This window comes from Photobacterium sp. GB-50 (assembly GCF_003026755.1).
Classification (GTDB): Bacteria; Pseudomonadota; Gammaproteobacteria; order Enterobacterales; family Vibrionaceae; genus Photobacterium.
Genome location: NZ_PYNX01000011.1, coordinates 1 through 57,671, shown reverse-complemented (window position 1 = coordinate 57,671; position 57,671 = coordinate 1). Strand labels below are relative to the sequence as shown.

The window sequence follows — 57,671 nt, the reverse complement described above, 5'->3', positions numbered from 1 at the left end:
ATTAAGTGATGTACCTGTTTTAATCAGTGGTGAAATTGGTACTGGAAAATTAGTAGTAGCAGAAGCCTTACATCAAGCTTCGGTTCGAGCCAAAAAGCCGCTAGTACGTGTTAATTGTGAAAATTTACAAGCCGGGTGGATAAATGAGGTTGGACAAAATTCTTATCTCGATTATGCCAATAACGGTGTGTTAGTACTTAATGAGTTTACTTTACTTGCAGATGATAGAAAAAAAGAAGTACTGAAAATACTCAGTGATGGTGTCTATTATCATCCTGATGGCAGTATTTTAACGTTAGATATCCGTTTTATAGCTACCAGTAGTCACAATTTTGAAGATCTATCAGAGTTAGATACATTAACCCGTGATCTGTATTTTAGATTAAATGTGGTGTCACTAACGGTACCTGCTTTACGTGAAAGAGGCGGGGATATTGTATTACTAGCAGAGTTTTTACTCTTAAAATATGCTAGGCAATATAATAGTGTTGTTAAGACGTTTTCTGAACAAGCCAAAGCGATGTTGCTTCAATATCAATGGCCTGGCAATGTCCGTGAATTAATTAGTCAAATCAAGCGTTCTGTATTACTGGTTGAAACTAAGTGTATAGAAGCGGAGCATTTAGACATTCCCCGAGTGACTGAAGATAAGCAAAGTTTAAAGAAAATTCGTGAAGAATCGGAACGAACGGCATTATTAACAGTATTAGAAAATAACAAAGGTCAAATCTCTGCAGCAGCGAGAGAATTAGGTGTATCTCGCGCCACTATGTATCGATTGCTGAATAAACATGACTTGATCCCACCTCCTCGTTGTTTCCGCCAAGGTTAATATCATTTAACGTTGATTGATTAATACAACAGCGACTGCAAGGTGGCTGTTTTTTTAGATCTAAATATCATTCTCTCTACCAATACTACATAAATGTTTCTGCTGATATTTCATGAAAATATTGGTTTTAAATTAGTCTATAGCGAATAAAAGTAGAGCCTTATAGCATAAAAACATGCAGTTACATTGATGGCATAAATTTACTTGTTATATGTTAATGATTCGTTAGTATTGGTTTTAAGCATATCTTTCCAATTTGAAAATGTCCGATCCTTTAGCAAAGAACAGCGACATGGTTAGAGTGTGAATCTTAATTTAAAGCCAAGGAGAATGTCATTATGCGCCAGTCTGTGTATATCCGATTTGCTATTTTTTTAATCCAACAAGATGTGAAACGAGAAGAGGCGTTATGGCGACATCAGCAACGTCGAGTCAGTGTCTATTTACCTGTTCTTTCCCCTCACTTAATGCGCGATGTGGGGGTTGAAAGTGATGGACGTATTGCATTGAGTCATCTTGTTCATGCCGAGCGTAAAGTTCGTCATCTCAGACGAACATTAAGATTTAGACACAACACGTAAGGAGTAAGGCCAGCAAGTATTTTTACTTGCTGGCCAACCGTTACGTAATACTCAAACACTAAGGGCAAGGGTTTGAGTATTGAATACCAACTCGCTCTAAATCTGTCATAACTTCTTCAGAAAGCATGAGATCAATACTGTTTATATTGTTTTCTAACTGCTCTAGTGTAGTGGCACCGATGATATTTGCCGCAACAAAAGGACGTTGGTTAACAAACGCGAGTGCCATTTGGACGGGATCAAGTCCGTGCTTATTAGCGACATCAATATAAGCTTGTGTGGCTTGAATACCTTGCTGATTAAAATAGCGTGAAAAGCGAGGAAACTCAGTGCATCGCGCCCCTTTAGGCTTGGCATTATTTAAATATTTACCGCTTAATGCGCCAAAAGCTAACGGGGAATAGGCTAGTAGCTCTACACCTTCATGATGGCTAATTTCAGAAAGTCCGACTTCAAAACTACGGTTAAGTAAATTGTAGGGATTTTGAATGGATACGATTCTTGGTAAATTGTGTTTTTCTGCGAGCTGAAGATAAGACATGACTCCCCAAGGGGTTTCATTGGAGACGCCGATATATCTGATTTTTCCTGCTGTGACTAACTCACTTAATGCCTCTAGTGTTTCAATTAACGTAACACCACAATGATCTTCTTCATAATGGTAGTTTAACTTACCAAAACAATTGGTTTGCCGTTGAGGCCAGTGCAGCTGGTAGAGATCGATATAATCGGTTTTTAAGCGAATTAAACTATCATTCACCGCATCATGAATATGACGTCGATTAAGCGACATATTGTCACGAATATAAGGCACATTACGGGGGCCTGCCACTTTTGTTGCAATCACAACTCTATCTCGTAATTGTGTTTTTTCTAGCCAATTACCAATATAACTTTCTGTTAAACCTTGGGTATTAGCATTCGGCGGGACGGGATACATTTCCGCAGTATCAATGAAGTTGACGCCATGCTCAAAGGCGAAATCTAATTGGCTATGGGCTTCATCCTGATTATTTTGTTCACCAAAGGTCATGGTACCGAGGCAGATCTTACTGATCTCTAAACTAGAATGCGGGATTGTATGGTATTTCATTCGCTGTCCTTGCCATTAATGTCTTTTATTTGACTATAGCTTGAAGTGTTTGGACTGAGAAGTGCATTAAATATGAAATGAATATTATATTACGAACTTGATAGGAGGAGAAAACTGACACATAGTTAATGTTAGATCTTTTATTTTTTTAGTGTAGATAAACAATGAAGCTATCTCAATTAAAGCCGTGGCTTAAAGCATCACCGAATAAGATCCCACATTGTGTATTAACCTGTTATGCGGGATATTCTGATTATCTGATGGAAATTGAATATAAGCATCAGTTACAGCCACTTAAAGATGAGCAAGATAACTTACTGCATTTTAAGACGATTGAGCAGGCGCAGGTATTATTGAAATCTATTGGGATCAGTAATATGACGTTACGTTTAACTGATCCCTATGATGAATTCTTACCGGAAGGGCTCACGGCTGCTTGTGAAGAAGATATGGTGTTGCATTTTTAGTCCCGCGGTTTAACGCAGCACATAGCTTAAATAAAGTATCGAGCTAAAATTTCTGCCGTGAAGTGTGTTTTTAAATAAAAACCACGAGGTAAGGTTTTGATAGGCTGTCCATTTGCGCCGTAAGCTTCTGTGAGTACTTTGCTATTTGCCGCTTTGGGTCGTAATTGCAGTACCTCGCCATGGCGTGCTGTGATGTGCTCGACTTGGCCGAGTACGATCATATCCATTAACTCTTCCCAGTCTTGTTTTAACTGCGCATCTTCGTCTATCGATGGACTCCATATTAACGGTGATCCAACATGGCGTTCTGCTAAGGGAATATCACGTTCACCTTCGACAGGGATCCATAATACCCGTGAGAGCTTATGACGAATATGACTGGTTTCCCATCGTAATCCTTGTACTCCAATTAAAGGGGCGACACAGACAAATGTGGTTTCTAATGGTTTGCCATTATAGCCAATAGGGATCGTTTTAAGTTCAATCCCAAGATCGATAAAGTCAGGAACGGGCTTACTTCCCGCTGTTGCACCTAAATGCCACTCCAACAGCTGCCCAACCCATCCTTTATCTCTTTTTAGATCTGCAGGTGGAATAATGCCAGCAAGATCGGCTAGTTCTCCAAGCGTTAACCCTGCTAGTTGTTGGGCTCGATAGAGGAGTTCGTGTTCAGTGAGAGGGGGGGATGGTTGCTCAGGCTTTGGCATAGTGCTACGCGATGATCATGATCTAAAATAAGAAGAGTCAAGATCATAACATAGCTTTTTCCTGTTGAATGGATAAATCTAGAGAAAAGGATCATTTTAAAAGATATCCACAGATTATTTTTATTAAATATTTATTTTGATGCTAACTGTTTAAATAGACAGGCTTAAGTTGGTGTTTTATTCATCTTGATTATCTTGTGTTCGATCATTTTTATTGTATGGTGTGGATAAAGTCAGAATTGATTGATCTTTAACCGATCGTTTTTTTGAGATGTGAATATTCTATTTTTTAAAATTTATTATGTATCTTTATTGATTTTAATATTTTGATTTTTATGTGTTTTTCGTTTTATCTTTTGACGTTTCATTGCTATTTATCAAATGATAATTACATATAAAACCGAGGTTTTTTTATCTTCTGCACAAATCTATCCACAGAAAGAGTGAATAAATGTGGGGGATGTCTCATTTAGATGTTTATAACCTCTAGTAGAGAGAGGAGTTATCCCTAATTTGAGGTTTAGTTAGGAAAATATCACGATCTGATCGAATCTTTGTTTACCGATCACGTCTACTATGAAAAAATCACTATTAATAGATATTTATACTTGAGGTCGTCCAGTGATTGATGGCGATGGATACCGCCCTAATGTAGGGATCGTTATCTGCAATAGCCATGGCCAGGTATTTTGGGCTCGACGATATGGACAACATTCTTGGCAGTTTCCGCAAGGTGGTATTGATGATGGTGAAACACCAGAGCAAGCCATGTTCCGTGAATTGTACGAAGAAGTAGGATTAACCAAAAAAGATGTCAGGATAATTGCGTCAAGCCGTCATTGGCTACGTTATAAATTACCTAAACGTTTAGTGCGGTGGGATTCGAAACCTGTTTGTATCGGGCAGAAACAGAAATGGTTTTTGTTGAGCTTGGAGTGCGATGAGTCCAAGGTCAATATGCAGCGAGGTGCTACTCCTGAATTTGATGGGTGGCGATGGGTAAGTTATTGGTATCCAGTCCGACAGGTCGTTTCGTTTAAGCGTGATGTTTACCGTCGCGCACTGAAAGAATTTGCACCTGTAGCCATGCCTTTTAAAGAATGGAAAGAGCGAAAATTCAAGCGTAATAATAAAAAGTAAATAAGGTAATACAGTAATATAGAGGTTATTGGCAATATAGAAGGATAATAAGGCTCGTTATGCTGACACAGCTTAGAGATATAGTTGACAAGGTTGTCAGCGCCCAGACCTTGATTGAAGCGCTAGATCAATTAGTGATGAGCACTTGTCAGGTCATGAAAACAGACTGTTGTTCGGTCTATATTGCTAATCATGAGCGTCAGCTTTATACATTGATGGCAACGCAAGGGCTGCATAAATCGCAGCGGCGTGTAAGTTTACGCTTTAATCAAGGTCTAGTTGGCCTTGTGGGGCGTAGTGCTGAGCTTGTTAATGTTGCTGATGCTCGTGTACACCCCCATTTCAAACATCTCCCGGGGATCGGAGAAGAATCCTTTCGATCTTTTTTTGGGACTCCTATCATTCATCAGCGCCAAGTTCTTGGTGTTCTTGTTATACAGCAACGAGAAAAGCGGGAATTTAATGAAAGTGAAGAATCTTTCTTAGTTACCCTTGCCGCTCAATTATCAGGTATTTTGGCTCACGCGAAAGCACAAGGAATGTGGTTTGAGCAAGGGAATAAATTACACCTTACTGGATCTGCGGCTTCTGCTGGTGTTGCTGTTGCTAAAGCATGGTGGGACGATACCCAACCGCTATTAGAGCATGTTGCTCCCACGTCTTGCCTTGATGTGAATTTTGAGCAAGAACGTTTAGCTATTGCGATAGAAGCGGCCAGTACAGAGTTTCGACGTTTACGCAAACGTTTTGATAGTGAACTGCAAAAAGAAACCCTCGCCATTTTTGATTTATTCAGTCATTTACTCAATGATCCTATGCTGCGCAAAGATCTGAAAGCCCGGGTTGCTTGTGGTGATCAGGCTGAATGGGCAGTGCGTCAAGTGGTCGAATCTTATTCCGCTCGTTTTGCGAATATGAAAGATCAATACCTTAAAGAGCGTGCACAAGATATTCGCGAGTTAGGCCAGCGCTTATTGTTCTTTTTACGTGATGAAGAAGTCGATGAGTTGCAGTGGGATGAACCTGTGGTGCTATTAACTCGAGAGTTAACCGCAGCAATGCTTGCAACAGTCCCTTTAGGAAAGTTAGCTGCGGTTGTTGCTCAAGAAGGTGCCGCTAACTCACATGCTGCTATTTTGTCTAGAGCACTCGGTATCCCTGCTATTATGGGGGTCGACTTTGTTCCTCATATGGTACATAACAATTTAGTTATTGTTGATGGTTATCGTGGTGACTTTCTTGTTAACCCTAATCGTCATGTATTAATTGAGTATCGTCGTTTATTGCGGGAAGAGCATGAACTAGCCAAAACCGTTGAAGGTGATCAGGATAAAGAAGCCTATACCAAAGATAATCAACGGATCATGGTGCACTTAAATGCGGGTTTAAGTGCCGATACCAGTATTGCGATTAATAAAGGGGTCGACGGGGTCGGCTTATATCGCACTGAAGTGCCTTTTTTACTGCAACGTAGCTTCCCTTCAGAAGATGAACAAATTAACCAATATCGTTCTATTTTGCAGACCTATCCCGAGCAAACCGTTGTGATGCGAACGCTCGATATTGGAGGCGATAAGCCGTTACCGTATTTAACGATAGAGGAAGACAATCCTTTTTTGGGTTGGCGTGGGATCCGTTTTACCTTAGATCATCCCGAGATTTTTTTAATTCAAGTCAGAGCGATGTTACGTGCCAGTATTGGCTTGAATAATATGGACATCTTGCTCCCTATGATCTCAGGGATCGCTGAGCTTGATGAAGCCAAAATATTAATTGAGCGCGCCTATCAGGAAGTGTCAGCTCAATATGATGGTGAATTAAGAAAACCTCGCTTAGGTATCATGATTGAAGTACCGTCAATGCTTTATCAGCTCCATGCGTTAGCCGATAAAGTTGATTTTATTTCAGTGGGTAGTAATGATTTAACTCAATATTTGCTTGCCGTAGATCGTAATAACTCTCGGGTCGCCAGTGTTTATGATGCGCTTCATCCTGCTGTTTTAAATGCGTTAAAACATATTATCGATAGTGCAGAGCGGTACCAAATTCCAGTTTGCGTTTGTGGTGAATTAGCAGGAGATCCGATAGGTGCAATTTTATTAGTCGGAATGGGGTATCGATCATTGAGTATGAATACCCGTAATGTAGCCAAAATAAAATATATATTACGTCATGTGTCAGCACTTGATATGACGCAATTGGCGGATGATGTTCTCGCGGTACATTTATCTTGTGAAGTAAGAGAGAGAACAACGTTATTTGTCGAGCAGCATGGTTTAGGTGGGTTTATCCGCGCGGGTAAGTAGAACACTTTTTTATATTGGTTACGTATTATGTATGAAACAACACTTTGGCTATTTAGCATGTGTTTGCTATTGGGATCTGTCGTCGGATTATTGGCTGGTTTATTAGGCATTGGTGGAGGCTTATTGGTTGTACCTGCTCTAGTTTGGTTATTACCGAAAGCCGGCATTGCATCGCATCTTGTGATGCATATTGCGTTAGCGACCTCACTTGCCAGTATTGTTATGACGTCAATGGCCTCAGCCCGTAATCACTTTAAGCTTGGAAATATTGATTTTTCAGTGGTGAAAATATTAGCGCCAGGGATCATTGTTGGTGGATTGGGAGGGAGTGTTGTTGCTGAGATCATCCCTTCACATTACTTACCTAAAATTTTTGCTGTCATCGTATTATGCTTAGCAATTCAGATGTTGCTCTCAATGAAAGTGATAAACAAGAAGCCTCTGCCAAACTCACTCGCATGTATATCAAGTGGTGGCATCATTGGTTTGATCTCAAGTCTTGCTGGCATTGGTGGCGGATCATTAACAGTACCGTATTTAAGTTATTATGGTATTGAGATGCGACGTGCCATCGGTACCTCTTCGCTCGTTGGTTTCTTAATTGCTGTTTCTGGAATGATTGGCTTTATTTACGCAGGTGTTGGCAGTGAAGCGTTACCAGCGTTTAGTGCAGGTTATGTATATCTACCAGCTTTATTCGGTATTGCTGCAACATCGATGATCGCAACTCGTTACGGCGCGGCGTTAGTGAGTCGACTACCGACCCCGACACTGAAAAAGCTATTTGCGGTGTTATTGTTATTGATCAGTATAAAAATGTTTTTAAGTTAACAGTAAGGCCAACAGGCTTCTGATAGAATAACAATCACTAATTTTCGCGCCTAGCTTTTGCTGGGCGTATTCAATTTACGAGTAGGACTATGAAACAATATTTAGCCTTATGCCAACGCATTGTTGATGACGGTGTATGGATTGAAAATGAACGTACAGGTAAGCGTTGTTTAACGGTTATCAATGCTGATCTGACTTATGATGTTGCTAATAATCAGTTTCCGTTGATCACTACTCGTAAAAGTTTCTGGAAAGCAGCAATCGCAGAGCTTCTCGGTTACTTACGTGGATATGATAATGCCGCGCAATTTCGTGCGATTGGTTGTAACACTTGGAATGCTAATGCCAATGATAACCAAGCATGGCTGAACAATCCTCATCGTAAAGGTGAAGATGACATGGGGCGTGTTTATGGTGTTCAAGGTCGTCGTTGGCAAAAATCAGACGGTACGCCAATTGATCAATTAAAGATGATTGTCGATGATTTAACCAAAGGTATTGATAATCGCGGTGAAATATTAACGTTTTATAACCCAGGTGAGTTTGATATGGGGTGTCTGCGTCCTTGTATGCATACACATACATTTTCACTACTGGGTGATACGTTATATTTAACGAGCTATCAACGCTCATGTGATGTACCGCTAGGGTTAAACTTCAACCAAGTACAAGTGTTTACCTTGCTAGCGTTAATGGCGCAAATAACAGGTAATAAAGCGGGTCAGGCTTACCACAAAATTATCAACGCACATATCTACGAAGATCAACTAGAGCTTATGCGTGATGTGCAATTAAAGCGTACTCCATTTTCTTCACCACAACTTAAAATCAACCCGAAGATCAAATCATTAGAAGATTTAGAAACATGGGTAACGCTAGATGATTTTGACGTGGTGGGTTATGAGCATCACGATCCGATTCAATACCCATTCTCTGTTTGAACTCATAAAAACATATATGAAAAAGTAAATATAATCAAAGTGATAAGAAATAAATAAAAAGCCCAGCATAAGCTGGGCTTTTTTGTTGCGCAGTATTAATTAAGCAGTTAATGCTAAAATTGTACCTGGGATAGCAATGAATATTAAGACAAGGTAACCTGCGACAGCTACTTTGTTTTTAGTTGCTAAGTCACTTAAGAAGAATGCGCACTTTAACGGAATTTCACGTAAGAATGGAACACCGTAAATCAGTACTGTTGCCATTACATTGAAACATAAGTGTACCAGTGCAATCTGTAATGCAAATACTGCGTTATCACCTGATACTGCTGTTGCTGCTAATAGTGCAGTAATACATGTACCGATGTTTGCACCAAGCGTGAATGGGTATACATCACGTACTTTTAATACACCTGTACCTACTAGCGGTACCATCAAACTTGTTGTTGTTGATGACGATTGCACTAAAATCGTTACTGCTGTACCTGACGCAATACCATGCAGTGGGCCTCGACCTATTGCACTTTTTAGAATATCACGAGCACGACCAACCATTAGGCTACGCATTAGCTTACCCATAACCGTAATCGCGAAGAAGATTAATGCGATACCAATGAAGCTAAGCGCGACACCACCCATAGAACCAAATGCTTCTAGAGGACCTTTTACTAGCTCTACTGCAGGTTTAGTTAATGGCTTCATAAAGTCCATTCCTTTCATGCTCATATCGCCAGCATTTAAGAATGGAGACACTAACCAACTAGACATTTTATCTAGCAGACCAAACATCATCTCTAGTGGCAAGAAAATTGCTACAGCTAGTAGGTTGAAGAAATCATGGACGGTTGCACTGGCAAAAGCACGACGGAATTCATCCTTACAACGCGCATGTCCTAAGCTCACTAACGTATTAGTTAGTGTAGTACCAATATTTGCACCCATTACCATTGGGATTGCTGTTTCAACAGGCAAACCACCGGCAACAAGACCAACAATGATTGACGTTACCGTACTTGATGACTGAATTAATGCTGTTGCGATTAAGCCAATCATGAGTCCTGCTACAGGGTGAGAGGCAAATTCGAATAAGGTTTTAGCTTGTTCGCCAACAGACCATTTAAAACCGCTGCTGATCATGGATACAGCAACAAGTAAAAGATAAAGCATGAACGCTAGGTTGGCCCAGCGGACCCAACGCATAGAGCTGAACTTAGATACAGCAGTAGTGGCTTGGGTTGTCATAATCATTTCTCCATGACAATAGTATGTCGTTTTGGTGTCATTTGGTTGAAATCTGTGTGGATAGTAGATGGCTTTTATTTCAGAAATATTACACTGATTGTCACAAACATAATTTGTCGCTTTTTTGTGATGGCAAGCGATTAACTGGCACTATTTTATTTTTGTTTTTATATGATTAACTATCTGTTATATATAGATTATTAAGAGGCTTTTGGTGAAAAAGGAAATTTAAGTTTTTTTTTTATATGGTATATCGAAAGGTTGTCTTTTTTTACGATAAGTCGTAAAAATCGGTCAATTATGACAGTTTGCCTATATTTAATAGGGAAGCACATGACAGGGAAATGCGCGCTAATGTCAAAGGTTCGTTAATACAGCACGGTTATTATATTGTTATAGCTCTAATTATTCGGTATTTCCGAGTTATTGTATCTAAACAAACGATTTCACAAGTGCTGAGAATGACGTTTACACTGCATTTAATTGATTAATTCATATTGTTTTATAGGAGTGACGGTCGATGACCGATGCTATTCGTAAGTTTCTTAAATTAGAATCAGCTGGTGGAATTGTGCTGATTATTGCTGCGCTTATTGCGATGATCATTGCTAATTCACCGCTAGCATCAGTGTATACCTATACATTGCACAGTTATGTTGCTGGCTTATCTGTTTCTCATTGGATCAATGATGGTTTAATGGCTGTTTTCTTTTTGCTTATTGGCTTAGAAGTAAAGCGTGAGCTAATTGAAGGAGCACTAAATACTAAAGAGAAAGCGATTTTCCCTGCTATTGCGGCAGTGGGCGGTATGGTTGCACCTGCATTAATTTATGTTGCGTTTAACTATAATGATCCAATGGCTATTAAAGGTTGGGCAATCCCTGCTGCGACAGATATCGCATTTGCATTAGGTGTGATGGCACTACTGGGTAATCGTGTACCGGTAAGCTTGAAAGTATTCTTGCTTGCACTTGCGATTATTGATGATTTAGGTGTGATTATCATTATCGCGCTGTTCTATAGCTCTGATCTATCAACGGTTGCTCTTGCGGTTGCTTTTGTTGCTACTGCGACCTTGTTCATCATGAATGCGAAGAATGTTACTAAGCTTTCTTGGTACTTAATTGTCGGTGCTATTTTGTGGTTCAGTGTATTGCAATCAGGCGTTCACGCTACGTTAGCTGGTGTTATCCTTGGTTTTACTATTCCACTAACGGGCAAAGATGGTCGTTCAGATAAACACTCACCATTGAAGCATTTAGAGCATGTACTACACCCGTATGTTGCTTTCTTGATTCTGCCTATCTTTGCTTTCGCTAATGCAGGGATCTCATTAGATGGCGTGTCTTTAGAAAGTTTGTCAGCAATGTTACCTGCAGGTATCGCAGCAGGTCTGTTTATTGGTAAACCATTAGGTATCTTTACTGCATGTATTATCGCTGTGAAATGTGGTTTTGCGAAATTACCTGATGATATTAACTTTAAGCATATTTTTGCGGTATCGGTACTGTGTGGTATCGGCTTTACGATGTCGATTTTCATCTCATCATTAGCATTTGTTGGGGCAGGTGAAAGTTTTGCAACTTACTCACGATTAGGAATATTGTTAGGCTCAACAGTAGCGGCAGTTGTGGGTTACGTGTTACTGAGTCGCTCTCTTCCAAAGGAAGCACAAAAAGTAGAGGCGTAATATGTATAAATACCTATTAGCTATACTGTTTTCAACTTTCGCAACCTCAAGTGTTGCAGCTATGAACTATCAACAATGTACAACGGCTGATAGAACTGAGGTTTGTCAGGCTTATTTGCAAGGTTTAAATGATGGGAAAGAAGAGGTAAAAAAAGTAATCACCTCTAAATCATCTTTCCAAGATCGAGCACTTGAGCAGCGAAGCGGTGAGCTATATCGCAATCTTGAACGATTTAATCGTCAACCTGCGAGTTAATAGGTTTCTATTACGCGCTTATTAGAAATAATAAGATAAAGATTGAAGACCCCAGTGGCACTGCGTAAGCTTTGTCGTTGGGGTTTTTTTATGGGTTGGTAAGGGTATGTCTCACTTAAACTATAATCACTTATATTATTTTTGGATGGTGTGTAAACAAGGATCTGTGACCAAAGCAGCGGATGCTTTATTTTTGGCACCACAGACAGTTACTGGGCAGATCCGTGCTTTAGAAGATCGTTTAAAAGGGCGATTAACTAAGCGCGTAGGGCGTCAGATTGAGCCAACTGAATTAGGACAAATGGTGTTTAAGTATGCCGATAAAATGTTTGATTTAAGTTATCAAATGCTAGATCGGATCAACTATACCCAGCGAGATAATCAGCTTTTTGAAGTAGGGGTTGCTGATGCGTTGTCTAAACGGTTAGTTAGCCAAGTGTTATTAGAAGGCATGCCTGATGATCAGCGAATTCATTTTAGCTGTTTTGAATCAACCCATGAGATGTTGTTAGAACAATTATCCCAGCATAAGCTCGATATGATCCTTTCTGATTGCCCCGTAGATTCAACCCAAAGCCCTGGTTTATACAGCAAGAAATTAGGGGAGTCTGGAATGAGCTTTTTCTGCTCAGATAAACTATCAGAATCGACGTTTCCCGCATGTATTGAAGATTATAAATTGTTAGTGCCAAGCCGCCGCTCTGCGATGGGGAGAAAACTGCACCAATGGTTTGATCAACAAGGGATCACACCTAATATTTTAGGTGAATTTGATGATTCAGCTCTGATGAAAGCGTTTTCATCTTATCAACAATCTATGTTTATTGCTCCCTCTAATTATGCTGATGAGTTAAAGGAATCGTGCCAAGTGCATGAGGTTAAACGAGTGAGTGATATTTCAGAAGAGTATTATGTGATTTTTGCGGAACGGATGATTATGCATCCATCGGTCACGCGTATCTGTGAGGCGGATTTTAGTCGGTTATTTGTTTAAGTAGCCTCATACCCATTTATGAGGCTACTAAAGTTGCAGGCTGATGGATAGCGCGCTTATGAGGGGCTTATTTATCAGCTATCAGAAAGCGTGTCTGTTTCTTCTTTGGTGTTTTTATCATTTTTTCCTTTGGGTGTAGAGATCCCTGCTGTTAGATTGTAGCGCATCGCTTCTTCGAAGGACCAATCAACAAGTGTCAAGTCTTCACGCTTAACCAAGGTTGTCACTCCAGCAATTTGATAGCTTAGTGGGAATAATACAGGAACCCAATCCCCCTCAGGGAGCGCATTAGCGAGCGGTTCTGGCATGTCGTCAGACATAATAAAGCCGATTACATAACTATCATTGGCTTGATGCACTAAAACCGTCTGCTGCCCTTTATTTTTATTATCGCTGCTGATGAGTGAGGCAATGTCATTGATGCTGCTGTATACCGTTTTAAAGAACGGAAAACGCATTAATTGTCGAATAATGAAATCATACAGCCAAGCAATAGGGCTAACAGAGAAAAGAAGACCAGCAATAAATAATAAAGTCAGGATCAATAAAAATCCTGCGCCTTTGAATAACTCAGTTATATGGAATAAACCAAATAAAAAGTTACCGACTTTGTCTAATGACTCAAATAATGACCAAAATAGCCATATGCTCAAGACTAAAGGTAGGACGTTGAGCAAACCTCGTAACAACGTTTTTTTCATGTTTTGCTCTTAATGAAGATAAGAATGAGAAGACAGTGTGCCACAAAAATAGCAGCTGAGAGTCAGAGGAATATAAATTTCAGGTATAAAAAAACCGACTCGAGGTCGGTTTTTTTAAATCTAAACTCAAAAATTAAAAATTAAAGAGCTTTGATTTTAGCAGCTAGACGAGCTTTATGACGTGCAGCTTTGTTTTTGTGGATCAGGCCTTTAGTAGCCATGCGATCCATAACAGGTTGCATTTCAGCGAAAGCTTGTGTTGCAGCTTCTTTATTACCAGCTTCAATAGCGATAATTACTTTCTTGAAGAAAGTGCGCATCATAGAACGACGGCTAGCGTTGTGCTGGCGACGTTTTTCTGAAGTTAGTGCACGTTTCTTAGCAGATTTGATATTTGCCAAGGGTGTAACTCCCAAATCTTGGTACGGTGACAATTTAAGGCCGAGGACTATGCCTTGGTTCTTTGTAATTGTCAAATGATTTGTGCGAATAACCGCCAGACCAATCAAGTTGGCACTTGCGGATTAACACGGTTAATATGGCGGCAGATTTTACCAGTATTTGGAATCAGAAGTCACCTTTCTGAGTCATCTTTTATGAGGTTTTTTTGTGAGTAAGCGTCTTTTACGCTCTGGAATGATAGTTAGCGCCATGACTTTGGTCTCTCGCGTACTCGGTTTAGTCCGAGATGTGGTGGTTGCTAACCTTATGGGAGCAGGGGCTGCGGCCGATGTTTTTTTCTTTGCAAATAAAATTCCCAACTTTTTACGTCGCCTTTTTGCCGAAGGGGCTTTTTCGCAAGCATTTGTACCTGTATTGACTGAATATCATGCGGCAGGCGATGTTGATCGAACACGAGAGTTGATTGCAAAAGCGGCAGGAACGCTAGGCGGCATTGTAACGATAGTGACATTGTTTGGGGTGTTAGGCTCCGGCGCTGTGACGGCGTTATTCGGATTTGGTTGGTTCTGGGATTGGCTACATGGCGGGGCTGATGCGGAAAAATTTGAACTAGCGAGTTTACTGCTAAAAATTACTTTCCCGTATTTGTGGTTTATTACTTTTGTTGCATTATCTGGCGCGATATTAAATACGTTAGGTAAATTTGCGATATCGTCATTTACCCCTGTTTTTTTAAACATCTCTATTATTGGTTGTGCGTGGTTTGTTTCTCCACATCTGGCTCAACCAGAGATTGGTTTAGCTATCGGTGTTTTCGTTGGTGGCTTAGTGCAGTTTAGCTTCCAATTGCCATTTTTGTATCGCGAAGGATATTTAGTTCGCCCTAAATGGGGTTGGAATGATCCGGGTGTGACAAAAATTCGCAAACTGATGTTGCCAGCGCTGTTTGGTGTTTCTGTTACCCAAATTAACTTATTGCTTGATACCTTCATTGCTAGTTTCTTAATGACGGGCTCAATCAGTTGGTTGTATTACTCTGATCGTTTATTAGAATTTCCTCTGGGTTTATTTGGTATTGCAATAGCGACGGTAATATTACCCGCGCTTTCACGTAAACACGTTGATAAATCGCCAGAACAATTTGCCCAGACAATGGACTGGGGCGTAAGAATGGTGCTACTGCTTGGTATTCCAGCCATGCTGGGGATGGTCACACTGGCTAAACCAATGTTGATGGTAATGTTTATGCGTGGGGAATTTAGCGTTTATGATGTAAACCAAACCGCAGCATCGCTATGGGTTGTATCTGCCGGTTTATTAAATTACATGCTAATAAAAATCTTCGCGCCGGGTTATTACGCACGACAAGATACAAAAACACCGGTGAAAATTGGCATTATTGCGATGGTGAGCAATATGGTGTTTAACGGTATATTTGCACCATTTTATGGTTATGTTGGTTTATCTATCGCTAGTGTATTATCGGCATTTTTAAATGCTGCATTACTATATCGTGGGCTGCATGTTGGCAATATTTATCGCATTAGCCGTCAAACGTTATTTTTTGTTCTGCGACTTGCTGTGGCTGGTGTTTTAATGGTGGCAAGCTTGTTATGGTTAAGCCCTACAATTGAACAGTGGTTGGGTTTTCATTTGCTCGAACGTGTCGGCTGGTTGTTTGGTTTAATTGCAATAGGCATTGGTGTTTATCTAATAATTGCGATGATTTTAGGCATTCGCCCACGACATCTGCGTACAGATAGCTGATTGAAAGCGTTGAGTAGTATATAATCCGCCAGCTTTATTGTAGAAAGAGAACATTTTTCGCAGCAATAGCGGCGGAGTTATTAGCTTAAAGGCGGATTTTAATTGGTTGCATCTTTTTGCGTGTAAACATTGATGAGTGGTAAGTAACAGAGCACATGGAATTAATTCGAGGTATACATAATATTCAACCCCAGCATCATGGCTGTGTGTTGACTATCGGCAACTTTGATGGTGTTCATTTAGGGCATCAAGCATTGCTACGTCAAGTGGTAGCTAAAGCCCATGCGATGCAACTTTCCGCAACGGTAATGACATTTGAGCCTCAGCCGTTAGAATTGTTTGCAGGAGATAAAGCGCCAGCACGCTTAACCCGTTTTAGAGATAAATATTTACAGCTAAAAAAGGTCGGTATCGATCGTTTATTGTGCGTAAATTTTAATCATCATTTTGCTACCATGAGTGCTGAAGATTTCGTTGAGTGCTTGTTGGTTAAGCAATTGGGTGTTAAGTTTCTTGTTATTGGCGATGATTTTCGCTTTGGACAAGGTCGTAGTGGCAGTTTTGATATGTTAGTTGCCGCTGGTCTAAAACATGGCTTTGAGGTGGTAAGTACCCAAAGCTTTTGTGTTTCGGAGCAGCGTGTAAGCAGCACAGCCATTCGTCAAGCACTGGCAAATAACGAACTTGAACAAGCGGAGATGATGCTTGGTCGGCCTTACAGTATTCGCGGACGTGTCTCACACGGACGCAAGCTCGGTCGAACTATTAATTTCCCTACCGCCAATATACCTTTAAAGCGACGTGTAGCGCCGGTAGCTGGTGTTTATGCTGTTGAAGTGTATGGTGCAGATAGTCGCCCTGTGATGGGGGTGGCTAATGTTGGTCATCGACCAACCGTAAAAGGTGTACGCCAACAACTTGAAGTACACTTATTTGATTTTAATGCTGATCTCTACGGACATCAGCTAGAAGTCGTGTTACGCCATAAATTGCGTGACGAAAAGAAATTTGAATCCTTCGATGCGCTTAAACGCCAAATCGAGCGAGATGCTCAAACAGCACGGGTGTGGCTGTCTGAGCGTAATAATGTCCAACTTCGCCCAAGTAACGGAATCTAGAATCAATGAGCGACTATAAAGATACCCTGAACCTGCCTGAAACAGGGTTTCCGATGCGAGGCAACCTAGCTCAGCGTGAGCCTGCAATGCTTAAGCGTTGGTATGATGAAGATCTTTACGGTGAAATCCGTAAAGCAAAGAAAGGTAAAAAATCTTTCGTATTACACGATGGCCCTCCATACGCTAACGGTGATATTCACATTGGTCACGCACTAAACAAGATTCTTAAAGACATTATTATTAAGTCAAAGACTCTGTCTGGTTTTGACTCACCGTATATCCCTGGTTGGGACTGTCATGGTCTACCTATCGAATTGATGGTAGAGAAAAAAGTGGGTAAGCCGGGTCAAAAAGTGACAGCAGCTGAATTCCGTGAAAAGTGTCGTGAATATGCTGCAGGTCAAGTTAATGGTCAAAAAGAAAGTTTCATTCGTTTAGGTGTACTAGGTGAATGGGACAAGCCTTACCGCACAATGGACTTTGATACCGAAGCCAACATTATTCGTGCATTAGGTAAAATTGCAGATAACGATCACTTGTTGAAGGGGTTTAAACCTGTTCACTGGTGTACTGACTGTGGTTCAGCACTGGCTGAAGCTGAAGTTGAATACCAAGATAAAGTATCTCTATCTATCGATGTGAAATTTAAAGCGGTAGATGAAGCGGCTGTATTAGCTAAATTTGGTTGTGTGGCTGATCAAGGTCAAGGCGATGTATCGATTGTTATTTGGACAACAACGCCTTGGACAATGCCTGCTAACCGCGCAGTAGCTGTAAGTGCTGATCTTGAGTACGCATTAGTACAAACACCAGTTACAGAAGCACATCCTCAGCCGCAACGTTTAATCGTAGCGGCAGAGCTTGTAAAAGATGTAATGGGTCGTGTTGGTTTTGAAGAATCAGAAATCCTGGGTTTCTGTAAAGGTGAAGAGCTTGAGCTACTTCGCTTTAACCATCCATTCTACAGCTTTGATGTGCCAGTTATCTTAGGCGATCACGTAACGACTGAATCAGGTACAGGTTGTGTACATACCGCTCCTGGTCACGGTCAAGAAGACTTCGTGGTAGGTCAAAAATACAATCTTGAAATTGCAAACCCTGTGGGCAGTAATGGTGTTTACCTACCAGATACTGAGATCTTTGCTGGTCAACACGTATTTAAAGCAAATGAAGCTGTTGTTGAAGTACTACGTGAGCACGGCTCACTATTGAATTTCTCAAAAATCACACACAGCTACCCACACTGCTGGCGTCATAAAACGCCAATTATCTTCCGTGCTACGCCGCAATGGTTCATTTCTATGGACAAAGCAGGTCTACGTACGAAAGCATTGGGCGAAATCAAAAATGTTCAATGGATGCCTGAGTGGGGTCAAAGCCGTATTGAAGGTATGATCGAAGGTCGTCCTGAGTGGTGTATCTCGCGCCAGCGTACGTGGGGCGTGCCAATTGCACTATTTATCCATAAAGAAACGCAAGAACTTCACCCTCAAACCTCTGAGCTAATTGAAAAAGTAGCACAGCTTGTTGAGCAAAAAGGCATTCAAGCTTGGTGGGATCTAGAACTGACTGATGTAATGAGCGCAGAAGATGCCGCAAATTACGAAAAAGTACTCGATACACTAGACGTATGGTTTGACTCAGGTGTTACGCATTTCTCAGTGGTTGATAGCCGTCCAGAATTTAACGGTCATTCAGCGGATCTTTACCTTGAAGGTTCAGACCAACACCGCGGTTGGTTCCAGTCTTCATTGATTTCATCGGTAGCGATGAAAGATAAAGCACCGTACAAGCAAGTGTTAACTCACGGCTTCGTGGTTGATGGTCAAGGCCGTAAGATGTCTAAATCTATCGGTAATGTCGTTGCACCAAAAGATGTCACGAATAAGCTTGGTGCTGATATTTTACGTCTATGGGTTGCTTCGACTGATTACACTGGCGAAGTAGCTGTATCTGATGAGATCTTAAAGCGCTCTGCCGATGCTTACCGTCGTATTCGTAACACGGCACGTTTCTTCTTAGCTAATTTAAGCGGTTTCAACCCTGAAACTGACTGTGTTCCAGCTGAAGAAATGGTAGCTCTTGATCGTTGGGCTGTTGGTCGTGCAATGGCAGCTCAAGAAGAAATTATCAAAGATTACGAAGATTACAACCTACACGCAGTAACACAACGCTTAATGCAGTTCTGTTCTATTGAGATGGGTTCATTCTACTTAGATGTAATCAAAGATCGTCAATACACAGCAAAACGTGGAAGCCATGCTCAACGTAGCTGTCAGACTGCGCTTTACTACATTGTAGAGGCATTAGTTCGTTGGATGGCACCTATCATGTCATTCACAGCAGATGAAATTTGGAACGAAATGCCAGGTCAGCGTGACAAGTTCGTGTTTACTGGTGAGTGGTTCGATGGTCTATTTGGTCTTGCTGATAACGAAGAGCTAAGCAATGAATTCTGGGCTGAAATCCAACAAGTTCGTGGCGCGGTGAACAAGTTACTTGAAACGGCGCGTAGTGAAAAAGTGATCGGTGGCTCACTACAGGCTGAGGTTATTCTTTCTGCTAATGCTAAATTGGCTGAGAAGCTGAATAAGTTAGAAGACGAACTACGTTTTGTTCTATTAACATCTAAAGCTCAAGTTGTTGTTGCTGATAGTAAGCCTGAAAATGCGCAAGAAACCGATATTGAAGGTTTATTCGTAACGGTTAAAGCATCTGAAGCAGCGAAGTGTGAGCGTTGTTGGCACCATGTTGCTGATGTTGGCACAATTGCAGGTCATGAAGAAATTTGTGGTCGCTGTGCAACTAACATCGATGGCGAAGGCGAAAAGAGAAAGTTTGCATAATGACAAGTACAGCACTGAAGCAATCGCTAACAGTTAAACAATCTGGCATCCGTTGGCTATGGTTAGCGGTTCTGGTATTTATCATCGATAATGGTACCAAACTGTTAGTGATGGACACGATGGGCTATGGCTGGCCAAATCGGATCGAAGTACTGCCGTTTTTTAATTTACTTTATGTGCACAATACCGGTGCAGCGTTTAGTTTTTTAAGTGACGCAAGTGGTTGGCAGCGTTGGTTATTTGCAGCTATTGCCTTTGGTGTTTGTGGCTTATTAATGTACTGGATGCGTCGTACACCTGCGACAAATAAAATCGCTAATATTGCTTATGCATTAATTATTGGTGGCGCATTAGGTAACTTATTTGATCGTATCTATCATGGTTTTGTGGTTGATTTTCTAGACCTTTACTATGGTAGCTACCATTGGCCTGCATTTAATATTGCTGATAGTGCAATATGTGTCGGTGCGGCTTTGTTGATACTTGATGGTTTTAAATCAGACAAGCAAGCTAAGTCGTAATTAGTTACCTTTAACTGGTATTAATAACACGTCAAGATTAAACGCAGTTCATTTTATGAGCTGCGTTTTTTTATCTGTGCATATTGACGTCTTATTCTTGATTTAACAAATCAAGTGGTACAAATGTAAAACCTTAGTGCCTGTCCGTTGATACGCACGATGGTTTATTGTTAAATGGGAACATTAAAATAAAATGAGCGACTTGTTGTTAGATCAATAAGCGATCATACAAAAGGATGTGCTATGTCGGTGATTAAAGATAACAGCGAAGTGCTGATGCATTTTGCCATTAAACTTGATGATGGATCGGTTGCTGAATCTACTTATGCCGCAGGTAAGCCTGCAATGTTTCGCATGGGAGATGGCAGTTTAACTGACAATTTTGAAAAGTGTTTATTAGGGTTAACTATTGGTGAAAAAGGTACATTTGAACTATCACCAGAAGATGCATTTGGTTTACCTAACCCCGATAATATCCACCATCTTGATTTAGCTAAATTTGGTGCTGATGCTCCTGCTGAAGTGGGCAACATTATCGCCTTTGCAGGTCCCGATGGACATGATATTCCCGGAATAATTACAGCCGTTGTGGGTGACTCTGTTACTGTTGATTTCAATCATCCACTTGCAGGGCAAGCTGTCACCTTTGAGGTGGAGGTTGTCTCCATTGAAAGTTAAGAGCAATTGTTGATGAAAATCTTACTCGCAAACCCACGAGGTTTTTGTGCTGGTGTTGATCGTGCGATCAGCATTGTCGAGCGTGCGTTGGAAATGTACCAACCGCCTATTTATGTTCGCCACGAAGTCGTACATAACCGTTTTGTTGTTGAAGGGCTAAAGCAGCGAGGGGCGATTTTTGTTGAAGAGCTTAGCGAAGTGCCTGATGACAATATCGTTATATTTTCAGCTCACGGTGTCTCTCAAGCGGTGCGTAATGAATCTAAGCAACGTCAATTAACCGTGTTTGATGCAACGTGTCCATTGGTGACAAAGGTACATATGGAAGTGGCTCGTGCTAGTCGAAAAGCGATGGAAGTGGTGCTGATTGGACACGCAGGACATCCCGAAGTTGAAGGCACAATGGGACAATATGCTAATCAAGATGGTGGTATGTACCTTGTTGAAAAACCGGAGGATGTCGATAAGCTGACCACCATCGTTAAAGATCCAACTAATCTTCACTATGTTAGCCAGACGACATTATCTGTGGATGAAACGGCAGATGTCATTGATCGCTTGCGCCAAGTGTTTCCAAAAATCCAAGGGCCACGTAAAGATGATATTTGTTACGCGACTCAGAACCGCCAAGATGCTGTGCGTGAAATGGCTGAAACGGTTGATGTAATGATTGTGGTTGGCTCAAAAAATTCTTCCAACTCTAACCGTTTACGTGAGTTAGCTGAAAAGCTTGGAACACCGGGGTATTTAACCGACTGTGTTGAAGATATACAAGCTAGCTGGTTTGAAAATAAAACCAAGGTTGGAGTGACTGCGGGGGCTTCAGCGCCAGAAGAACTCGTTAATCAAATTATCGAGCAGATCAAAAAGTTAACAGGCTCTGAAGTGGAAGAGCTTTCAGGTCGTGAAGAAAACATGTTCTTTGAAGTACCTAAAGAGTTACAAGTAAAGAATATCTAATAGCATATTGATTTGTACAGAATAAGCCTCAGTGAAAGCTGGGGCTTTTTTATCGTCTGTAAAACCGCTACAGTATTGAGATAATTATATATTCATCAAGGGAGAAGCACGCAATGGTAAGAATTGCGATAGCCGGAGCTGCTGGCCGAATGGGGCGTCAGCTATTAAAAGCAACACAACTATCAGAAAAAGCAGAATTAGGTGCCGCGACTGAGCGTGCAGGTTCTACATTAGTAGGTGCTGATGCTGGTGAGTTAGCAGGAACGGGTGTTGCCAATGTGATCATTGTTGATGATCTTAACCAGGCTCTTGATGATTTTGATGTGTTAATTGACTTTACTGCACCTGTCGCAACATTGGCGAATATTGAGTTTTGTCAGCAACATAATAAAAAAATTGTAATTGGTACAACCGGTTTTACAGAGCAAGAGCGAGAGTTAATTGATCTTGCTGCTCGTGATATTTCTATCGTGATGGCGCCTAACTATAGTGTAGGGGTTAATCTGGTTTTCAAATTGTTAGAAAAAGCTGCCAAAGTGATGGGCGATTACTGCGATATTGAAATTATCGAAGCGCACCATCGTCATAAAGTGGATGCACCATCAGGAACAGCAATTGGGATGGGAGAAGCGATTGCGGGCGCGATGGGCAATAAATTAAGTGATGTTGCAGTTTATGCTCGAGAGGGGATCACGGGTGAGCGTACTCGTGATGAGATTGGTTTTGCTACGATTCGTGCTGGTGACATAGTAGGTGAACACACCGCCATGTTTGCAGATATCGGTGAGCGTGTGGAGATCACTCATAAAGCGACAGACAGAATGACATTTGCCAATGGTGCGGTGAGAGCGGCGGTATGGCTCAATGATAAATCGCCTGGTTTTTATACTATGGAAGATGTCTTAGGGCTTGATTCATTATAATCGAGACAAAAACCTGCTAATAAGCAGGTTTTTTTATATCTGAATAAAGTGGGAATAAATATTGTAAATACAAATAGAGATGAATTTATTCGTGTTATATCAGTATATTTTTGAGGTGGTTAAATATCGCACTGAGCTGGATTTATTTACTGTATAAAATAGATGGTTGGTTGTGTTTTTTTTGTTAGATGGTTATTTGTGTTTACTTAGTTGTCATTTTTGGCTTTTTTGATGGGTGTTTGTATTTGTTAATGGTTTGGTTTTGATTGCAAACGGTTGCGTTCTCATTTGATTTGATGTTGATACTAAAAAATACGACTAAACATGTTATTTTAGCATTTTGGATACTTAATTGTGTTGAGATAGTTATTTGTTGAATTTATTTCTGCTCTTATGTTGACAGATTGCTAACAGATCAATAGAATTTGCGCAATTTGTCAAAAATCAGTAAGACGTGGTTTTTGATATGAAAAGGAATGGGTAATTGCAAGTTTATCTGTTTTAATTGCATTTTTATTTAATTGGAGGTTGTCTTGAGCAAATCTGCGCTATTAGTCCTTGAAGATGGGACTGTGTTCCGCGGCGTGTCCATTGGAGCAGATGGTTCGGCCGTTGGTGAAGTCGTTTTTAATACTTCGATGACGGGGTATCAGGAAATTCTCACTGACCCTTCCTACTCACAACAGATCGTTACCCTTACTTATCCCCACATTGGCAATACCGGTACTAATACCGAAGACGAAGAATCCACGGCAATTCATGCACAAGGTTTGGTTATTCGTGATCTTCCTCTTATCGCTTCAAACTTCCGCTCTGAACAATCTCTTTCTGACTATCTAAAATCACAAAACATCGTTGGTATCGCTGATATCGATACTCGCAAGCTAACCCGTATTCTTCGTGAAAAAGGTGCGCAGAACGGTTGTATCGTTGCAGGTAACAATATCGATGAAGGTTTTGCACTTGAACAAGCGAAAGCGTTTCCTGGTCTGAAAGGCATGGATTTAGCGAAAGAAGTGACAACAAGCGAAACTTACAGCTGGAAGCAAGGTTCTTGGACATTAGAGAATGGTTTACCAGAAGCACAAGAAGATAAAGAACTGCCTTACCATGTAGTCGCTTATGATTTTGGTGCTAAACGTAATATTTTACGTATGTTGGTTGACCGTGGTTGTCGCTTAACAGTTGTGCCTGCACAAACGTCAGCAGAAGACGTGCTTGCGTTAAATCCAGATGGCGTATTCTTATCAAATGGTCCTGGTGACCCAGAGCCATGTACTTACGCGATTGAAGCAACCAAAACATTCCTCGATAAAAATATTCCAATCTTTGGTATTTGTTTAGGTCACCAAATTCTTGCCTTAGCAAGTGGTGCAAAAACAGTAAAAATGAAGTTTGGCCACCATGGTGCTAACCACCCTGTTAAAGATTTAGATCGTGATGTTGTGATGATCACCAGCCAGAACCACGGTTTTGCTGCTGACGAAGCAACGTTACCTGAAAATTTACGTGCGACACACAAATCCCTGTTTGATGGCTCGCTACAAGGTATTCATCGTACCGACAAGCCTGCATTCAGTTTCCAAGGCCACCCAGAAGCGAGCCCTGGTCCACATGATGCAGCACCATTATTTGATCACTTTATCGAATTAATTAAGAAACACAGCGCCTAAGCCGGGAGTAGTAAGAAATGCCAAAACGTACTGATATAAAAAGTGTACTAATTCTAGGTGCTGGACCGATCGTTATCGGTCAGGCCTGTGAGTTCGATTACTCTGGTGCACAAGCTTGTAAAGCACTTCGTGAAGAGGGTTACCGCGTTATTCTGGTAAACTCTAACCCTGCGACTATCATGACTGATCCTGAAATGGCTGATGCAACTTACATAGAGCCAATTCACTGGGAAGTGGTACGTAATATCATTGCTAAAGAGCGCCCTGATGCGGTACTACCAACCATGGGTGGTCAAACCGCACTTAACTGTGCGTTAGATCTTGAAAAATATGGCGTATTAGAAGAATTCAATGTTGAGATGATTGGTGCAACAGCGGATGCAATTGATAAAGCTGAAAACCGTTCTCGTTTTGACAAAGCAATGAAAGCCATCGGCCTTGAGTGTCCTCGTGCTGATACTGCAACAACGATGGAAGAAGCTTACAAAGTTCTCGAAATGGTTGGCTTCCCTTGTATTATTCGCCCGTCATTTACTATGGGTGGTACAGGTGGCGGTATTGCATACAACAAAGAAGAATTTGAAGAAATTTGTTCGCGCGGTATCGACCTATCACCAACCAATGAATTATTGATTGATGAATCACTGATTGGTTGGAAAGAATATGAGATGGAAGTGGTTCGTGATAAGAACGACAACTGTATCATTGTGTGTGCAATTGAAAACTTCGACCCAATGGGTATTCACACCGGTGACTCAATCACAGTCGCACCTGCGCAAACACTAACAGATAAAGAATACCAATTAATGCGTAATGCATCGCTTGCAGTACTGCGCGAAATTGGTGTTGAAACCGGTGGTTCAAACGTCCAGTTTGGTATTAACCCGAAAGATGGCCGTATGGTTATCATCGAGATGAACCCACGTGTATCTCGTTCATCGGCATTAGCATCAAAAGCAACAGGTTTCCCGATTGCAAAAATCGCGGCAAAACTGGCGATTGGTTTCACCCTTGATGAACTGATGAATGACATCACAGGCGGCGCAACACCGGCATCATTTGAACCAACTATTGATTACGTAGTAACGAAAATTCCTCGCTTTAACTTCGAGAAATTTGCTGGCGCTAACGATCGCTTAACGACACAAATGAAGTCGGTAGGTGAGGTTATGGCGATTGGCCGTAACCAACAAGAATCATTACATAAAGCACTACGTGGCCTAGAAGTTGGCGCGAACGGCTTTGATGAAATGGTTGATCTTGATGATCCAAATGCGATGAGCAAGATCCGACATGAACTGAAAGAAGCAGGTGCTGAGCGTATTTGGTACATCGGTGATGCTTTCCGTGCGGGTATGTCGGTTGACGGTATCTTCAATCTAACTAACATTGACCGTTGGTTCTTGGTTCAAATTGAAGAAATCATCAAACTTGAAGAGCAAGTGAAAGCTGGCGGTTTTGCAGGTCTTAATGCTGACGTATTACGTAAGCTTAAGCGCAAAGGTTTTGCAGATGCACGTCTTGCTAAATTATTGGGTGTTAGCGAAGGCGAAATTCGTAAACTACGTGATCAGTTTGACATTCATCCTGTCTACAAGCGTGTAGATACGTGTGCCGCTGAATTCTCATCAGATACTGCTTACATGTACTCATCATACGATGAAGAGTGTGAAGCAAATCCAACGGACAAAGACAAAATCATGGTACTGGGCGGTGGTCCAAACCGTATCGGTCAAGGTATCGAGTTTGACTACTGTTGTGTTCATGCATCACTGGCGCTACGTGAAGATGGTTATGAAACTATCATGGTTAACTGTAACCCAGAGACTGTATCAACTGACTATGACACATCAGATCGTCTGTACTTCGAACCTGTAACACTTGAAGATGTACTGGCTATCGCACGTGTTGAAAAGCCAAAAGGTGTGATTGTTCAGTATGGCGGTCAAACACCACTGAAACTCGCTCGTGCACTAGAAGCGGCAGGTGTGCCAATTATCGGTACAAGTCCAGATGCGATTGACCGCGCAGAAGATCGTGAGCGTTTCCAACAAGCCGTTGACCGTTTAGGTTTACTGCAACCAGAAAATGCAACGGTAACAACGATGGAGCAAGCGATTGAGAAGTCGCGTGACATTGGTTACCCATTAGTGGTACGTCCATCGTATGTACTTGGCGGTCGAGCAATGGAAATTGTTTACGACGAGCAAGATCTACGTCGCTACTTCAATGAAGCGGTAAGTGTTTCAAATGAATCACCTGTACTACTCGATCGTTTCTTAGATGATGCGGTGGAAGTAGACGTTGACGCGATTTGTGACGGTGAGCAAGTGGTGATTGGCGGTATCATGGAGCATATCGAGCAAGCGGGTGTTCACTCAGGTGACTCTGCATGTTCATTGCCTGCGTATACCCTAAGCCAAGAAATCCAAGATGTGATGCGTGAGCAGGTGAAGAATCTAGCGTTTGAATTAGGTGTTCGTGGATTAATGAATACCCAGTTCGCCGTAAAAGATAACGAAGTGTACCTTATCGAGGTTAACCCTCGTGCTGCACGTACCGTACCGTTCGTATCTAAAGCGACAGGTGCACCGCTGGCGAAAATTGCTGCACGTGTAATGGCTGGTCAATCACTTGAATCACAAGGCTTTACCAAGGAAATTATTCCACCGTATTATTCCGTGAAAGAAGTCGTCCTACCGTTTAACAAGTTCCCAGGTGTTGATCCACTGTTAGGCCCTGAAATGCGCTCAACAGGTGAAGTTATGGGTATCGGTAATACGTTTGCCGAAGCATTCGCTAAAGCTGAATTAGGTTGTGGTAAAGAGTACCCTGAAGGTGGTCGTGCGCTATTATCTGTTCGTGAAGGTGATAAGCAACGTGTGGTTGATTTAGCTTCTAAGCTAATTAAGCTTGGCTACCAATTAGATGCAACACACGGTACAGCAGTTATTCTTGGTGAAGCGGGTATTAACCCACGTCTAGTGAACAAAGTACATGAAGGTCGTCCTCATATTCTTGACCGTATCAAGAATAATGAATACACCTACATTGTAAATACTGCATCGGGTCGTCAAGCGATTGAAGATTCAAAAGTACTTCGTCGTGGTGCGCTAGCTGAAAAAGTTAACTACACCACAACTCTAAATGCGGGATTTGCAACATGTATGGCGCATACTGCAGATGACCGCAATACAGTGTCTTCAATTCAAGAGCTTCACGCACGTATTAAATAAGTATTACTCAGTACGAAATAAAAAGCCGAACGTTAACGTTCGGCTTTTTTATTGTTAAATACATAATCACATATAACTCATTGAAATTTTATATCATTAGTTTAATCAGTTGCTGTTCAGATTTATTAACGTAAGATACTGGCGTCGCAGCAAGCGATACATTCTTCTTGGAGATTTTAATGAACAATACCGACCATCCCCCGAGTATGAAGCTGGAAAATTAGCTTAGGTAACGGTATTAAATAGTATATTCCGTGCTGCTAGGCTCGGAGTCATGTCTCGTAACCCACTTTTTTGAAATTATTCATTTTCGACATCTCTCCTGTAATTTTCCTCTTTATTTACTTATCAATAATATGAGCTTTAAATCTATGTTTACCACAACAGCGCGACTGTATTGTTATGTGGTGCGCGAGGGTTTATTGCAAATGTTAATGTGGTGGTCGTTACCTTCTCTTTCTAGAGAGACAGCTAATCGGGAGATTCGCCATGGCGGTAATGAATTATGCAGCTTTTTCAGCAACAACCCATATTGCGCAAAAAGAGGCGTTAGCAGTACGTAATGCATTTTTAAAATATGATCTAGTTGAACAAGCGCAATTATTGGCAAAAATGCCAGTCGTAGAGGCTTTAGCTATGTTACAGGAATGCCCATTGCGGCATGTGCAAATTTTATTAGATCGTTTAGATGAATTAGAAGAGGACATACGAGCCCGCCAACTAGCCAGTGGTTTAGGGTTAATTTGCTCTGAGGTTGAACCGAGCGGGCATTATTTAGAAAATAGTGTCTTAAACCATGTTAAGGAACGCATAGGTTGGATTGTAGGGCTGGCTTTAATGGGAATTGTCTCGGGCTTAATTATCTCTCACTATGAAGATACCCTGAGTCAATTAGTCCTACTTGCGATTTATATGCCGGTGATTGCAGCTGCGGGTGGGAATGCTGGCTCGCAGGCGGCAACACTGGTTGTGCGAGCATTGGCAATGGAAGAAATACGCTCAAAAGATTGGTTATTGGTGCTTTGGAAAGAATTTAGAGTTGCGATTATTATCGCGCTGAGTCTTGCAGTAGTGATCATTGGACGGGTGATTTTTTTTAGTGGGGATGTTGTGTTACCTGCAGGAATGACACTAGACTCGATAGCATTTGCGATTGGGATAGCCATTGCTATTCAGGTGATTATTTCGACTAGTGTTGGTGGGGTTCTACCGATGCTAGCGAGATCATTAAATCTCGATCCTGCGGTATTAGTCAGCCCTGTCTTAGCTTCAATGGTCGATATCACGGGGATGGTGATTTACTTCAAGACAGTCAATTGGATGCTAGGCTTCGGTTAGTAAGATTGTTTGTATTAAAAAAGCCGCTATTGCTCGAATATTTCTAGTTGAAAGTATTTAATAGCGGCTTTTATCTCTCAGGTCTCTTATTTAGTCGTTTTTATACAGTGAGCTATAAAGTTGCTTTTCAAATTGGTAAATAGGCGGTAATGCTGCTTTTTTACCGTCATGCATATGTGGATAGTAATTTGTCACTAGCTGTACAAAGAGTAGTGGTTTACCGTTGTGGGTCTTAATCACACCTGCAAGGTTATAAGTTCCGAATAAAGAGCCACTTTTAGCAATAACCTTACCTTTTAACGGAGCATCACGAAGACTGCGACGGTACTGTAACGTGCCACTTTTACCTGATACGGGTAAATCGTTCATTAAACCTAATTTAGGGTGGTTATAAATGTAAGTGACTACTTTCATTAAATCACTTGCTGTTAAACGGTTGTTACGCGATAAGCCTGAACCATCCACCATCACGGTATCAGAAAGATCGATACCAGCTTTATCTTTTAGTATCGCCTTAATTGCTTCAATGCCATTGGTGTAACTACCGGCTTGGTGGTAATACTTTGCACCAATGGTTTTTGCAATGTTATCGGCAAATAAGTTATCAGAGCGCTTCAGCATAATATCAAGCAGCGTTGATAATGGGGCTGAGCGATGTGTTGCAATGATTTTACCGCTGACTTTATCGTTACGAAGTACCTTACCGTTTAACTTTATCCCTGCGCGCTTAAGCTCTTGTTGAATAACTGCAGTTGAATACAAGGTTGTGTTTTGTACTGCAAATTTAAGCGGTAGAGGCTGTTTACGAGGTTGGATACAGCCACTAATTTGATACATATTACGATCATTCGATGTCATTGAAAGCTGACAGTGCTGCTCTTTTTGCTGTGCTTTTGACACCACAATCGCAGAGGTTTTTACTTGAATTGGCTGGTGGCTAGGCACATTTACGCGTGTAACGTCCCCCAAAGATTTATTGCTGTATAGCGCACCTTGAACACAGTTGTGCTCTAAGCTGATACTACTTGATGGCGCACTATAGCAAGAGCCTAAAATATCCCAAGGCCAACCAATAGCACGTTCATAGCCAGTAAAATGTCCACCGTTTAAGTACAGGTTACCTTTAATCGTAGCTATGCCTTGCTGTTTTAGTTGGCGAAGTAAATTGGCAATATCGCTGCGTTTAAGTGTTGGATCGCCATTAAATTTCAAAATGACATCATTACCTTTCGTTTCAAGGTAAGTATCAAAGCGGAAGTTATTACCGAGATATAGCTTTGCGGCAAGGGCGGTGATCGTTTTTTGGGTACTTGCAGGGGCTTGTAATTCATCTGCGCGTTTATCGTATATAACTTTGTTGGTGGCTGGGTTTACAATAAGAAGCGCGACATCACTCCCTTTGGGCAGGTGTTCGATAGCTTGCTGAGGTAAGAACGCAGCAAAAGAAGAAAAGGTCGTTGCCATTAAAGCGGAGCAAAGCAATTTTTTAAACATGTGAAGGCATAATTTTGGTTAAGAGATAGGCCTTAATCATAACGTTTATATGAGAGAGGGTAAAAAAAGAGAGGAAATAAAGACTAAAACTGACACAAAAGTAATAAAAAACGCCGACCGAAGCCGACGTTTCACTATATGTTGCTTTTAATCACAAGGATTAGAAGTCGTAACGAGCACCTAGAACGAATTGGTCAGATGCTGCAACTTTACCTACTTCGTTCTTATTAAGCATGTTGAATGTGTAAGAAGCGTAAGTACGGAAGTTGCTGTTGAAGTAGTAAGTAGCATCAACTGCAGCTGCATTTGCTAGCTCATCGTATACATTGTGAGCGTTTTCATCTTTCATGAAGCCGTAAGTAGTCGTGAATACAGTTTTACCCATAGTGTACGCTGCTGCGAATTCGTAGCCTTGAGTATCTGTTACATCGCCAGTTACTAAGTTAGTACCGTCGCGACGACCGGACTTGTATAGGCCACCGAAGTATAGATCGCCCATTGTGTAAGATGCTACTGCGAAAGTTTGCTCTGAACGTGCTTTGTGAGTATTCGCGTTACCAAGTTGGTCACGTTGCTCGCCGTAACCAGCACCTAGTGCAAGACCTGTATCAGCTACTTTGTATACAGCACCTGTTGAGAAACCGTGTACGTCTGTTTTGTTACCAGCTGTATCATAATCAGCGCCAGCGAAAACGTAGTTAGCTTTGAACGTTAGATCACCAAATGTACCAGCGTATGCTAGGTTGTTAGTTGTACGGTCAGCTACTGCTAGCTTAGTACCACCAACAACAGAGCCAGCGTATGCCATGATATCAGTGAAATCAGTTAGCATACCTAGAGAGCCGTCAGCCTTACCGTAAACAATTTGACCGTATTGGTCGCTGTTTACACCAGCATACATGTAACGGTTTTCGTCATCAGAATTGTCGTCTTTGAACTCACGCTCGTAGAAACCAATACCTTGAACGCCATCTGCGATTTGTGTTTTCGCATCAATGTTTACACGTACACGTGAAATATCAGTTACTTCATTATCAGTATTTTGATTTACAAGAGCTTTGTTATATTCAGCTTGAGTTGCGAAGTCATCTCGAGATAACTGGGTTTGACCGTTTTCAGAAAGAAGAGCACGCGCTTCTACACGACCGCCGATAGCAAGAGAAGATGTATCATCTGAATAAACTTGTGCTGCTGATGCTGCGCCAGATAGAGTTGCTGCTGTTACTGCTAAAGCAATAAGGTGCTTGTTCATTACCGAATCCTTTTTTAAATTTTTATGTGTTGCATTTCTATGCCAAATGCATGCTGTTCTTTTTACTTGTGTCTACTGATTTATGTTAGTAAAAAAAACTGAAAAATACCTCATTAGTATGTCTTTTTTGTTTTTTTTAGTTTTTATTGTTAATTTAATCAGTGTGTTATGTCTATCGATAAAAGTTCTAAATTAATTTTATTTTTTAGTTGTATTTAGGTAATCAATGGAAAATGCCTGAGTGAATATTTGTATAAATATTGTTGAAGTGTGAGATTATAACTTTTCTCAATGAAAAAAAGGTGGTAGCGAGAGGCTTATTTCTTTGGTGAATGTTTTAACTATTGATTTGTTACTATGAATTATTGATATAGTATTTTTAGCATATTCATTGTTTTTGACTGTTATTAAAACGAAAAACAGATTAATGACGTAACGAGGATGATCTCTTGTCCATCTTTGTTTAATATGATAAACATCGTGACATATACACTGTTAGCTCAATCACGATTGGGCTAGCTTTTTTATTTCCTGAAATTGGCGTGCGCTATCAGGTTATTGAGGTAATTTATTTATGGAAAAAGTGCCAATGACTGTACGTGGCGAACAAAAGCTACGTAGTGAACTTGAAGTATTGTTGAAGCGTCGCCCTCTTATTTCTCAGGCGATCGCAGAAGCACGTGAGCTTGGCGACTTAAAAGAAAATGCGGAATACCATGCGGCTCGTGAAGAGCAAGGTATTTGTGAAGCGCAAATTCGTGATATTGAATACAAACTATCTGTTGCTCAAATTATTGATGTAACTACGATGCCAAATACAGGCAAAGTGATTTTTGGTACTACAATCACTTTGCTAGATTTAGATACCGAGAGTGAAGTGACTTACTGTATCGTGGGTGATGATGAAGCGAATATTAAGGAAAACTTAATTTCAGTGAATTCACCAATTGCACGTGGTTTGATCGGTAAGATGGAAGGTGATGAGGTTGCGATTACCACGCCTGGCGGTCAAAAAGAGTTTGAAATTGTAGAAGTGAAATACATCTAATAATTTTACTGATGATTATATTCATCAGAAAATATAATCACTAAAATAGGTGATATCGATTAGCAATTAATGCATTTTTTTGTATTAATAATAGATACAAAAAAGGCCGCTAGGCGGCCTTTTTTATTTACGAGGAAGCTCGATTTTACGATCTTCACTCTGGCGGTAAAGAACTAACGTTTTACCGATAACCTGCACTTTTTCAGCTTTAGTTTCGCGAACGATAGCGTCGACGATTAAAACTTTAGTTTCACGATCTTCAGTAGCAACCTTAACTTTGATCAATTCATGATGGTTAAGTGCAATTTCAATTTCAGCCAATACAGCTTCTGTTAGGCCGTTTGCACCCATAAGTACAACTGGTTTTAGATTGTGAGCAAGACCTTTTAGGAATTGCTTTTGTTTGGTGCTTAGATTCATGATGACTCTATTTTTTTGGTTATTAGGGTTGAAAACGTGACATTCTACCGCCATCTAGACTAGAAGACTAATTTGTTTGCATTATGACAGCATGAAAATTTGTAGTGTTTGAGTTGTACTGCACATTTTGATTGTACATTTTAATGAATTAGATGCGATAAAGCCTTTGGCAGACGTATACTTAACAAGTATCTCAACTCATTAGGTTAGGCATGAGTAGAAAAAAACAATCCGGCAGTTCTGGCCGCTGGCTAAAAGAGCATTTCGACGATAAATATGTTCAGGAAGCACAAAAACGTGGTTATCGTTCACGTGCTTTCTTTAAAATTGAAGAAATTCAGAACAAAGATAAGTTATTAAAACCGGGCATGACAGTGGTTGACCTTGGTGCTGCACCAGGTGGTTGGTCACAATATGCGGCAGAAATTGTAGGTAGTGAAGGACAAGTCATTGCTTGTGATATTTTGCCAATGGATTCCCTTCCAGGTGTTAGTTTCCTGCAAGGTGATTTCCGAGAAGAGGCTGTGTTAGATGCACTATTGGACCGCATTCAACCAGATATGGTTGACGTGGTGATGTCTGATATGGCACCTAATATGAGTGGTAATCTTGCATCCGACCAACCGAGAGCGATGTATCTTGTTGAGCTTGCATTAGATATGTGTCGACAAGTACTTGCGCCGAATGGCAGTTTTACGGTAAAAGTTTTCCAAGGCGAAGGCTTTGACCAATATCTAGCTGAAATTCGTAGTATGTTCAAAGTGGTTAAAATTCGTAAACCAGATTCCTCGCGAGATCGCTCGCGTGAAGTCTATATTGTGGCTACAGGTTACAAACTGTAGTAATCTACATTCATCTTTTAGTTATCGCGAGGTTAACACCTTGAGTGACATGGCAAAAAACTTGATTTTATGGTTAGTCATTGCCGTTGTTCTTATGTCTGTATTCCAAAGCTTTGGAACCAACAGTAGTAAAGCAAGTGGTCAAGTAGACTATACGACATTTGTCCGTCAAATCGGTCAGGATCAGATAAAGGAAGTGCGATTCAATGATCGTGAAATCACTGTAACCAAACGTGATAATGCGAGCTATGTAACATACTTACCTGTCGCTAATGATCCTAAGCTGTTAGACGATCTAATTAACGCTAACGTAGCTGTTTCTGGTACACCACCTGAAGAGCCTAGCCTATTGGCTTCAATCTTCATTTCGTGGTTCCCAATGCTTCTATTAATTGGTGTTTGGATATTCTTTATGCGTCAGATGCAGGGCGGTGGTGGCAAAGGTGCCATGTCGTTCGGTAAATCTAAAGCGCGTATGATGAGCGAAGACCAAATCAAAACAACGTTCGCCGATGTGGCTGGTTGTGATGAAGCGAAAGAAGACGTTAAAGAACTGGTTGATTACTTACGTGATCCAAGCCGTTTCCAAAAGCTAGGTGGTAAAATCCCAACAGGTGTGTTGATGGTTGGTCCTCCTGGTACAGGTAAAACGTTACTTGCAAAAGCGATTGCAGGTGAGGCGAAAGTACCGTTCTTTACTATTTCTGGTTCTGACTTTGTTGAAATGTTTGTTGGTGTTGGTGCATCTCGTGTGCGTGACATGTTCGAACAAGCAAAAAAGGCTGCGCCTTGTATCATCTTTATCGATGAAATCGATGCGGTAGGTCGTCAACGTGGTGCTGGTGTAGGTGGTGGTCACGATGAGCGTGAACAAACACTGAACCAGATGCTAGTTGAGATGGATGGTTTCGAAGGCAATGAGGGTATTATCGTTATTGCTGCAACGAACCGTCCCGACGTACTAGACCCTGCATTACTGCGTCCTGGTCGTTTTGACCGTCAAGTAGTGGTAGGTCTTCCTGATGTACGCGGTCGTGAGCAGATCCTTAAAGTTCACATGCGTAAAGTGCCACTAGATGGTGATGTAAATCCATCATTGATTGCTCGTGGTACACCAGGTTTCTCTGGTGCTGATTTAGCAAACCTTGTTAACGAAGCGGCATTATTTGCTGCCCGTGGTAACAAGCGTACTGTTTCGATGGTTGAGTTCGAATTAGCGAAAGATAAGATCATGATGGGCGCAGAGCGTAAATCAATGGTTATGTCTGAAGATCAAAAAGAATCAACTGCGTATCACGAAGCAGGTCACGCAATTATTGGTCGTTTAGTACCGGATCATGATCCTGTATATAAAGTATCGATTATTCCACGTGGTCGTGCGCTAGGTGTAACGATGTACTTACCCGAGCAAGATCGTGTAAGTCACTCTCGTGAGTTCTTGGAGTCAATGATCTCAAGTCTTTACGGTGGTCGTTTAGCTGAAGAATTGATTTACGGCGTAGATAAAGTATCAACAGGTGCATCAAATGACATTGAACGCGCAACTGATATTGCACGTAAGATGGTGACTCAGTGGGGCTTCTCTGAGAAGTTAGGTCCATTACTTTATGCTGAAGATGAAGGGGAAGTCTTCCTTGGTCGTTCAGTTACACAAAGTAAGCATATGTCTGATGACACTGCAAAACTGATTGATACTGAAGTTCGCACCTTAATTGATCGTAACTATCAACGTGCTCGTCAAATTCTAGTTGATAATATGGATATCATGCATGCAATGAAAGATGCATTGATGAAATATGAAACTATTGACGCAGGTCAGATTGATGACTTGATGGAACGTAAAGCAGAAATCCGTGCACCGAAAGGTTGGTCGGATAATGACGATACAATGAAACCATCAGGTAAAGAAGCACCTGAAACTGAATTAGCACCTGATGAGCCAATTGGCGATGGTATTGATGCGTTGACGAAAGAAGACGATACCGATACAAAACCTCAGGCTTAATTTAGCGTTGAATAAAAACCCTGGCCTCGGTCAGGGTTTTTTTTATCTTAATAAAATGGAATAGCAGATGCAGTTAACCAGTCGTAATAAAAATTTAGAACTATCTACCCCACAGGTCATGGGAATTTTAAATGTTACGCCAGATTCATTTTCTGATGGTGGAAAGTTTAATCGTATTGATTATGCGCTCAATCATGTGGAAAGCATGCTGCAAGCTGGCACATCCATTATTGATATCGGTGGTGAATCAACGCGACCTGGTGCTAAAGAGGTGGCACTTAGTGAAGAGTTAGTTCGCGTGGTACCGATCATTGAAGCTATTCGTCAACGTTTTGATTGTTGGATTTCAATTGATACCAGTAAAGCTCAGGTCATGAAAGAGGCGGTAAATGCAGGGGCCGATCTGATTAATGATGTACGTGCGTTGCAAGAGCCTAATGCATTAGAGGTTGCCGCAAAAGCCAATGTGCCGATTTGCTTGATGCATATGCAAGGCCAGCCTCGTACAATGCAGCACCAACCGAATTATAATCATCTTATTCAGGATGTTTCTGATTTTCTGAGTGAGCGAATTTCAGCGTGTGAAAATGTTGGAATTTCACGTCAGCAGTTGATCCTAGATCCTGGTTTTGGGTTTGGTAAAACGCTTGAACATAATTATCAAATGTTAGCGAAATTTGAACAATTTCATCAATTTGGTTTACCTGTATTAGCCGGGATGTCACGTAAATCAATGATATTCAATTTATTAGGTAAGCCACCTGCTGAATGTCTCGCGGGAAGTTTAGCTTGTGCTACCATTGCAGCAATGAAAGGTGCGCATATTATTCGAGTTCATGATGCTAGAGAAACAGCTGAAGTCATGAAAATTTATAATATGGTACTGCAACAATCGAAATAAAAGTGAATTGTGATGTGTCATTAATTTGTTCGTCACTGAAGTATTCAATATAGCTAGGAGCAAAACATGTCTGAACGTAAGTTCTTTGGTACTGATGGTATTCGTGGTTTAGTCGGTGAAGCACCAATTACACCAGACTTTGTAATGAAGTTAGGGTGGGCTGCTGGCCGCGTATTATCACAAACGGGGACAAAAAAAGTCTTAATTGGTAAAGATACCCGTATCTCTGGCTATATGTTGGAGTCAGCTTTAGAAGCAGGCCTAGCTGCAGCTGGTTTAAAGGCCGCATTCACTGGACCAATGCCAACACCAGCAGTTGCTTATCTCACTCGTACGTTCCGAGCAGAAGCTGGTATTGTTATTTCCGCTTCTCACAATCCTTATTATGATAATGGTATTAAATTCTTTTCAGCTCGAGGTACTAAATTACCGGATGATATTGAACTTGCAATTGAAGCTGAAATGGAAAAACCATTAACCTGTGTTGAATCAGCATTGCTTGGTAAAGCTTATCGTATCGATGATGCAGCTGGACGCTACATTGAATTTTGTAAAGGGACTTTTCCAACACATTTAAGCCTTGAAGGTTTTAAGGTTGTTGTTGATTGTGCTCATGGTGCAACTTATCACATTGCACCCAAAGTATTTTCAGAGTTAGGGGCCGAAGTGATTGCTATCGGTTGTGAGCCTAATGGTGTGAACATTAACGATAAAGTAGGAGCAACGGATGTTGCTGCGCTTCAGGCTAAGGTACTTGAAGAAAAAGCGGACTTTGGTATTGCATTGGATGGTGATGGCGATCGTGTGATCATGGTTGATGAGTTAGGTAATAAAGTTGATGGTGACCAAATAGCCTACATTATTGCTCGTGATGCATTACGTCGTGGCGAACTAAAAGGGGGCGTTGTTGGTACATTAATGACAAATATGGGCATGGAAGTTGCTCTTAAGAATTTAGGCATTCCATTTGTTCGCGCAAAAGTAGGCGATCGTTATGTAATGGAAGAGCTGCAGAAGCAAGATTGGTTGATTGGTGCAGAGAACTCTGGTCATGTCATTTTGCTTGATAAAGTGACAACCGGCGATGGTATTGTTGCAGGTCTTCAAGTAATGGCATCAATCGTTGCAAGTAAGATGAGCTTAAAAGAGCTTTGTGATGGTATGGTTATGTTCCCTCAAGTACTTGAGAATGTACGTTTCAAAGGGACTTCTGATCCATTAAAGTCTGATGAAGTTATTACTGCAACTAAATTAGTTGAAGAAAAGTTAGGTGATAATGGTCGCGTATTGTTACGTAAGTCAGGCACTGAGCCATTAATTCGTGTTATGGTTGAAGGACAAGATGCGGCTGATGTTCAGCAATATGCTCTTGATATTGCAAAAGCAGTAAAAGAAAACTGTTAATTTGCATTTTGCGATAAATTTCAATTACGAATTTTATCGCACAAACAAGAAGGCAGGGTAGCGTGATACTCTGCCTATATTTTTATGTCGACTTCGTTTTGGCTAAATGTTGTGCAAGTGGTGTGGTGTAAAGCATTTTTCATCAAATATTACTTGTCACTACGATAGGGTTTCGCTAGTATTCAGTCGCTCCTTGGAAGATGGAGTGCGCTGGCCCTGCCTAGAGCAAAGCTGGCATAGCAATTTAACCATAGGTGGAAGCCATGTACGAAATTCTACTTGTGATTTATCTTGTCGCCGCGCTTGGTGTGATTGGCCTAGTTTTGGTTCAGCAAGGTAAAGGCGCAGATATGGGAGCCTCATTTGGGGCTGGAGCATCAGGCACATTGTTTGGCTCTAGCGGTTCCGGTAACTTTTTAACCCGAATGACAACAGTTTTGGCTGCAATTTTCTTTGTTATCAGCCTTGTTCTTGGCAACATGAGTGCAAAACAAGCAACAGAGGGAAGTAGTTGGGATAACCTAACTGCACCAGCGACAACACAACCTGTTGTTGAAAAAACAAAAACTGAGAAGGCGCCATCAACTGATGAGATCCCTCAGTAATTAAAGATTTAGCCGAGATGGTGAAATTGGTAGACACGCTAGCATGAGGTGCTAGTGCCGCAAGGTGTAGGGGTTCAAGTCCCCTTCTCGGCACCATTATACTGGTTACTTGAAAAAGTAACGCCCGAACGATATAATCGTTAGAATTCGGACGCGGGGTGGAGCAGCTTGGTAGCTCGTCGGGCTCATAACCCGAAGGTCGTTGGTTCAAATCCAGCCCCCGCAACCACTTTCCTGAAAATAAACTATTCTTAAATACGAATGTTTGTTTTCTTACTGAGGCAGATTTATAGAGTCTCGGTAATCAGGGTCCAGTAATAAAAAACCCCGTAATTCGGGGTTTTTTATTATCTGAAACATGACCATTCAGGTATCTACTGGGCTTTATGCCCTTTTTTTGTTTCCAGGGGGGTTGTTTTGACAGCTTTAGAGACACAATTAACCGAAATGCTTGAACCATCAGTATTAGCTTTAGGCTATGAACTGGTAGGTTTAGAGTTCATTCGTGCTGGTGAGCACTCCACACTTCGCGTATTTATTGACCATGAAAATGGTATCAATGTTGATGATTGCGCAGAAGTTAGTCGCCAAATAAGTGCCGTAATGGATGTTGAAGATCCAATTACTGTTGCTTATAACTTGGAAGTATCTTCCCCTGGATTGGAAAGACCACTATTCAAAGCAGCACATTATCAACAGTTTGTTGGCCACGAAGCTAACATAGTGTTAAAAATGGCGATGGGTAACCGTCGTAAGTGGAAAGGTGACATTGTCGCAGTTGAAGGCGAATTGATCACACTTAAAGTAGATGGCAATGAAGAGTCCTTTGCACTGAGCAATATCTCTAAGGCCAACCTGGTTCCAAAATTCTAACCGCTAAATTGGGGCATTAGAAATGAACAAAGAAATCTTGGCTGTCGTAGAAGCGGTATCCAACGAAAAAGCTGTTCCTCGTGAGCGTATTTTTGAAGCATTAGAAATCGCACTTGCAACGGCAACGAAAAAGAAACATGAAGCAGAAATTGATGTACGTGTTGCAATTGATCGTAAAACTGGTGAGTTTGAAACTTTCCGTCGCTGGAAAGCGGTAGAAGAAGTGACTCAGCCAACGCTTGAGATTACTCTTGAAGCGGCACAGTTTGAAGATCCAACAATTGTTGCTGGCGATTACGTTGAAGATGATATTGAATCGGTAACGTTTGACCGTATTACGACACAAACTGCAAAACAAGTTATCGTACAAAAAGTACGTGAAGCTGAGCGCGCTCAAATTGTTGAGCAATTTATCGATAATGAAGGTGAGTTAATCACTGGTATCGTTAAAAAAGTAAACCGTGATGCGGTTATTATCGATCTTGGTAATAATGCTGAAGCTGTTATCCAGCGTGATGATCAGCTTCCACGTGAAAACTTCCGTCCGGGTGACCGTGTACGTGGTCTGCTATACAAAGTTGCGCCAGAAGCGCGTGGCTTCCAGTTATTCATGACACGTTCTAAGCCAGAAATGCTTTCTGAGCTATTCCGTATTGAAGTGCCAGAAATGGGCGAAGAGCTTATTGAACTAATGGGCGCTGCTCGCGATCCTGGTTCACGTGCAAAAATTGCAGTAAAAACTAACGATAAACGTATTGACCCAGTGGGTGCGTGTGTTGGTATGCGTGGTGCACGTGTTCAAGCGGTTTCTGGTGAGCTTGGCGGCGAGCGTATTGATATCGTGCTTTGGGATGAGAATCCAGCGCAATACGTGATCAATGCGATGGCTCCGGCTGAAGTTGATTCAATCATTGTTGATGAAGATAACCATACGATGGATATCGCAGTGCAGAAAGATAATTTAGCACAAGCGATTGGTCGTAGTGGTCAGAACGTGCGTCTGGCTTCTCAACTTACTGGTTGGGAACTAAACGTAATGACGGTTGAAGATCTTCAGAAGAAGCACCAAGAAGAAGCGAAAGAGTCAATTGAAGTGTTTACTAAGCACCTAGATATTGATGAAGAATTCGCAACGGTATTGGTTGAAGAAGGTTTCACTACATTAGAAGAAATTGCTTACGTTCCAGTAAGTGAGCTAATGGATGTTGATGGTCTTGATGAAGAGACTATCGATCAACTACGTAGTCGTGCAAAAGCTGCATTAACGACACTTGCGCTTGCTAAAGAAGAATCGCTTGACGGTGCTGAGCCAGCTGAAGACCTATTAGGTCTTGAAGGCCTTGAGCGCGAGTTAGCATTTAAACTAGCAGCAAAAGGTATTTGTACGCTTGAGGATCTTGCTGATCAGGGAACTGATGACTTGACCGATATCGAAGGCGTGGACGATGCAAAAGCGGGTGAGCTAATTATGGCTGCACGTAATATTTGCTGGTTCAGCGACGAAGCGTAATCAATATAAAGCAAGGGAGGAGCATTATGTCAGAGGTTACCGTTAAAACATTGGCGGAAGAAATTGGTACGCCAATTGACCGTTTACTTCAACAGCTCTCAGAGGCAGGTATTGCTAAGAAAGCTGATGAAAATGTAAGCCAAACCGAAAAGCAGGCGTTACTTAACCATCTCCAAAAAGAGCATGGAGGTAACAGCAATACTGACGGCGCTCCAAATCGTCTTACTTTGCAACGTAAGACACGCAGTACGCTGAGCGTGTCTGGTAGCGGCGGCAAGAACAAAAATGTTCAAGTTGAAGTGCGTAAAAAGCGCACTTACGTAAAACGTTCAGCTTTGGAAGAGGAACAACGCGCAGCGGAAGAAGCTGTGAAGCGTGAAGCCGAAGAAGCCGCAAAACGTGAAGCGGAAGCTATTGCCAAAACAGCAGCGGAAGAAGCTGCAAAACGTGAAGCTGAAGTAGCAGCTAAGCGTGCCAAAGAAGAGCAGAGTAAAGCAGAAGAATCTGCAAAACGAGAAGCGGAAGAAAAAGCAAAGCGAGACGCAGAGGAAAAGGCGAATCGTACCAAACAGGAAAAGCGTAAAGCTGAAGAGAAAGCTTTACGCGCTGTTGCTGACAAACAGGCTAAACTAGATGCTGAGGCACTACAGCGTCGTCTGGAAGAGGAAGCCAAGCGAAAAGCCGAAGAAGAAAGTCAGCGCCAGCTAGAAGAGGCTCGCAAGATGGCAGAACAGAATGAAAAGAACGGGGTAAAACCTGATCAAAACGTAAGTATGGAAAAATCTGATTACCATACAACGACATCAACTTACGCACGTGCTGCGGAAGATGAACAAGACCGCAAAGAAGAAACTTCTCGCCGTCGTAAGAAGAAAAAGCCAGCTGCTAAGCAAGATGAGCGCGGTGGCCGTGGTGGCCGTAACCAACGTGGTCGCGGTAAACCTCAAATGAACAAGCCAAGCTCAATGCAACATGGCTTCGACAAAACAGCGCAAGTTGCTAAGCAAGACGTTGTTATTGGCGAAACAATAGTTGTTTCTGAACTTGCTAACAAGATGTCTGTAAAAGGCGTTGAAGTTATCAAGGTGATGATGAAGATGGGCGCTATGGCGACTATCAACCAAGTTATCGACCAAGAAACAGCAGCACTTGTTGCTGAAGAAATGGGTCACAAAGTTATTCTACGTAAAGAAAACGAGCTTGAAGAGTCAGTGCTTTCTGATCGTAACGCAGATGACCTAGCAAAAGTTTCTCGCGCGCCTGTTGTAACTATCATGGGTCACGTTGACCACGGTAAAACATCAACACTTGATTACATCCGTAAAGCGCACGTTGCTTCTGGCGAAGCCGGTGGTATTACTCAGCACATCGGTGCATACCACGTTGAAACTGACAACGGTATGATCACTTTCCTTGATACTCCTGGACACGCAGCGTTTACAGCTATGCGTGCTCGTGGTGCTCAAGCGACAGATATCGTTGTACTAGTGGTTGCAGCTGACGATGGTGTGATGCCTCAAACAATCGAAGCAATCCAGCACGCGAAAGCGGCAGGTGTTCCTTTGATCGTTGCGGTAAACAAGATCGATAAAGAAGATGCTAACCCAGATAACGTTAAAAACGAGCTTGCTCAATACGACGTTATTCCTGAGGAGTGGGGCGGTGAGAACATGTTTGTTCACATCTCTGCGAAACAGGGTACAAACATCGAAGGCTTACTAGAAGCTATTCTACTTCAGTCTGAAGTACTTGAACTAACAGCAGCCTCTGAAGGCATGGCTAAAGGTGTGGTTGTAGAATCACGTCTTGATAAAGGCCGTGGTCCTGTAGCGACTGTTCTTGTTCAAGAAGGTACGCTTCATAAGGGCGATATCGTTCTTTGTGGCTTAGAGTACGGTCGTGTTCGTGCGATGCGTAACGAACTAGGTCAAGAAATCGAAGAAGCGGGTCCATCTATCCCTGTAGAGATCTTAGGTCTTTCAGGCGTACCAGCATCTGGTGACGAAGCGACTGTTGTACGTGACGAGCGTAAAGCACGTGAAGTTGCACTTTACCGTCAAGGTAAATTCCGTGATGTTAAACTAGCTCGCCAGCAGAAAGCGAAACTAGAGAACATGTTCTCTAACATGACAGCTGGTGAAGTTGCAGAGCTTAACGTTGTGCTTAAGGCTGACGTTCAAGGTTCTGTAGAAGCTATCGCAGATTCTCTACGTAAACTTTCTACTGATGAAGTTAAAGTGAATATCGTAGGTTCTGGTGTTGGTGGTATTACTGAAACTGACGCAGTACTTGCAGCAGCTTCTAACGCTATCGTGCTTGGTTTCAACGTTCGTGCTGATGCGTCTGCGCGTCGTACTATCGAAAATGAAAACCTAGACTTACGTTACTACTCAATCATTTACCAGCTAATTGACGAAGTTAAAGCGGCAATGGGCGGTATGCTTGCTCCTGAATTCAAGCAAGAGATCATTGGTCTTGCTGAAGTTCGTGACGTATTTAAGTCACCTAAGATTGGTGCAATCGCTGGTTGTTTGGTAACTGAAGGTACTATCAAGCGTAACAACCCTATCCGTGTTCTACGTGATAACGTAGTAATCTACGAAGGTGAGCTTGAGTCACTACGTCGCTTTAAAGATGACGTTAACGAAGTTAAGAACGGCTACGAATGTGGTATCGGCGTTAAGAACTACAATGATGTTCGCGTTGGTGATCAGATCGAAGTTTACGAAATTGTTGAAATTCAGCGTACTCTTGATTAATTATCAACGTCGCTAACTGATTCAACAACATGATTATGGGGAGCTTCGGCTCCCCATTCTTTCAAGAGCCCTATTCTTAGAGAGAGCAACAAAATGGCAAAAGAATTTAGCCGTACCCAACGTGTAGCACAGCAGCTACAAAAAGAATTAGCTGTAATTCTACAGCGTGAAATCAAAGATCCAGCGATCGCAATGACAACGATTTCAAGCGTTGATGTATCACGTGATATGAACTACGCCAAAATCTATGTGACGTTTTTCCCAATCGGTGAGCAAACTGCTGAAGGTAGCCTAGAAGCATTACGTGAAATGGCGCCTTACATTCGTTCACTATTAGGTAAAGAGATCCGTTTACGTGTAACCCCTGAGCTGAACTTTATTTTTGATCAGTCTCTAACAGAAGGTATGCGTATTTCAAACCTAGTATCGAAAGCGGTACGTGACGATGAAGATCGTCGTGGTGATGAAGACGAAGAGAAAGGCGAGGAGTAAGCATGGCACGTCGTCGTAAAGGTCGCCCAATTAATGGTGTCATTTTAGTTGATAAGCCTACGGGAATAAGTTCAAACGATACCTTACAGAAAGTAAAACGTATCTTTTTTGCTCAAAAGGCGGGCCATACTGGTGCGCTTGATCCTTTGGCGACGGGTATGCTGCCTATCTGTTTTGGTGAAGCAACAAAGTTCTCTCAGTTCTTGTTAGATTCTGATAAACGCTATCGTGTGATCGCAAAACTGGGCGAACGTACAGATACTTCTGATTCTGACGGTGAAGTGGTAGAAACACGTGATGTAAACGTTAATCGTGAGCAACTCGAAGCGTGTATTGATAAGTTCCGCGGTACAACTGATCAGATCCCATCAATGTATTCTGCGCTGAAGTACAAAGGGCGTAAATTATACGAATATGCGCGTGAAGGCGTCGAGGTTCCTCGTGAATCACGAAAAATCACTGTTTATTCTGTTGATTTACTGCGTTTTGATAATGATGAAGTTGAAATGGAACTTCATGTATCAAAAGGTACTTATATTCGTACTATTGTTGATGATCTTGGCGAAATGTTAGGTTGTGGTGCTCACGTCATTATGTTGCGTCGTACAGGCGTTTCTAACTTCCCGTACGAACGCATGGTTACTATTGAGCAGTTACAAGCGATGCTTGATGATGCAAAAGCCAATGAGATAGAACCAGGCTCTGTGCTGGATGCGTTATTGCTACCAACCGATACTGCTGTACAAGATTTGCCTGAAGTGAATATCAGTGCTGAGATTGCGGTGCATGTGCTTAATGGTAATCCGGTACATGCTGACAATGTTCCTGCAAAAGGGACGTTAGTACGCATTTCTGTTGGTTCTGAGCGTGAGTTTATTGGTGTGGGTACTATCGATCTCAAAGGTATGCTAGCGCCAAAACGCGTGATGGCGAATGAACATCAGCAAGATTAATTGACAACGGTAGAACCACTTACTGCTTTGCTTTTAAAGAATGCAATGAAGACTTCTATTTATTGTTTATTATTGTCGTGGTTACTAATTATTCGCTTGTAGTTATCTATATCGATCAGTATAATCCGCGGCTTGGGTGCCGGCTGAATCAGAGATTGGCGGCACAAATTAAAACATCTTTGTATTAGGAATGAGTTATGTCTCTGAATGCAGAAACTAAAGCAGCAATCGTTGCAGAATACGCACAATGTGAAAATGATACTGGTTCTCCTGAAGTTCAGGTTGCACTTTTAACAGCGCAAATCAACCACCTTCAAGGTCACTTTGCTAACCACAAACACGACCACCACAGCCGTCGCGGTCTGCTACGTATGGTTTCTCGTCGTCGTAAGCTTCTAGATTACCTAAAAGGTAAGAATCTAGATCGTTACCAAGACCTAATCAAGCGTCTAGGCCTACGTCGCTAAGATTGCTTTTAGAAAGGAGCCTTATGGCTCCTTTCTTTTTGTTTTAAAAGATAATACATACCGCAGTTTATATTTTTCCTTCTGTTATTTTCCTCAATTTCGTCTACTATCTGTACCGAAGTTAATCTTATGTTTGTTGTATGCATGCTAAGGCAGGAATATGATAGATAAAAAGAGAAGCTGTAGTTAATCCCATTTTTATGTATCACGAGTCGTTTTCGTCGACCTTTAGGTCGCGGCTAATAAAATACCTCATCATGATGAGATATTTCCTTAGTCGCGATACGTGAAATTACATGAAAGTGAATATCATCACATGACGCTGTTGTTTGTCTTAGTTATAATTAGCAAGCAAATAGAAAGCGGAATATATTTAAGGAAATTCACGTGAATCCTATCGTAAAGACTTTCCAGTACGGTAACCACACGGTTACTCTAGAGACTGGTGTTATGGCACGTCAAGCGACGGCTGCAGTAATGGTTAGCATGGACGACACTTCTGTGTTCGTTTCTGTTGTTGGTAAGAAAACAGCAGTAGAAGGCCAAGACTTCTTCCCACTAACAGTGAACTACCAAGAGCGTACTTACGCTGCAGGTAAAATTCCTGGTGGTTTCTTCAAGCGCGAAGGTCGCCCTTCTGAAGGCGAAACTCTGACTGCACGTCTAATTGACCGTCCAATCCGCCCACTATTCCCTGACGATTTCAAAAACGAAGTTCAAGTTATCGCTACTGTGGTTTCTGTTAACCCTGCAGTAAGCCCTGACATCGTAACTATGATCGGTACATCTGCAGCACTTGCTATTTCTGGTATTCCATTTAATGGTCCTATCGGTGCGGCACGTGTTGGTTACATCAACGATCAATTCGTACTTAACCCAAGCAATGTTGAGCTAGAAGAAAGCCGTCTAGATCTTGTTGTTGCTGGTACAAAAGATGCTGTACTAATGGTTGAGTCAGAAGCTGACCGTCTATCTGAAGAGCAAATGCTACAAGCGGTTGTATTTGGTCACGACCAACAACAAGTTGCTATCAATGCAATCAACGAGTTTGCTGCTGAAGTGGCTACACCAGCTTGGGATTGGGTTGCTCCTCAAGAGAACACTGCACTTAAAAATAAGATCGCAGAGCTTGCTGAAGCTAAGCTTGTTGATGCTTACCAAATCACTGAGAAAATGGCGCGTTACGACCGCATTCATGAGATTGCTGGTGAAGTTAACGATGCAATTCTTGCTGAAGATGCAGAAGCAAATACAAAAGAAATCCACACTATCTTCCACGATCTAGAGAAGACAGTTGTACGTGGTCGCATCATTGCGGGCAACCCACGTATTGATGGTCGTGAAAAAGACATGGTTCGTGCGTTAGACGTACGTACTGGTGTCCTTCCACGTACTCACGGTTCTTCACTATTTACTCGTGGTGAAACTCAGGCACTTGTTACTGCAACATTGGGTACACAACGTGACGCACAGATCATTGATGGTCTAACTGGTGAGACGAAAGATCACTTCCTACTACACTACAACTTCCCTCCATACTGTGTAGGTGAGACGGGTTTTGTAGGTTCGCCTAAGCGTCGTGAAATTGGTCACGGTAAACTGGCTAAGCGTGGTATTGCTGCTGTAATGCCATCTGTAGACGAATTCCCATACACAGTACGTGTAGTATCAGAAATCACTGAATCTAACGGTTCATCTTCAATGGCTTCTGTATGTGGTACGTCTCTTGCTCTTATGGACGCTGGTGTGCCAATTAAAGCGTCTGTTGCGGGTATCGCAATGGGTCTTGTTAAAGAAGGCGACGATTTCGTTGTTCTTTCTGACATCCTTGGTGACGAAGATCACCTAGGTGATATGGACTTTAAAGTAGCAGGTACTGATGACGGTATTACTGCACTTCAAATGGATATCAAGATCGAAGGTATCACTAAAGAGATCATGCAGATTGCTCTTAACCAAGCTAAAGGCGCGCGTAAGCACATCCTTAGCGTAATGGATAACGCAATCAATACTCCACGTGAAGATATCTCTCAGTTCGCTCCTCGTATCCATACGATGAAGATCAACCCTGAGAAGATCAAAGATGTTATCGGTAAAGGTGGTGCTGTTATTCGTGCACTTACTGAAGAAACGGGTACTACAATCGAGATCGAAGATGATGGCACAGTGAAGATCGCTGCGACTGAAGGTACTGCTGCGAAAGAAGCAATCCGTCGTATCGAAGAAATCACAGCTGACGTTGAAGTAGGTCGTATCTACACAGGTAAAGTAATGCGTATCGTTGATTTCGGTGCGTTTGTATCTGTGATTGGTACTAAAGAAGGTCTAGTACACATTTCTCAAATCTCACAAGATCGTGTAGAGAAAGTGTCTGACTACCTACAAATGGGTCAAGAAGTTCAAGTTAAAGTGCTAGAAATCGACCGTCAAGGCCGTATCCGTCTAAGCATGAAAGAAGCAGTTGAAACACCTGCTGCTGAAGCTCCAGCTCAAAACGAACAGCCTCAAGGCTAAGTTTTTTGCTAAAAGCATGATATAAAGGGGCTATCTAGCCCCTTTTTGTTATCTAAAAAACATCATGCCGTGTTCTATGGTGTAGAGTAATACAATAGGATCGTGATTATTAAGCCTTAGGGAGAAGCGCTTTGATAGCAACTCGCTTTACATTTGCCGTTATGACTGTAGCGATGATGCTAACAGGCTGTTCGGCGATGCCAACCAAGTGGACTCATCCACCGATGGCTATTCCATTTCAGCCAACTTTACAGCAGCAAATTCAATTAGCTCGCATTGATCAAATTTTGCAGCGAGACGATATTCCACAGGCAACATTAGCGAAAATATATTACGAGCGTGGGCTAGTTAATGACAGCTTAGGGTTACGTGATTTAGCGCGATTAGATTTTAATAAATCCCTCAATTTAGAGCCGAATCAACCCGATTTATATAATGTGTTAGGGGTCTATTTTACCCAAATGGCACATTTTGATGCGGCTTATGAAGCGTTTGATTCTACCTTAGAGTTAGCGCCTAACCATCTTTATGCTCAACGTAATCGCGGTATTGCCCTGTACTACGGTGAGCGCTATGAATTAGCGAATCAAGATCTTTTGCCTCATTACGAACAGGATCATAATGATCCGTATCGCGTGATCTGGCTATACCTTAATGATGTTGAATTAAGCCCTGAGAAGGCGCAAGCTCAATTAAAACAACGCTATGATGCCAGTGATAAAAAAGCGTGGGGATGGCAGTTGGTACGTCTGTTTTTAGGGCAAATTACAGAGCGAGAATTACTCAGTGATATTGCACAGCAGAGCGAAAATAACGATCAACTTGCTGAACATTTAACAGAAGCGTATTTTTATCTCGGTAAGTTACATCAGAACAATCAGGATTATTCTACTGCGGTAATGCTCTATAAATTGGCGTTAGCGGGGAATGTGTATGAGTTTATTGAACACCGGTTGTCGCTCCTAGAGCTCAGTCGGTTATACTCTGCGTATCAAGATCAATCCCCTGATACACGAAATGAAGAAACCGTCCCTGTCGTCCCTGGGGGATAAAAAGAAAAGCCGCATTAGCGGCTTTTTTTATTTAAGTAATTACTCGCTGATGTTCAATCCAGCTAAGCTATGCCAATAACCATTACATTGATGGCTATCCTCTAGTTGATGACGAGTTGCACTTTGTTCATTAGCTCGGAAATCATCAACCAAAGATAATGTATCAAGACCCAGTGGGCTTAAACGCACGACATCAACGATATCAGCCATACCTTTAAGATCGTTTATTAGGTTATAGCAGTAGCCTGATTGAGTCTGAATACCATTTAGGGTAAAGACTTTTTGGTTTTCTTGGCTATTGACCGTGATCCCTTGTGGATACTTGATACAGCAGGTTTCACAGTCATCTTTGGCGCGATTTTCTGCGCGAGCGGTAAAGCAACGGGCAGAATACGCTAACGGTAGATAGCCATAGCTAAACACTTCCGTTTCAAATTGATTGCGAATGCCCAGTTTTTCACATTCAATTAAGGTGTTATTTAACCATTCACGTGATAACTCAACCGGCATACACCAACGGGTCATGCCTTGTTTTAAAAACAGGTTTAATGTTTGGGCGTTATAACAGTTAACCGCAGGACCAACGACAAAAGGAATTTTTGCTTCAGAGGCTAATTGAATCGCAGAGACGTCGTTAGCTTCAATGATAAAATCACCATTATCGATGTACTTTTTCATGATATTCACTTCGCTTGGCGCTTCGAGTAGCGCCATTGTCGATAGCACGACTTGTTTTCCACTATCGGCAATATCTTTCGCGATCTCTAACCATTGTGCAGGCTTTAGCTCACGGCGTTTTGAACATACACTTTCGCCTAAATAAATGATATCAACATTGCTGTTTTTTGCTTGTTGGTAAAACGCTTCAACATCATTTTTAGGCCAGAAGTAAAGTAATGGGCCAAGAGAATATTTCATGGTTTGGCTCCTATTGCCATTTACGGTGATAAGCACCGAGTGTGGTTTGTTTACCTTCTGATACATTACCAAGACATGCATTCCAAGCAGGATTTACTTGGTAGCCTTCTGGATTAGCTAAATAGTGATCAATCGCTGCACGCCATGTGCGGGTGACCTGTTCAACATAAGCAGGGCTACGCTGACGACCTTCAATTTTTACTGAGGCGATATTGGCCTTAAATAGCTCAGGAAGAATCTCTAGGGTATTGAGGCTCGTTGGCTCTTCAAGGGCGTGATAGCGTTTGTTCTCACCGTCAATGTTGATATCAAAGCGACCTTTACACAGTGTAGGGTAGCCAGCGTTTTCACCATGGCCATAGCGGTCAATCAGTACTTCGTTTAAGCGAGACTCTAAGCCTTGTGGCGTTTCTTGCCAACGGACAAATTTGGCTGGTGAACAAGCGCCTACAGTATTAGGGGATTCACCGGTCATGTAAGACGATAAGTAGCAACGCCCTTCAGACATAATACATAGGCTACCAAAAGCAAAGACTTCTAGCTCCATATCTGTATTACGTGCCAGTTGTTTTACTTGATGAATCGATAAAACCCGAGGCAGTACAACACGCTTTATATTGAAATTTTGTTTATAAAAATCAATCGCGGCAGTGTTAGTTGCTGAAGCTTGTACTGATAGGTGAAGTTCTAAGTCAGGATACGTTGTAGCGGCGTACTCTAGCACTGCAATATCCGCGACAATCAGCGCATCAACCCCCATAGCGGCTGCATTATCTACCGCTTTTGTCCAGCGGTTGAAACCATCGGGATGGGCAAAGGTGTTGAGTGCAATATGTAATTTACGGTCGTGATCTTTTACGTACTGTACGGCTTTTTCGAGTTTACGGCCTGTAAAGTTTAAACCTGCAAAATGGCGGGCGTTAGTATCATCCTTGAAACCGATATAAACGGCATCTGCACCATTATCAATTGCGGTTTTTAAGGCTGGAAGGTTACCAGCGGGGCAGAGAAGCTCCATTATTTTTTATCATCCAGTCTTTGAATAAAATTATGACCTTTGATACTAAAATTCTTTATCTTATGGCGCTTTGATTTTAGGCAGGTTTTCGTTGTTTTTATTAATAAAAAGGAGCGTTATTGCTCCTTTTTTTTGTGGTGTTTTTGACTCATTTGTTTTGCAGTAAAATGGCTTCTAATTCATGCTTTGGCATGGGACGATAGAAGTGGAAACCTTGGATATAATCACAATTTAAATTAGATAGCAGTGTGGCTTGTTGACGGGTTTCAATCCCTTCGGCGACCACACTCATTTTTAGTGATTTACCTAAGTTGATGATGTTTTCAATTAAGGTTACCTGTTTAGGAATGGTGTCGATATCTTGAATAAACGCGCGATCCACTTTAAGTTCATCTAACGGAAAACGCGCAAGATATGAGAGTGACGAATACCCAGTACCAAAGTCATCAATCGACAGTGCAAAGCCAAGTTGCTTAATGGCATTGAGCATTTGGATGGTATGTTCACCATCACTCATTACCGCACTTTCTGTCAGCTCAAAGGTAATATCGGCAGGGTTGACATCTGTTGATAAACGTAATTTATCAACAAAGTTTATTAAGCCTGAATTACCAAACTGTTGCGGCGATAAGTTAATCGCGACTCGTCCTGTTAGCAATTTACGTTTTTTCCACAGGCTGACGGTGGTGAAGACCTCACGCATGACTGCGCAGCCGAGTTGTTCAATTAAGCCAGAGCTTTCTGCGACCGGAATAAATTGGGCAGGGCTAATATAGCCTTCGACAGGGTGTTTCCAACGTACTAACGCTTCTGCGCCGTCAATCGCAAAGTCACGGGCATTAACTTTTGGTTGATACCAAACTTCGAGGCCATTATTTTGCAGCGCTTTTTGTAGCTCTATTTCCAGCCATAAACGCATTCGTGCTTCTTTGCTCATCGCATCATTGAATTCAACTAAGCGATTTCGACCTCGATGTTTTGCTTCATACATGGCGGTATCGGCATTTTGTAGCATCATGCGTGCATCATTACCATGCCCCGGGGAGGTGACCATTCCAATTGAGCAGGCTAAGTGCTTTCTAAAGTGACGCAGCTCAAACGGTTGATTAACCAGCGCTATGATTTGCTCTGAGATAATCTCGCCAGTGCGTTCATGCTCAGGGTTTGGTAATAGGATCGCAAACTCATCACCGCTTAAATAGCCCAAAATTGCGTTTTCAGGTAGTAATCGACGTAAGCGTTGTGCAATTTCTTGCAGCACTTTATCGCCAATGTGGTGACCGAGTGAATCATTGATATTTTTAAAGTTATCAATATCAATATAGAGCATCACGACAGGCGTTTCTGCTTTCATCAGTTGGTCTAATTGACGAGTAAAGCCGTGACGATTGAGCAAACCAGTTAATGGATCCATTTGTACTAGTTGTTCAATTTGTCCTTGTTGGCGCTTATTGTCTTTTTCTTGAATGGTTTCGAGTTTCACCAGTAACGCTTCAGTCCCCATTTGTTTCACAGGAGAGATGGTCAGCTTTAAAGGCTTAGTCTGTTCGTTATGAATAATCGGGAAGTAGGTGATAGTTTCTTTATTATCATTATTTTTTAAGCGATGACTGGTGCAAGGTTGTTTCTGATTATCGTGCAGTAGTTGATCCAGTGGGCGACCCAGTAGTTCTTTTTTTGAATGACAACCAAGTTGGATCGCGGCTTGTTCATTCGCATTAATAATAATGTTATTTTCAACTAAACAAATGCCTTCAGTGATCAAGTTATTCAATTGTGTTAACTGGTGTTCTGTCTCTTCTAATGAATGGATCAGGATCTGGCGTTCAGAGGTATCAATGGAATGTAGAATAATATGTTGTACGGTGCCGTTGCTATCTAATAATGGAGCAAGACTAAAGTGTAAACTTGATTCATGTCGGCTATCGTTAAGCACGACTTCTGCCTCAATACTTTCGCCGTTAAATGCACGTTCATAGTAAGGTTTAAGGGAGTGATAATAATGTTGACCGAAGACATTGGTGTCGTTATTGCCGAGTAATTCTTCTCGCTCAAGACCACTAACTTCACTAAAGCGATTATTTACCGAGTGATAGTTATGTTGGCGATCAAGGATGGCAAAAAAGAAGGGGCTATTATCCGTCAGCAAAGGAAACCAATAATCTAGTTGCTCTGTTGGCATGTCGTCACCATTCTCCATGATTTGTGCGGATATGTGCATTGCTGAATAGTAGGCAATCGTATTTTCATTTATCTATGTACTCTAACTCGAATATGTACAACATAGCGAAAATTATTATCAACTTTGCTGAAACAGAAGCATTTTTTTTGACTCAAGGCATAAAACGAAATAGCGTTCTTGCCATACAATCGAAGACTAAGTGCGATTTTAAACAGGAATAAATCATAGTGATTGCTCAACTTCGAAAACAACTCGTTCAACATGGTCCTTCATTACTGCGTGTACCGGCCAAACTGACACCTTTTTCGCTTCAGAAAAAAGTGATGTTGGATGGCTTAGCTATGGTTTTCAAAGAGGCACTAGAGGATGGTGATTTTGAGTTTTTAGAAGATCGTTGGCTTAAAGTGGAAGTGCGTGATTTAGGCTTACAGTGGTTTATAAGTTACGAAAATGAAAAGTTAGTTGTAGCGGAATCTTGTGAACAAGAAGATGTGAGTTTCAGTGGTGAGTGTAATGATTTAGTACTTATTGCTGCACGGAAAGAAGATCCTGATACACTGTTCTTCCAACGTCGTCTTCGAATTGAAGGGGATACTGAGTTAGGGCTAGAAGTTAAAAACTTGATGGATAGTATCGATCTTGATTCTTTACCTGCTCCTGTGAAATTTATTTTGCAGCAATCTGCCGATTTCATTCATCAAGGTATGCATGATCGCAGTGCTGCCCAAGAGGCCTTAAATGCTCATTAGATCCGAAGCTCCCGCTGATATCTTAACGATTGATACGCTATTAAAAGCCGTATTTCCCACTGATGCTGAAGCTAAACTTGTTATGGCGTTACGCGAAAATGGAAATCGAACCCTATCGCTGGTGGCGTGTAATGATGAAGGTGAAGTGGTGGGTTATGCCTTTTTTAGCCCTGTAACGGTTGATGGTGTTGACACCAATTGGCAAGGCCTCGCGCCTTTAGCGGTTCGTGATGATTACCAAAATCAGGGAATTGGTTTGACGTTGCTTGAAGAAGCAAAAAGTGTACTCGCTGATTTTGATTATCCCGTTATAGTGGCGGTGGGAAATTCTGAATATTATGAAAAAGCGGGTTTTACAAAAGCCGTTGATCATCAACTTACTGCTACTTTGCCTGATACAGAAAATACGTTTATGGTTTATGAAGTTTTTCCTGAATCCGTCGCACAATATCAAGGTAAAGTTGAATACTGTAACGAATTCAACGCACAATAAATACATCGTACGTATTTATTGATTAATGCTTTAATGTCTGACAATGAAAGCACAGCGATACTACGCTGTGCTTTTTATATTGAAAAATCATTAGTATTGAGAAGTAAGATATCTAATTTCTACATATAGCTAATTACTACATCGTGATAGTTTGTTATTTATATAAATATAATTAGGACTGTCACCGATGATCCCTCGCAGCATCACATCGCCAAAAAAATTCATTATTGGTCAAGATTTACTTTCTCAACTTGATGTTTTTATAAAAGACTTTGGCAATAATGCCTTATTGATTTGTGATGATTTCATTTTAGATCGTGTTCAACAAGAAGCGTTGCCTTGTTTAGAACTCGCGGGGATCAAGGTATATTGCGAGAAATTTCAGTATGAATGTACTGATAATGAAATTGAACGTTTACGTAAGATAGCCATAACACAAAATGCCAATGTTGTTGTTGGTATTGGTGGTGGTAAAACCATGGATGTGGCGAAAGCCGTTGCGCATTATAGCAATGCATCAGTGGTGATCTTCCCAACAATAGCCTCAAGTGATGCACCTTGTACCGCGGTGTCTGTTATTTATAAAGAGAGCGGTGAATTTGATCGTTACTTGTTATTACCGCAAAACCCTGATGTGGTATTAGCAGATACTCGTATTATTGCTCAAGCACCGGAAAAATATTTTGCTGCGGGCATTGGTGATGCGCTGGCGACCTTTTTTGAAACGCGTGCTTGTTGTTATGCTGCAGGACTAAATCTGGTACAAAAACGAGTGTCACGTACCGGGCTTGGTATGGCTCTGATGTGTTATGAGCTGATTGTAGATAACGTTGAAATGGCGATGGAAGCCTTACGTCGTCAGGAAGTTACACCGGCCTTAGAAGAGATGGTAGAAGCCATTGTATATTTAAGTGGTGTGGCGGCAGAATCAGGCGGTATTGCGTGTGCACATGCGATTTGTAATGGCATGTCGTCACTTGAGAAATTTAAACATATTCAACATGGTGAAAAAGTAGCATTTGGTCTATTAGTACAATTAGTACTAGAGGAAGCCGATATTGAAGAAATAGAGAATGTAATTTACGTGATAAAAATGGCAGGGTTACCACTGACATTGGCTGATTTTGGTATTAATGAATGGGTTGAAGATGATTGGCGTCAGATTGTTGATCTTGCCTGTTCACCAAGCGGCTCAATGAGTAATATGCCTGTTGCTGTGAGTGCGGAGCAAGTGTACCAAGCGGTGATTGCAGCCAATGAATTAGCACAACGTTATCACGACTAAGTTGATTTTATGTGAGAGAAATACCGGCCTAGAGCCGGTATTTTTTTATCTCTGTTTTGAGTAAGCTTTATGAGTACAACCGATACGTAATTTGGTAGGATCTGCGCTCATTGCTCCTCATAGCGTGCTCAAGACATGCTGTGATTGATAGAAAAGATAGCAGGTGTGGAATGAAACAACGTGATATTCAGGTTCTACAAGAAATGGGACTCACTTATTGGCAGGTTAGAAGGCCTGAAATATTTCCCAATCAAGAGATCCCTGTTATCGATCTACCTGAACATTGCAAGTTACTACTGATAACCAATGATGAGCTTAATGAGCATGATGCTTGGCTCTTCGGACGGATCCTGAGCAGTATGAAACTAACGCCAGAACAAGCATTATGTTTACCTCTTGAAGCCGTTGAACAAGTCGGTGAGCATTATTTAACATGGTGTTGGTTTGCTGGTTGCCAAGGGGCTCACCCGACAGGCTGTCAGGTATTAAATTCCGTATCTTTACACTTAATGCATAATGATCCTTCATCGAAGAAAGCATTATGGCAACAGATCTGTAGTTATGACGTATAAAATTATTCCATTAGACACCCAGCATGTTGATGATGTTTGGCGTATTGAACAAGCGGCTCATGCTTTTCCATGGGCAGAGTCGATGATCCGTAAAGAGCCAAATCGTATTGCAGCAAACTATGTGTTAGTCGTTGATGATCAGGTAGTAGGTTACTGCTTTGGTCAATTAGTCGCGGGTGAAGGAACACTGTTAAATATTGCTATTGATCCTGCTCATCAACGAAAGGGATATGGCAAAGTGTTACTCAATGGTTTTATTGATGCGTTAGAAGCCAAGCAAGCGGAAGAGATTTGGTTAGAAGTCCGAGAGAGTAATACCGGTGCGTATAAACTTTATGAAGCAACAGGCTTTAATGAAACTAACCGCCGTATTGATTACTACCCAACGGAAAATGGGCGTGAAGATGCCTTGATCATGGCGTATATGTTTATGCCTTTTGGCTAGGCCAATAATCAGTGAGTAAGTGATATAAAAAAGCCGAGCGTGATGCTCTAATGCCGATCGTTTAAGGTACTTGAACGATCCTAAGATTGCGTAATAATCCCTACCAACGTTTGTTGGTAGGGATTTTTATATGTTAGTTGATGAGTTAAACCAAGCGCATGAAACGATGGAAAAT

General features: G+C 41.6%; 50 protein-coding genes and 2 tRNA genes (1 of these 52 running past the window's edge). 41 read left to right on the top strand and 11 right to left on the bottom strand.

Going from position 1 to position 57,671, the window contains the following annotated elements; all coding sequences use genetic code 11:
* Positions 1-832, top strand: the 3' portion of a protein-coding gene (locus C9J41_RS14355; protein WP_107207255.1) for a sigma-54 dependent transcriptional regulator. 488 nt of this gene lie to the left of the window's left edge; only the last 832 of its 1,320 coding nucleotides appear in the window; its start codon lies beyond the left edge, outside the window; its stop codon occupies positions 830-832.
* Positions 833-1,170: 338 nt separating this feature from the next.
* Positions 1,171-1,413: a hypothetical protein gene (locus C9J41_RS14350; RefSeq protein ID WP_107207256.1), complete on the top strand. Its 243-nt coding sequence runs from the start codon at positions 1,171-1,173 to the stop codon at positions 1,411-1,413.
* A gap of 58 nt (positions 1,414-1,471) precedes the next feature.
* Here C9J41_RS14350 and C9J41_RS14345 read toward each other — a convergent pair whose 3' ends face one another.
* Positions 1,472-2,506: an NADP(H)-dependent aldo-keto reductase gene (locus tag C9J41_RS14345; protein WP_107207257.1), complete on the bottom strand. Its 1,035-nt coding sequence runs from the start codon at positions 2,504-2,506 to the stop codon at positions 1,472-1,474.
* Between the two features lie 164 nt (positions 2,507-2,670).
* On the opposite strand from C9J41_RS14345, the gene C9J41_RS14340 reads away from it, so the two are divergent.
* A complete protein-coding gene (locus tag C9J41_RS14340; RefSeq protein WP_107207258.1) occupies positions 2,671-2,973 on the top strand; it encodes a DUF6482 family protein in 303 nt (100 codons plus the stop codon).
* Between the two features lie 26 nt (positions 2,974-2,999).
* On the opposite strand, the gene mutH is transcribed toward C9J41_RS14340, so the two are convergent.
* A complete protein-coding gene (gene mutH / locus C9J41_RS14335; protein WP_107207259.1) occupies positions 3,000-3,680 on the bottom strand; it encodes a DNA mismatch repair endonuclease MutH in 681 nt (226 codons plus the stop codon).
* A 621-nt stretch (positions 3,681-4,301) separates the two neighbouring features.
* On the opposite strand from mutH, the gene rppH reads away from it, so the two are divergent.
* The 4 genes from rppH to C9J41_RS14315 all read left to right on the top strand — a co-directional run bounded on the left by rppH (position 4,302) and on the right by C9J41_RS14315 (position 8,898).
* The gene (gene rppH, locus C9J41_RS14330) at positions 4,302-4,820 is read left to right on the top strand and encodes an RNA pyrophosphohydrolase (RefSeq protein ID WP_005369648.1); all 519 of its coding nucleotides are present in this window, start codon (positions 4,302-4,304) and stop codon (positions 4,818-4,820) included.
* A 59-nt stretch (positions 4,821-4,879) separates the two neighbouring features.
* Complete coding sequence (gene ptsP / locus C9J41_RS14325) at positions 4,880-7,126, top strand: phosphoenolpyruvate--protein phosphotransferase (protein WP_107207260.1); 2,247 nt, start codon at positions 4,880-4,882, stop codon at positions 7,124-7,126.
* A 27-nt stretch (positions 7,127-7,153) separates the two neighbouring features.
* On the top strand, positions 7,154-7,957 hold the full coding sequence (locus C9J41_RS14320) for a sulfite exporter TauE/SafE family protein (RefSeq protein WP_107292511.1): 804 nt from the start codon (positions 7,154-7,156) through the stop codon (positions 7,955-7,957).
* A gap of 89 nt (positions 7,958-8,046) precedes the next feature.
* Complete coding sequence (locus tag C9J41_RS14315; RefSeq protein ID WP_107207262.1) at positions 8,047-8,898, top strand: thymidylate synthase; 852 nt, start codon at positions 8,047-8,049, stop codon at positions 8,896-8,898.
* Positions 8,899-8,997: 99 nt separating this feature from the next.
* Here C9J41_RS14315 and C9J41_RS14310 read toward each other — a convergent pair whose 3' ends face one another.
* The gene (locus tag C9J41_RS14310) at positions 8,998-10,140 is read right to left on the bottom strand and encodes a Na/Pi symporter (protein ID WP_107207263.1); all 1,143 of its coding nucleotides are present in this window, start codon (positions 10,138-10,140) and stop codon (positions 8,998-9,000) included.
* Positions 10,141-10,660: 520 nt separating this feature from the next.
* Between C9J41_RS14310 and nhaA the strand changes: the two genes are divergently transcribed.
* From nhaA to nhaR, 3 genes are all read left to right on the top strand, one after another.
* A complete protein-coding gene (gene nhaA / locus C9J41_RS14305; protein ID WP_107294720.1) occupies positions 10,661-11,830 on the top strand; it encodes a Na+/H+ antiporter NhaA in 1,170 nt (389 codons plus the stop codon).
* Position 11,831: 1 nt separating this feature from the next.
* Positions 11,832-12,086, top strand: a complete 255-nt coding sequence (locus tag C9J41_RS14300) for a hypothetical protein (protein ID WP_107207265.1) — start codon at positions 11,832-11,834, stop codon at positions 12,084-12,086.
* A gap of 106 nt (positions 12,087-12,192) precedes the next feature.
* A complete protein-coding gene (gene nhaR / locus C9J41_RS14295) occupies positions 12,193-13,080 on the top strand; it encodes a transcriptional activator NhaR (RefSeq protein ID WP_107207266.1) in 888 nt (295 codons plus the stop codon).
* Positions 13,081-13,154: 74 nt separating this feature from the next.
* On the opposite strand, the gene C9J41_RS14290 is transcribed toward nhaR, so the two are convergent.
* Positions 13,155-13,781 carry a DUF502 domain-containing protein gene (locus C9J41_RS14290; protein ID WP_107207267.1) on the bottom strand — a complete coding sequence of 209 codons (627 nt, stop codon included), beginning with the start codon at positions 13,779-13,781 and terminating at the stop codon, positions 13,155-13,157.
* A gap of 140 nt (positions 13,782-13,921) precedes the next feature.
* Positions 13,922-14,182, bottom strand: a complete 261-nt coding sequence (gene rpsT / locus C9J41_RS14285; RefSeq protein WP_087845855.1) for a 30S ribosomal protein S20 — start codon at positions 14,180-14,182, stop codon at positions 13,922-13,924.
* Between the two features lie 208 nt (positions 14,183-14,390).
* Between rpsT and murJ the strand changes: the two genes are divergently transcribed.
* The 10 genes from murJ to C9J41_RS14235 all read left to right on the top strand — a co-directional run bounded on the left by murJ (position 14,391) and on the right by C9J41_RS14235 (position 29,243).
* Positions 14,391-15,950: a murein biosynthesis integral membrane protein MurJ gene (gene murJ, locus C9J41_RS14280; protein WP_107207268.1), complete on the top strand. Its 1,560-nt coding sequence runs from the start codon at positions 14,391-14,393 to the stop codon at positions 15,948-15,950.
* A 155-nt stretch (positions 15,951-16,105) separates the two neighbouring features.
* Positions 16,106-17,068: a bifunctional riboflavin kinase/FAD synthetase gene (ribF, locus tag C9J41_RS14275; protein ID WP_105059524.1), complete on the top strand. Its 963-nt coding sequence runs from the start codon at positions 16,106-16,108 to the stop codon at positions 17,066-17,068.
* Positions 17,069-17,073: 5 nt separating this feature from the next.
* Positions 17,074-19,914 (top strand): isoleucine--tRNA ligase, encoded by a 2,841-nt coding sequence (gene ileS / locus C9J41_RS14270; RefSeq protein WP_107207269.1) that lies wholly within the window; start codon positions 17,074-17,076, stop codon positions 19,912-19,914.
* Positions 19,914-20,435: a signal peptidase II gene (gene lspA, locus C9J41_RS14265; protein ID WP_107207270.1), complete on the top strand. Its 522-nt coding sequence runs from the start codon at positions 19,914-19,916 to the stop codon at positions 20,433-20,435. Before ileS ends, lspA begins: the two co-directional genes overlap by 1 nt.
* 243 nt (positions 20,436-20,678) lie before the next feature.
* Positions 20,679-21,113, top strand: a complete 435-nt coding sequence (gene fkpB / locus C9J41_RS14260) for an FKBP-type peptidyl-prolyl cis-trans isomerase (protein WP_045083744.1) — start codon at positions 20,679-20,681, stop codon at positions 21,111-21,113.
* 12 nt (positions 21,114-21,125) lie between these two features.
* The gene (gene ispH, locus C9J41_RS14255) at positions 21,126-22,073 is read left to right on the top strand and encodes a 4-hydroxy-3-methylbut-2-enyl diphosphate reductase (protein ID WP_107290871.1); all 948 of its coding nucleotides are present in this window, start codon (positions 21,126-21,128) and stop codon (positions 22,071-22,073) included.
* Positions 22,074-22,186: 113 nt separating this feature from the next.
* Positions 22,187-22,996, top strand: a complete 810-nt coding sequence (gene dapB / locus C9J41_RS14250) for a 4-hydroxy-tetrahydrodipicolinate reductase (RefSeq protein WP_107207272.1) — start codon at positions 22,187-22,189, stop codon at positions 22,994-22,996.
* 533 nt (positions 22,997-23,529) lie between these two features.
* On the top strand, positions 23,530-24,669 hold the full coding sequence (gene carA / locus C9J41_RS14245; RefSeq protein WP_006646195.1) for a glutamine-hydrolyzing carbamoyl-phosphate synthase small subunit: 1,140 nt from the start codon (positions 23,530-23,532) through the stop codon (positions 24,667-24,669).
* A gap of 17 nt (positions 24,670-24,686) precedes the next feature.
* The gene (carB, locus tag C9J41_RS14240; RefSeq protein WP_107207273.1) at positions 24,687-27,905 is read left to right on the top strand and encodes a carbamoyl-phosphate synthase large subunit; all 3,219 of its coding nucleotides are present in this window, start codon (positions 24,687-24,689) and stop codon (positions 27,903-27,905) included.
* A gap of 489 nt (positions 27,906-28,394) precedes the next feature.
* Complete coding sequence (locus C9J41_RS14235) at positions 28,395-29,243, top strand: magnesium transporter (RefSeq protein WP_107207274.1); 849 nt, start codon at positions 28,395-28,397, stop codon at positions 29,241-29,243.
* Between the two features lie 90 nt (positions 29,244-29,333).
* Here the strand turns inward: C9J41_RS14235 and dacB are convergent, their stop codons facing one another.
* Both dacB and C9J41_RS14225 read right to left on the bottom strand, forming a co-directional pair.
* Positions 29,334-30,737 carry a serine-type D-Ala-D-Ala carboxypeptidase gene (gene dacB, locus C9J41_RS14230; protein WP_107207275.1) on the bottom strand — a complete coding sequence of 468 codons (1,404 nt, stop codon included), beginning with the start codon at positions 30,735-30,737 and terminating at the stop codon, positions 29,334-29,336.
* Between the two features lie 160 nt (positions 30,738-30,897).
* Positions 30,898-31,989, bottom strand: coding sequence for a porin (locus C9J41_RS14225; RefSeq protein ID WP_107294719.1), 1,092 nt, complete (start codon positions 31,987-31,989; stop codon positions 30,898-30,900).
* Positions 31,990-32,563: 574 nt separating this feature from the next.
* Between C9J41_RS14225 and greA the strand changes: the two genes are divergently transcribed.
* Positions 32,564-33,037: a transcription elongation factor GreA gene (greA, locus tag C9J41_RS14220; RefSeq protein ID WP_107207277.1), complete on the top strand. Its 474-nt coding sequence runs from the start codon at positions 32,564-32,566 to the stop codon at positions 33,035-33,037.
* Positions 33,038-33,160: 123 nt separating this feature from the next.
* On the opposite strand, the gene yhbY is transcribed toward greA, so the two are convergent.
* On the bottom strand, positions 33,161-33,457 hold the full coding sequence (yhbY, locus tag C9J41_RS14215) for a ribosome assembly RNA-binding protein YhbY (protein WP_045128373.1): 297 nt from the start codon (positions 33,455-33,457) through the stop codon (positions 33,161-33,163).
* A 212-nt stretch (positions 33,458-33,669) separates the two neighbouring features.
* On the opposite strand from yhbY, the gene rlmE reads away from it, so the two are divergent.
* The 15 genes from rlmE to nlpI all read left to right on the top strand — a co-directional run bounded on the left by rlmE (position 33,670) and on the right by nlpI (position 49,834).
* A complete protein-coding gene (rlmE, locus tag C9J41_RS14210; RefSeq protein ID WP_005369560.1) occupies positions 33,670-34,299 on the top strand; it encodes a 23S rRNA (uridine(2552)-2'-O)-methyltransferase RlmE in 630 nt (209 codons plus the stop codon).
* Between the two features lie 49 nt (positions 34,300-34,348).
* A complete protein-coding gene (ftsH, locus tag C9J41_RS14205) occupies positions 34,349-36,304 on the top strand; it encodes an ATP-dependent zinc metalloprotease FtsH (RefSeq protein ID WP_107207278.1) in 1,956 nt (651 codons plus the stop codon).
* 67 nt (positions 36,305-36,371) lie between these two features.
* A complete protein-coding gene (gene folP / locus C9J41_RS14200; protein ID WP_107294718.1) occupies positions 36,372-37,205 on the top strand; it encodes a dihydropteroate synthase in 834 nt (277 codons plus the stop codon).
* A gap of 66 nt (positions 37,206-37,271) precedes the next feature.
* Complete coding sequence (gene glmM, locus C9J41_RS14195; protein WP_107294717.1) at positions 37,272-38,609, top strand: phosphoglucosamine mutase; 1,338 nt, start codon at positions 37,272-37,274, stop codon at positions 38,607-38,609.
* A 263-nt stretch (positions 38,610-38,872) separates the two neighbouring features.
* Positions 38,873-39,214 carry a preprotein translocase subunit SecG gene (gene secG, locus C9J41_RS14190; protein WP_107260501.1) on the top strand — a complete coding sequence of 114 codons (342 nt, stop codon included), beginning with the start codon at positions 38,873-38,875 and terminating at the stop codon, positions 39,212-39,214.
* An 11-nt stretch (positions 39,215-39,225) separates the two neighbouring features.
* A tRNA-Leu gene (locus tag C9J41_RS14185) sits at positions 39,226-39,310 on the top strand.
* Between the two features lie 56 nt (positions 39,311-39,366).
* Positions 39,367-39,443 (top strand) — tRNA-Met (locus tag C9J41_RS14180).
* A 188-nt stretch (positions 39,444-39,631) separates the two neighbouring features.
* Positions 39,632-40,087, top strand: coding sequence for a ribosome maturation factor RimP (rimP, locus tag C9J41_RS14175; protein ID WP_005369547.1), 456 nt, complete (start codon positions 39,632-39,634; stop codon positions 40,085-40,087).
* Positions 40,088-40,109: 22 nt separating this feature from the next.
* Positions 40,110-41,597: a transcription termination factor NusA gene (gene nusA / locus C9J41_RS14170; protein WP_107207283.1), complete on the top strand. Its 1,488-nt coding sequence runs from the start codon at positions 40,110-40,112 to the stop codon at positions 41,595-41,597.
* Between the two features lie 26 nt (positions 41,598-41,623).
* Positions 41,624-44,356, top strand: a complete 2,733-nt coding sequence (gene infB, locus C9J41_RS14165; RefSeq protein ID WP_107260499.1) for a translation initiation factor IF-2 — start codon at positions 41,624-41,626, stop codon at positions 44,354-44,356.
* 93 nt (positions 44,357-44,449) lie between these two features.
* Positions 44,450-44,848, top strand: a complete 399-nt coding sequence (rbfA, locus tag C9J41_RS14160; RefSeq protein ID WP_105059538.1) for a 30S ribosome-binding factor RbfA — start codon at positions 44,450-44,452, stop codon at positions 44,846-44,848.
* Between the two features lie 2 nt (positions 44,849-44,850).
* Entirely contained in the window at positions 44,851-45,801 is a 951-nt protein-coding gene (truB, locus tag C9J41_RS14155) for a tRNA pseudouridine(55) synthase TruB (protein WP_107287476.1), read from the top strand.
* Positions 45,802-45,998: 197 nt separating this feature from the next.
* Positions 45,999-46,268 carry a 30S ribosomal protein S15 gene (gene rpsO / locus C9J41_RS14150; RefSeq protein ID WP_005369538.1) on the top strand — a complete coding sequence of 90 codons (270 nt, stop codon included), beginning with the start codon at positions 45,999-46,001 and terminating at the stop codon, positions 46,266-46,268.
* 387 nt (positions 46,269-46,655) lie between these two features.
* Positions 46,656-48,782, top strand: a complete 2,127-nt coding sequence (gene pnp, locus C9J41_RS14145; protein WP_369917577.1) for a polyribonucleotide nucleotidyltransferase — start codon at positions 46,656-46,658, stop codon at positions 48,780-48,782.
* 131 nt (positions 48,783-48,913) lie between these two features.
* Positions 48,914-49,834, top strand: a complete 921-nt coding sequence (nlpI, locus tag C9J41_RS14140) for a lipoprotein NlpI (protein ID WP_107207286.1) — start codon at positions 48,914-48,916, stop codon at positions 49,832-49,834.
* Positions 49,835-49,873: 39 nt separating this feature from the next.
* Here nlpI and C9J41_RS14135 read toward each other — a convergent pair whose 3' ends face one another.
* From C9J41_RS14135 to C9J41_RS14125, 3 genes are all read right to left on the bottom strand, one after another.
* On the bottom strand, positions 49,874-50,752 hold the full coding sequence (locus C9J41_RS14135) for a U32 family peptidase (protein ID WP_107207287.1): 879 nt from the start codon (positions 50,750-50,752) through the stop codon (positions 49,874-49,876).
* Between the two features lie 10 nt (positions 50,753-50,762).
* The gene (locus C9J41_RS14130; protein WP_107207288.1) at positions 50,763-51,770 is read right to left on the bottom strand and encodes a peptidase U32 family protein; all 1,008 of its coding nucleotides are present in this window, start codon (positions 51,768-51,770) and stop codon (positions 50,763-50,765) included.
* A 148-nt stretch (positions 51,771-51,918) separates the two neighbouring features.
* Positions 51,919-53,952, bottom strand: coding sequence for an EAL domain-containing protein (locus tag C9J41_RS14125; protein WP_199194442.1), 2,034 nt, complete (start codon positions 53,950-53,952; stop codon positions 51,919-51,921).
* Positions 53,953-54,179: 227 nt separating this feature from the next.
* Here C9J41_RS14125 and C9J41_RS14120 point away from each other — a divergent pair, with 227 nt between their 5' ends.
* From C9J41_RS14120 to rimI, 5 genes are all read left to right on the top strand, one after another.
* Positions 54,180-54,701: an SCP2 domain-containing protein gene (locus C9J41_RS14120; RefSeq protein ID WP_107207290.1), complete on the top strand. Its 522-nt coding sequence runs from the start codon at positions 54,180-54,182 to the stop codon at positions 54,699-54,701.
* Complete coding sequence (locus C9J41_RS14115) at positions 54,691-55,194, top strand: GNAT family N-acetyltransferase (protein ID WP_107207291.1); 504 nt, start codon at positions 54,691-54,693, stop codon at positions 55,192-55,194. Before C9J41_RS14120 ends, C9J41_RS14115 begins: the two co-directional genes overlap by 11 nt.
* Positions 55,195-55,381: 187 nt before the next feature.
* Positions 55,382-56,479, top strand: coding sequence for a glycerol dehydrogenase (locus C9J41_RS14110; RefSeq protein WP_107294715.1), 1,098 nt, complete (start codon positions 55,382-55,384; stop codon positions 56,477-56,479).
* A gap of 170 nt (positions 56,480-56,649) precedes the next feature.
* Positions 56,650-57,051 carry a DNA polymerase III subunit psi gene (locus C9J41_RS14105; protein ID WP_107260490.1) on the top strand — a complete coding sequence of 134 codons (402 nt, stop codon included), beginning with the start codon at positions 56,650-56,652 and terminating at the stop codon, positions 57,049-57,051.
* Complete coding sequence (rimI, locus tag C9J41_RS14100; RefSeq protein WP_107207294.1) at positions 57,041-57,496, top strand: ribosomal protein S18-alanine N-acetyltransferase; 456 nt, start codon at positions 57,041-57,043, stop codon at positions 57,494-57,496. The genes C9J41_RS14105 and rimI overlap by 11 nt, the downstream gene beginning before the upstream one ends.
* The last annotated feature ends 175 nt before the right edge of the window (positions 57,497-57,671 follow it).

Bases quoted from the DNA above. Each gene is read 5' to 3' on its own strand.
- C9J41_RS14225 (WP_107294719.1), bottom strand. From the start codon at position 31,989: ATGAACAAGCACCTTATTGCTTTAGCAGTAACAGCAGCAACTCTATCT.
- nusA (WP_107207283.1), top strand. From the start codon at position 40,110: ATGAACAAAGAAATCTTGGCTGTCGTAGAAGCGGTATCCAACGAAAAA.
- C9J41_RS14315 (WP_107207262.1), top strand. From the start codon at position 8,047: ATGAAACAATATTTAGCCTTATGCCAACGCATTGTTGATGACGGTGTA.
- nhaR (WP_107207266.1), top strand. From the start codon at position 12,193: ATGTCTCACTTAAACTATAATCACTTATATTATTTTTGGATGGTGTGT.
- dapB (WP_107207272.1), top strand. From the start codon at position 22,187: ATGGTAAGAATTGCGATAGCCGGAGCTGCTGGCCGAATGGGGCGTCAG.
- C9J41_RS14320 (WP_107292511.1), top strand. From the start codon at position 7,154: ATGTATGAAACAACACTTTGGCTATTTAGCATGTGTTTGCTATTGGGA.
- lspA (WP_107207270.1), top strand. From the start codon at position 19,914: ATGACAAGTACAGCACTGAAGCAATCGCTAACAGTTAAACAATCTGGC.
- C9J41_RS14110 (WP_107294715.1), top strand. From the start codon at position 55,382: ATGATCCCTCGCAGCATCACATCGCCAAAAAAATTCATTATTGGTCAA.
- rpsO (WP_005369538.1), top strand. From the start codon at position 45,999: ATGTCTCTGAATGCAGAAACTAAAGCAGCAATCGTTGCAGAATACGCA.
- C9J41_RS14115 (WP_107207291.1), top strand. From the start codon at position 54,691: ATGCTCATTAGATCCGAAGCTCCCGCTGATATCTTAACGATTGATACG.
- C9J41_RS14350 (WP_107207256.1), top strand. From the start codon at position 1,171: ATGCGCCAGTCTGTGTATATCCGATTTGCTATTTTTTTAATCCAACAA.
- C9J41_RS14135 (WP_107207287.1), bottom strand. From the start codon at position 50,752: ATGAAATATTCTCTTGGCCCATTACTTTACTTCTGGCCTAAAAATGAT.
- mutH (WP_107207259.1), bottom strand. From the start codon at position 3,680: ATGCCAAAGCCTGAGCAACCATCCCCCCCTCTCACTGAACACGAACTC.
- rbfA (WP_105059538.1), top strand. From the start codon at position 44,450: ATGGCAAAAGAATTTAGCCGTACCCAACGTGTAGCACAGCAGCTACAA.
- ftsH (WP_107207278.1), top strand. From the start codon at position 34,349: ATGGCAAAAAACTTGATTTTATGGTTAGTCATTGCCGTTGTTCTTATG.
- greA (WP_107207277.1), top strand. From the start codon at position 32,564: ATGGAAAAAGTGCCAATGACTGTACGTGGCGAACAAAAGCTACGTAGT.
- ispH (WP_107290871.1), top strand. From the start codon at position 21,126: ATGAAAATCTTACTCGCAAACCCACGAGGTTTTTGTGCTGGTGTTGAT.
- yhbY (WP_045128373.1), bottom strand. From the start codon at position 33,457: ATGAATCTAAGCACCAAACAAAAGCAATTCCTAAAAGGTCTTGCTCAC.
- C9J41_RS14105 (WP_107260490.1), top strand. From the start codon at position 56,650: ATGAAACAACGTGATATTCAGGTTCTACAAGAAATGGGACTCACTTAT.
- ribF (WP_105059524.1), top strand. From the start codon at position 16,106: ATGGAATTAATTCGAGGTATACATAATATTCAACCCCAGCATCATGGC.
- ileS (WP_107207269.1), top strand. From the start codon at position 17,074: ATGAGCGACTATAAAGATACCCTGAACCTGCCTGAAACAGGGTTTCCG.
- truB (WP_107287476.1), top strand. From the start codon at position 44,851: ATGGCACGTCGTCGTAAAGGTCGCCCAATTAATGGTGTCATTTTAGTT.
- C9J41_RS14125 (WP_199194442.1), bottom strand. From the start codon at position 53,952: ATGCCAACAGAGCAACTAGATTATTGGTTTCCTTTGCTGACGGATAAT.
- carB (WP_107207273.1), top strand. From the start codon at position 24,687: ATGCCAAAACGTACTGATATAAAAAGTGTACTAATTCTAGGTGCTGGA.
- ptsP (WP_107207260.1), top strand. From the start codon at position 4,880: ATGCTGACACAGCTTAGAGATATAGTTGACAAGGTTGTCAGCGCCCAG.
- nhaA (WP_107294720.1), top strand. From the start codon at position 10,661: ATGACCGATGCTATTCGTAAGTTTCTTAAATTAGAATCAGCTGGTGGA.
- C9J41_RS14290 (WP_107207267.1), bottom strand. From the start codon at position 13,781: ATGAAAAAAACGTTGTTACGAGGTTTGCTCAACGTCCTACCTTTAGTC.
- C9J41_RS14130 (WP_107207288.1), bottom strand. From the start codon at position 51,770: ATGGAGCTTCTCTGCCCCGCTGGTAACCTTCCAGCCTTAAAAACCGCA.
- infB (WP_107260499.1), top strand. From the start codon at position 41,624: ATGTCAGAGGTTACCGTTAAAACATTGGCGGAAGAAATTGGTACGCCA.
- dacB (WP_107207275.1), bottom strand. From the start codon at position 30,737: ATGTTTAAAAAATTGCTTTGCTCCGCTTTAATGGCAACGACCTTTTCT.
- C9J41_RS14300 (WP_107207265.1), top strand. From the start codon at position 11,832: ATGTATAAATACCTATTAGCTATACTGTTTTCAACTTTCGCAACCTCA.
- glmM (WP_107294717.1), top strand. From the start codon at position 37,272: ATGTCTGAACGTAAGTTCTTTGGTACTGATGGTATTCGTGGTTTAGTC.
- fkpB (WP_045083744.1), top strand. From the start codon at position 20,679: ATGTCGGTGATTAAAGATAACAGCGAAGTGCTGATGCATTTTGCCATT.
- C9J41_RS14345 (WP_107207257.1), bottom strand. From the start codon at position 2,506: ATGAAATACCATACAATCCCGCATTCTAGTTTAGAGATCAGTAAGATC.
- rlmE (WP_005369560.1), top strand. From the start codon at position 33,670: ATGAGTAGAAAAAAACAATCCGGCAGTTCTGGCCGCTGGCTAAAAGAG.
- rimI (WP_107207294.1), top strand. From the start codon at position 57,041: ATGACGTATAAAATTATTCCATTAGACACCCAGCATGTTGATGATGTT.
- C9J41_RS14235 (WP_107207274.1), top strand. From the start codon at position 28,395: ATGGCGGTAATGAATTATGCAGCTTTTTCAGCAACAACCCATATTGCG.
- folP (WP_107294718.1), top strand. From the start codon at position 36,372: ATGCAGTTAACCAGTCGTAATAAAAATTTAGAACTATCTACCCCACAG.
- C9J41_RS14340 (WP_107207258.1), top strand. From the start codon at position 2,671: ATGAAGCTATCTCAATTAAAGCCGTGGCTTAAAGCATCACCGAATAAG.
- secG (WP_107260501.1), top strand. From the start codon at position 38,873: ATGTACGAAATTCTACTTGTGATTTATCTTGTCGCCGCGCTTGGTGTG.
- C9J41_RS14310 (WP_107207263.1), bottom strand. From the start codon at position 10,140: ATGACAACCCAAGCCACTACTGCTGTATCTAAGTTCAGCTCTATGCGT.